Origin of the sequence: Streptomyces sp. DSM 15324, from assembly GCF_001514285.1 — a bacterium.
Lineage (GTDB): Bacteria > Actinomycetota > Actinomycetes > Streptomycetales > Streptomycetaceae > Streptomyces.
This window is the reverse complement of sequence record NZ_KQ949035.1, coordinates 56512-112832: the sequence shown is the minus strand read 5'-3', so window position 1 is coordinate 112832 and position 56321 is coordinate 56512. Positions and strand designations below refer to the sequence as shown.

Sequence of the window (56321 nt, the reverse complement as noted above, 5' to 3'; positions counted from 1 at the left end):
CCGCGCCGCCGACCTGCACGGAGGTGTTGAGCAGACCGGACACCATGCCCTGTTCATGGTCCGCCACACCGTTGGTCGCCTGGATGTTGAGCGAGGGGAAGACCAGCGCGCAGGCCGCGCCGATCAGCAGCATGGTCGGCAGGATCACCGCCGCGTACGCCGGGTCGAGGTCGACGCGCAGGAACAGCGCGTACCCGGCGACCATCAGGGCGAAGCCGGTCGCGATCAGCCGGGGTGTGCCGAACCGGTCCACGATCGCGCCGACCCTGGTCGAGGACACGGCCACCAGCGCACCCGCCGGCAGGAACGCGAGCGCCGTGTGCAGCGCCGACCAGCCGAGCAGCGACTGCAGGTAGAGCGTGGCCAGGAACTGGAAGCCCACGTACGAACCGAAGAAGGCCATCGCGCCGAGCTGGGCGCGGATCTGGTTGCCCGAGCGCAGGACACCGAGCCGGATGAGCGGCCCGGCGGAGCGCTGCTCGACCCGCACGAACACCGTCAGCAGAACCGCAACCGCGAGGAACGAGAGCAGTGTTCGCGCCGATGTCCAGCCCGCCGCCGGTGCCTGGACGACCGTGAACACCAGCAGCAGCATCGACAGGGTGCCGAGGACGGCACCGGGGACGTCGTAGCCGTTGTGCTCCCGTTCACGCTCGCTGCGCGGCAGCAGCCGCATCCCCGTGAACAGCGCGATCAGGGCGATCGGCGCGGGCAGCAGCATGGTCAGACGCCAACTGGCCTCCGTGAGCAGACCGGAGAGGACCAGCCCCATGGAGAAGCCGGTGGCGGCGCAGGTGGTGTAGAGGGAAAGGGCCCGGTTGCGCAGCGGCCCCTCCGGGAACGTGGTCGTGATGATCGACAGGCCCGCCGGCGCGGTGAACGCCGCGCTCAGGCCCTTGATGAATCGGCTGGCGATCAACAGCGGGCCCGAGTCGACGAGCCCGCCCAGCAGCGAGGCGAGCGCGAAGACACCGAGGGCGCCCAGGAAGACCTGGCGCCGGCCCAGCAGGTCGGCGGTCCTGCCGCCCAGGAGCAGCAGTCCGCCGTAGCCGAGGATGTAGCCACTGACGACCCATTGCAGCGTCGAGGTGGAGAGACCCAGGTCGGAGCCTATGGACGGCAGGGCGACGCCGACCATCGACACATCGAGCGCGTCCAGGAACATCGCGGCGCACAGCACGAGCAGCGTGCCCCACAACCGGGAGGTCCAGCGTCCCTCGGGCATGCCGGGGACGGGTGAGGTGAGCGGAGAGGTCATGCCACGACAGTACATGCGCATGCATCGAATGCAAACGCATTTAATTCCTGTGCAACAAAATCGTTTCTCTGCTACGGTGCGGGCCATGGCAGCGAAGAACGGCGAGGCGGACAGAGCCGAGCGGGCGCTGGTCGAGCAGTGGCGGGACATGCTCGCCCTGCATGCCCGGACCCAGTGCGAACTCGACCGGGTGCTGCACCGGCACGGTCTGTGCGCCAGTGACTTCGAAGTCCTGGACGTCCTCGCCGAGTCGGCCGGGGAGACGGCGTGCAGCTACCGCGTCCAGGAGATCGCCGAGCGCGTCCACCTCACCCAGAGCGCGCTGTCCCGGCTGATCGCACGGCTGGAGAGGGACGGCCTGGTGGAACGCCGTCTGTGCGCCGAGGACCGCAGAGGCGTCCGGGTCGCGCTCACGGGGAAGGGGCGGGCGCTGCACGGCGACCTCCTGCCCGCTCAGCGAGCAGTGCTCACCCGCATGTTGACGCGGTCGGACACGCCCTAGCTGTCCAGTACCGACAGTTGGTGACGTCAGGTAGCCCGGCGGGTGGCGAAGCCGGTCAGAGCGGCCAGTGCGGCGAGGGCGGCCACGCTGGTCAGCGCGACGGACAGGGTGAGCCACTCGGCCAGGAAACCGATGGCGGGCGGGCCGAGGAGCATGCCGCCGTAGCCGAGGGTGGAGGCGGTGGCCACCCCACTCGGTCCCGCCAGGGCGCCCGCGCGTTCGACGGCCACGGGAAAGAGGTTGGCCAGACCGAGTCCCGCGATCAGATAGCCCAGCAGGGCCGCCCAGAGTGTGGGGGCGAGCGCGCCCAGCAGCATCCCGGCCGCCGCGAGGGAGCCGCCGGCCACCACGGTACGGGTGTGGCCGAGCCGTTCGAGGAGTGTGGTGCCGGTCAGCCGGCCGAGGGTCATGGCCAGCGCGAAACACGAGTACCCGATCGCGGCGGCTCCGGCGGAGCCGCCCAGGTCCTGCCGCAGATGCAGCGCGCCCCAGTCGGCCAGGGCGCCTTCGCCGTATGCCGTGCACAGGGCGATCAGACCGAAGACGAGGACGGGCCGGCGGGTGCGGGGGGCTGTCGCGGACGAGCGGGAGGGCAGGCGTGGCCCCGGCGGCAGGGGCGCGCTCGCCGCTGTCCGGCCGGAGGGCGGTGACAGCGTTGTCGGGGTGGTCGGCTCCGGCGTGGCGCGTGGCATCCGCGCCGCGTCGGAGGGGCCCGCCGGTGCGCACGGGCCACCGTGGGTGTCCCGGGCACGCACCTGCTGGGGAAGCCCCGGCGAGGCGGGCTCGGCGGTGATCGCGGTCGACGGCCCCGCGGCCGGTGCCTGGCGCAGCAGCGCCGGTCCGGCGACGGCCGTCACGGCGAGGCCGATGAGCCCCAGGCCGACCAGGTGGAGGGTGGGCGTCAGCGCCCCGGCGACGAGCGCGCCGAGCCCCGCCCCCACCATGCCGCCCAGGCTGAACGCGGCGTGGAAGGTGGGCATGATCGGCCTGCGCAGGGCCGCCACCAGGTCGACGGCTGCGCTGTTGAAGGCGACGTTGATGCCCCCGTACGCGCTGCCGAACACGAGGAGGGCGAGGCCGAGGGTGACGGCTGAGTGGGTGAGCGGGGGCAGCATCACGCCGAGGCAGAGCAGGACGGCGTACACGACCGTGACGGGATGGCTTCCGTAGCGGCGGCACAGGCGCCCGGTCGGGGTCATGGTGACGACCGCCCCGGCGGATACGCCGAGCAGGGCCAGGCCGAGGGTGCCGGCGGTGGCGTCGGTCTGTTCCTTGATGGCGGGGATGCGCACGACCCAGCCTGCGAAGACGAAGCCGTCGAGGGCGAAGAAGGCGGTGAGGATGATCCGGAGACGGGTGAGGGTGTGGCCCGGCACGACACTGTGCGTTCGGGGTTTGTTTATTCGCGGCACAAACTCAGGCTAGGTGTGCGCCAGATTTCGGACAAGATGGCGATGTTCCCGGTGGCGGGGCCGGAACGGTGAAGACGCGCAGTTGAAGGGCGAGCGCGCTGGTGCAGCCGGCGAGTGCGGACAGTTCGGAGAGGGGGCGTTCGCCGAGGGTGGCGCGGGCGGCCGCGTACTCCTTCTCGTCGAGGGTGCGGGAGCGGACGGTGCGTGCCCGGGGCGGCTCTGGCCCGGGCAGGACCTCAACAGCCTCGGATTTCCACCCCGGTTCGACACCAGCCGCACCCTGGTGCGCGAGGCGCTGATGCTCCCGGAGCAGGAGGGCCTGGTCGAGACGAGGGCCCCCCGCCGGCCCCGAGGCGCCGCACCCTCCTGCCGGCGTGCCTGCGGCGCGGGCGCCGGGCGGGGCCCTCGGCCGACTCGGGGCGGCGCGTGACCCGTCCTTTGTAAAGTGGCCTCGCCAGTCCTTTTCAGGAGCCCCTGCAACCCGTGAGGTACACCCGAACCATGACGACCGAAACGTTTGAGTTCCAGGTAGAGGCCCGTCAGCTCCTCCAGTTGATGATCCACTCGGTCTACTCGAACAAGGACGTCTTCCTGCGCGAGCTCGTCTCCAACGCCTCCGACGCGCTGGACAAGCTGCGCCTCGCCAAGCTGCGGGACGACGCGCTCGACGCCGACGTGTCCGACCTGCACATCGAGATCGAGACCGACGCCGAGGCCCGTACGCTCACCGTGCGGGACAACGGGATCGGCATGTCGTACGACGAGGTCGGCCAACTCATCGGCACCATCGCCCACTCCGGTACCGCGCAGTTCGCCAGGGAACTGCGCGAGGCGCAGGACGCGGACAGTGCGGAGGGGCTCATCGGTCAGTTCGGCGTCGGCTTCTACTCAGGGTTCATGGTGGCCGACGAGATGACCCTCGTGACCCGGCACGCCGGAGAAAGTCACGGCACCCGCTGGTCCTCGCGCGGCGAGGGGACGTACACCCTCGAGACCGTCGAGGACGCGCCGCAGGGCACCTCGGTCACCCTGCACCTCAAGCCGGCCGACGACGAGGACAAGCTGCACGACTACACCTCCGCCTGGACGATCAAGGACATCGTCAAGCGCTACTCGGACTTCATCACCTGGCCGATCCGCACCGTCCCGCGCCCGGCCGAGGACGGCACCACGCCCGAGGCCGAGACGCTCAACTCGATGAAGGCGCTGTGGGCGCGCTCGCGCGAGGAGGTGTCCGACGACGAGTACCACGAGCTGTACAAGCACATCAGCCACGACTGGCGCGAGCCGCTGGAGACCATCAGGCTCCAGGCGGAGGGCACCTTCGAGTACCAGGCCCTGCTGTTCGTGCCCTCGCACGCCCCGCACGACCTCTACACCCAGGGCTACAAGCGCGGCGTGCAGCTCTACGTCAAGCGCGTCTTCATCATGGACGACTGCGAGGCGCTGCTGCCGCCCTATCTGCGCTTCGTCAAGGGCGTGGTCGACGCGGCGGACCTCTCGCTGAACGTCTCCCGCGAGATCCTCCAGCAGGACCGGCACATCCGGATGATGCAGCGCCGGCTGACCAAGAAGCTCCTGTCCACCGTCAAGGAGATGCGGGAGAACGCGCCGGAGCGGTACGCCACGTTCTGGCGGGAGTTCGGCTCCGTCCTCAAGGAGGGCCTGCTCAGCGACGCCGACAACCGTGAGACCCTGCTCGCCGCCGCGTCGTTCGCCAGCACGCACGCCGAGGACGGACTCACCACGCTCGCGGCCTACGTGGAGCGGATGAAGGACGGTCAGGAGGACATCTACTACCTGACCGGCGAGTCCCGCGAGAGTGTCGAGAACTCCCCGCACATGGAGGCGTTCCGCGCCAAGGGCATCGAGGTCCTGCTGCTCACCGACGCCGTCGACGAGGTCTGGGTCGACGTGGTGGGCGAGTTCGAGGGCAAGCGGTTCAAGTCCGTCGCCAAGGGCGAGGTCGACCTCGACGGCGACAGCGACGAACAGGCCGACGAGAAGCGGGAGAAGCAGGGCGAGGAGTACGCCGCCCTCCTCGGCTGGATGAAGGAGCAACTGGGCGACGACATCAAGGAGGTACGCCTGTCCGCGCGCCTCACCGTCTCCCCGTCCTGTCTCGTCTCCGACACCGGCGACCTCACCCCCGCGCTGGAGAACATGTACCGCGCGATGGGCCAGGAGGTGCCCAAGGCACAGCGGATCCTCGAACTCAACCCGGGGCACGAGCTGGTGCAGGGCCTGAACAAGGCCTACCAGGAGCGCGAGGACCGCTCCGAACTCGCCGGTACGGCCGAACTGCTGCACGGCCTCGCGGTGCTCGCCGAGGGCGGCCGCCCGACGGATCCCGGCCGGTTCGTGAAGCTCGTGGCGGAACGGCTGGAGCGCGCGCTCTAACGGTCGCCGGGCGATTCCGGGTGATTCCGGGCGGGGTGGCGGGGCGGCCCCGCCCGGAATCTTCACGGCCCGCACACCGAACCTTCTGATTGGTTGAGTCAATCAACTGGGCCTACGATGCTGGGCAGTTCGTGCTGGAACGCATCCCCCCACGGAGGCCCCCGCCATGTCCCCCACGCATCCCACGCCCGCCCGGGCGGGGGCCACCACACCCGCGAGGACGGGGGAGCCCACCGTCCGGCGGCCGGGTCTCGTCGTCGCGGTGCTGGCCTTCGGCGGGATCGTCGTCTCGCTCATGCAGACGCTGGTCATCCCGCTCGTCCCCGAACTGCCCGAGCTGCTCGACGCGTCGGCCTCGGACGCGACCTGGGCGGTCACCGCCACCCTGCTCGCCGCCGCCGTCGCCACCCCCGTCATGGGCCGGCTCGGCGACATGTACGGCAAGCGCCGCATGCTGCTGGCCGGCCTGCTCATGCTGGTCGCTGGTTCCGTCACGGCCGGCCTCGGCGACACCCTCGCCCCGATGATCGCCGGCCGGGCGCTGCAGGGCCTCGCCTCCGGAGTCGTCCCGCTCGGCATCAGCATCATGCGCGACGAACTCCCCACCGAGCGGCTCGCCCCGGCCACCGCACTGATGAGCGCCTCCCTCGGCGTCGGCGGCGCCCTCGGGCTGCCCGCCGCCGCCCTGATCGCCGACCACTTCGACTGGCACGCGCTGTTCTGGACCTCCGCCGCGCTGGGCGCGGTCGCCGCCGTGCTCGTCCCGCTGTGCGTGCCGGAGTCGCCGGTGCGGGCCGGCGGTCGCTTCGACGTCGTGGGCGCCCTCGGCATGGCGGCCGGGCTGATCTGTCTGCTGCTGGGCATCTCCAAGGGCGCCGACTGGGGCTGGGGCAGCGCCACCACGCTGGCCCTGTTCGGTACGGCGGCTGCCGTGCTCCTCCTGTGGGGCAGGTTAGAACTCAGGCTCCCGGAGCCCCTGGTGGACCTGCGGACCACCGCCCGCCGTCAGGTGCTGGTGACCAACCTGGCGTCCCTGGCCTTCGGCTTCTCCATGTTCGCGATGTCCCTGGTCCTTCCCCAGCTGCTCCAGTTGCCTGAGGCGACGGGCTACGGTCTGGGCAGGTCGCTGCTGACCGCCGGACTCGTCATGGCTCCCGCCGGCCTGGTCATGATGGCCACCGCGCCGCTGTCCGCGCTGGTCTGCGGGGCGCGCGGCCCCAAGGCGGCCGTGATGACCGGTGCGGTGATCGTGGCCGCGGGGTACGGGCTGGGCATCGTGCTGATGGACGCCGTGTGGCAGCTCGTGCTGGTCTCCTGCGTCGTCGGTGCCGGCATCGGCTTCGCCTACGGTGCCATGCCCGCGCTCGTCATGGGTGCGGTGGCCCCTTCGGAGACGGCCGCCGCGAACAGCCTCAACACGCTGATGCGGTCCATCGGCACCTCCACCGCGAGTGCCGTGGCCGGGGTGATCCTGGCCCGGATGACCACCCCGTTCGGAACCGTCGCCCTGCCGTCCGAGAACGGCTTCAAGGTGGTCATGGCCGTGGGGTCGGGGGCGGCGGTGCTGGCGCTGCTCATCGCCGCGTTCCTCCCCGGGCAGCGCCGCGCGGCGCGGAAGCCGGACGCGGTGACGGCGGAGACCGCCGTGCCGGACGAGCCGGCCGTCGGCGCGGCCGTCGCCGTTTCGCTGGCCCGTGCCGTCGCCGAGCTGGTCGCCACGGTGCCGGGCCTGGACGACGGCGAGCCGGGCGCCGGCGCGCACCCCGTGCGCGGACAGGTGAGGGGCGCGGAGGGCACACCGGTCGCCGGGGCGGCGCTGACCCTGATCTCGCTGGGCGGACGCCAACTGGGCCGCGCGGTCACCGCGGACGATGGCTCCTACACCCTCCAGGCGCCGGGGGAGGGGACGTACATGCTGGTCACCGTCGCCGACGGCCATCAACCGCAGGCGACGACCGTCGCGGCGGGGGCGGCGGCGGCAACGTACGACGTCCTCCTCGTCGGCAGCAGTGGGCTCGCCGGAGCGGTGCGCTCGGCCGAGAGCGGTGCTCCGGTCGCGGGGGCGGTCGTGATCGTCACCGATGTGCGCGGGGATGTGCTGGCCAGCGTGCGGACCGACGGCATGGGCGAGTTCGCGGTGGCGGATCTGGTGCCGGGACAGGTGACCGTCGCCGTCACCTCGCCCAAGCACCGGCCCTTGGCGCTGCCCGTGGAGATCGGCGCCACCGGGCTCACCCGGGTCGACCTGGCGCTGCGGTTCGGCGCACAGGTCCGGGGCACGATACGCGGCGCGGGCGCCCCGCTCGGCGACGCCCGGGTGACACTGGTGGACCCCGCCGGGAACGTCGTCGCCTCCACGACGACGGGCGGCGACGGCACGTACGCCTTCTGCGATCTGGACGGCGGCCCGTACACGGTGATCGCGACCGGCTACCCGGCCCGTGCGAGCGGGGTCAGCCTCGGCGGCGGGGACGTGGACGACCACGACATCGAACTCGCCCACGCGGGCGAGTAGCCCCCGCGCCGCCTCACGAGCGGACCGGCATCCGCCCCACTCGGGTGCCGGTCCTCCCCTCACCGCCGCCGCGAGCACCGCGCTGGCCGCGACCGCCCGGACCCCGGCCGTCGCCGTCGGCGGCGGCGCTCACGCGATGACCACCCGCACCGCCACCCTCGACCCCACGGCCCTGCCTGCGCGGCTCGCCCAGGCGTCGACGTGCCGCTGCTCCCGCAGCGGTCGCCCGGCCTCCCCGGCGGACAGCTCACGGCTGCCGATGCGGGGGGACCACCGAGGTGGACATCGGCACCCCACTCCACCGGGCCCCGACGGGCGTGAGCCGGGCGTACCCGGGCGCCGATCCGGCCGTAGTCGACCTGCGCCGTCAGCCTGCGGTGGGCCGGGAGGCGCCGGCCCGGACCGTGGAGCGGACCCTGCGCCTGGTCATCCGCGTCTGACCGCCTTGAGCACCACGAACTTCGGGTCCCCGGCCACCAGTCGGCAGTTCCCGAACAGCCGCTTCAGCGTCATGTGGTAGCCCAGATGCCGGTTGCCCACCACCCACAGCTCCCCGCCCGGCCGCAGCACCCGCCGGGCACCCGTGAACATCCGGCGGGCCGTCGCGTCGGTGGTCGCCTGGTGGGAGTGGAACGGCGGATTGTTCAGGACGACGTCCACACTGCCGTCCGGCACCCCGGTCAGCCCGTCCCCGACCCGGAACTCGGCATGCCCCGGCACCCCGTTGGCCTTGAAGGTCGCCTCCGCCGAGGCCACCGCCTGGAACGACTCGTCGGTGAACAGCACTTCCGTCCGCGGGTCGGCCAGCGCCACCGCCGTCCCCACGATCCCGTTCCCGCAGCCGAGGTCCACGACCCTGCCGGTGCCGTCCGTGCGCGGCAGGTGCTGCAGGAAGAACCGGGTGCCGATGTCCAGCCGGTCGGCGCAGAAGACTCCCGCGTGGTTGACGACCGGGCGGCCCGAGAGCGCTCCGAGGCCGCCGGGAAGGTCGTAGACGTACGGCCACGGGTTCGCGGGGCGGGACAGCGAGGCGTCGGGCGTGCAGAAGATCAGCCGCGCCTTCTGCTCGGCCAGCGAGGTCGTGGTCGGGCCGAGGATCCGCTCGAACAGCCTCAGGGTGGAGGTGTGGATCTCCTTGACCATGCCGGTGCCGATCACAACCGTGCCCGGGTGGACGGCGGGCGCGAGCCGCAGCAACTGGTCCTCCAGCAGCGCCAGGCTCTTCGGCACCCTGACCAGGAGCAGGTCGATCCGCTCGGGCACCGGGTCCTGGGTGGTGAGCAGCCGTACCGTGCCGGGCCCGGCACCGGCCCGCGCCAGGTTCGCCCGGGTGGCCTCCTGCCCCAGCCAGGAGTCGGTGATCTGCACCGGGTGGTGCGCCGCGAGCGCCGTGACGAGCGCGCCCCAGCGGTCGCCCAGCACCACGACCGTGCCGGTCAGGGGCACGTCCTGCTGCGCGAGATACCGCAGCAGATACGCGTCGGAGGCGTCCCAGGCACGCAGCCGGTCGCGCGGATCCTCGGGGAAGCGGGCCAGGGCGACCTCGCCCCACGGCGTCGTCATACGGTCGTTCATGGTGCCCCAAGGCTAGCCCAGCCGCAGCTCAGGCCCGGTGTCGGTGCGATGGGGGAGGATGGCCGCATGGACGGCGAGCTGTTTCCCCGGCAGCGGGCCCGGATCGCGCCCGGCGCGGTGCACGTGCCCGACTGGCTCGACGCGGACCGGCAGGCGGACCTCCTCGAAGCCTGCCGCGTCTGGGCGAGGCCCCCGGCCGGCCTGCGCACGGTCCGCACGCCCGGCGGCGGCACGATGACCGCCCGCCAGGTCTGTCTGGGCTGGCACTGGTACCCGTACGCCTACGCCCGCACGGTCGTCGACGGGGACGGTACACCGGTGAAGCCGTTCCCGGACTGGCTCGGCGAGCTGGGGCGGCGCGCGGTGGCCGACGCGCTGGGACCGCGGGCGGTGGCCGCGGCGCCGTACGACATCGCGCTGGTCAACTTCTACGACGGCGACGCCCGTATGGGGCTGCACCGGGACGCCGACGAACGCTCCGACGCGCCCGTGGTGTCCCTGAGCCTCGGCGACACCTGCGTGTTCCGCTTCGGCAACACCGAGACCCGCACCCGGCCCTGGACCGACGTGGAACTGCGCAGCGGCGACCTGTTCGTGTTCGGCGGGGCCTCCCGGCTCGCCTACCACGGGGTGCCGCGCGTCCTGCCGGGCACGGCACCGGCGGGACTGGGCCTGACGGGACGGCTGAACCTCACGCTCCGGGTGAGCGGCTTCCCGCGGACGCCCGGCACCGGCTGACGAACGGATCATGGGAGACTCCCCCTCATGAGCGGCGACGCGGACCCCCGGCCGGCGGGGGAAGGAACCACCTCGAGGGCGCGGTTGGACCGGGGGCGCGGTGCGCTCGGGCCCGCGTTGGAGCTCGTGCACACCGGCCGGGCGCCCACCCGCTCCGTGCTCACCGCGGAACTCGGCGTCACCCGCGCCACGGCCGGCGCCGTCGCCTCGGAGCTGGAGGCGCTCGGGCTGATCCGGGTCGACGCGCGGCCCGGTGCCGCCGCCGGCTCCCAGGGCCGGCCCTCGCACCGGCTCGAACTCGCCGAGGAGGGCCCGGTCGCCCTGGCCGCCCAGGTGCACGCCGACGGGTTCCGGGCCGCGCTGGTCGGCCTCGGCGGCCGGATCGTCGCCACCACCCCCAGCTGCGAGACCGTGGACGCCGACCCGGCGAAGGTGCTCGGCGCCGCCATGGACGCCGGTGCCGACCTGCTGCGGCGCACCGGCCGCCGGTGCGTGGGCGCCGGGCTCGCCGTGCCGTCGGCGGTCACCGAACCGGAGGGGCTGGCCCTCAACCCCCTGCACCTGGCCTGGCCGGTGGGGGCGCCGGTGCGGGAGGTCTTCGCCGAACGCGTCCGGGCCGCCGGGATCACCGGCCCCGCCTTCGTCGGCAACGACGTCAACCTCGCCGCCCTCGCCGAACACCGGCACGGCGCCGGCCGCGGCGCCCGCGACCTGCTGTGCGTGGCCACCGGGCACCGGGGCGTCGGCGGCGCGCTCGTCCTCGACGGGCGTCTGCACACGGGCAGTTCGGGACTCGCCCTGGAGGTCGGGCACCTCACCGTCAACCCCGAGGGCCGCCCCTGCCACTGCGGCGGCCGCGGCTGCCTCGACGTCGAGGCCGACCCGCTGGCCCTCCTGACGACCGCCGGCCGCGAGCCCGGACCCGAGGGCTCGCTGCTCCACCAGGCCAACGAGCTGATCCGCGAGGAGTACGGCGACCCGTTCGTCCGTGCGGCCGCCGAGGCCCTCATCGACCGGCTCGGCCTCGGACTCGCGGGCCTGGTGAACATCCTCAACCCGGACCGGATCATCCTCGGCGGACTGCACCGCACCCTGCTCGACGCCGACCCCGACCGGCTGCGCGCGGTCGTCGCCGACCGCAGCCTGTGGGGCCGCAGCGGCGGTGTCCCCATCCTCGCCTGCACCCTCGCCCACAACAGCCTGGTCGGAGCGGCCGAGCTGGCCTGGCAGCCGGTGCTCGACGACCCCCTCGGGGCGCTGAGCGCGGCCTGAACCACGCTCACTCCCACCCTCGCCGGCGAGGGTCCACGGCCCCCTTCGTACCCAGCCTGTCGGGCCCCCCGAGCTCGTAGAGCCCGCCGAGCCTGTCGGGCCCCCGAGCCCGCCGCCGAGCCTGTCGGGCCCCCGAGCCCGTCGGGCCCCTTCGTACCCAGCCCGCCGAGTTCGTCGGGCCCCTGAGCCGTCCGGGCCCCCGAGACCGCCGCCGAGCCGTCCGGGCCGCCGAGACGGCCGGGCCGCCGAGACGGCCGGGTCCCCGAGACGGCCGGGTCCCCGAGACGGCCGGGTCCCCGAGACGGCCGGGTCCCCGAGACGGCCGGGTCCCCGAGACGGCCGGGTCCCCGAGACGGCCGGGTCCCCGCGACCGCCGGGCCCTGCGAGCCCGTCGACCCGTCATCCGGCCGCTCCCGGCCCGCCGAACCGGCCCCCGAGCCCTCCGGGCCGGGACGGAGCTCTGCGTGGGGTGCCGCCACGGCGTCCTGCGCTGGGTCCCGGGACGAGGCTCTGTGCAGGGGAGGCCGCCGAGCCCCCGAGCCCCGAGCCCCGAGCCCTCCGGGCCCCCGGGCCCCCGGGCCCTCCGGGCCTCCGGGCCCCGGAGCCCGCCGAGCCCCCCGGAGCCCGCCGAGCCCCCCGAGCCCGCCGAGCCCCCCGAGCCCGCCGAGCCCTCCGGGCTCCCGAGCCCTGCGCGCCCCGTAGACCCGTCATCCGGCCGCACCGGGGCGGCCCGCCCGCTGACGTCGGAGATCAAAGGCCCGTCCCGCGGCGCGGCGCACCGCTCACCCGCCCGGCCCTCCGCCTCGGCGCGGTCCGCCCGGACGGGGGAGGTCACCGGGGCCGCGGGACGGCCGCATGAGCGCCGCGTCGAAGTAGGTTGACGGCATGAGCCACCAGACCACCGTGACTGTCCTCGGCACCGGCATCATGGGTGCCGCCATGGCCCGCAACCTCGTCCGCGCCGGACACCCCGTCCGCGCCTGGAACCGCACCCGCGCCAAGGCCGAGCCGCTGGCCGCCGACGGCGTCACCGTCACCGACACCCCCGCCGAGGCCGTCCGGGACGCGGACGTCGTCCTGACCATGCTCTACGACGGTCCCTCCGCCCTGGAGGTCCTGCGCGAGGCCGCTCCCGCCCTGCGCCCCGGCGCCGCCTGGGTGCAGTCCACCACCGCCGGCCTCACGGCCGTCGGCGACCTGGCCGCCTTCGCCCGGGAGCACGGGCTCGTCTTCTTCGACGCGCCGGTGCTGGGCACCCGCCAGCCCGCCGAGGCCGGGCAGCTGACGGTCCTCGCGGCCGGCCCGGCCGCGCACCGGGACACGGTCGCGCCCGTCTTCGACGCGGTCGGCGCGCGCACCGTCTGGACCGGCGAGGACGGCGGCGCGGGCAGCGCCACGCGGCTGAAGCTGGTCGCCAACAGCTGGGTCCTCGCCGCGACCGCCGCGACCGGCGAGGTGCTCGCCCTCGCTCAGGCGCTCGACGTCGACCCGGCGGCGTTCTTCGGGCTGATCGAGGGCGGCCCGCTGGACATGGGCTATCTGCGGGCCAAGGCCGGGATGATCCTCGACGGGCGGCTCACCCCGCCCCAGTTCGCCGTGGACACCGCGGCCAAGGACGCCCGGCTGATCGTCGAGGCCGGCCGCGCGGGCGGCGTCCGCCTCGACGTGGCGGCCGCGAGCGCGGAACGCCTGGAGCGGGCGGCCGCGCAGGGACACGCCGACGAGGACATGGCGGCGGCCTACTTCGCGAGCTTCGACGAGAAGCCGTCCGCCTGACGCGGCGCAGCACCTCGACCGCCACCGCGCCGGACGCCGCCGTCGCCGCCCGCCCCGCGCGAGGCGCGTGCGGCGCCCGCGCGCCGCGGCCCGGGCCGCCGTCAGGCCGCGGCGGCCCGGCGCGGCCTGGACACCAGCTCGCCGCCGCAGTTGGGGCAGACACCCCGCAGCGCCTCGCCGCACGGCCCGCAGAACGTGCACTCGTAGGAGCAGATCAGCGCCGGTCCGTCGGGCGGCAGAACAGCCGTCGCACAGCGCTCGCAGCGCTTACGCATCTCCAGGGCCATGACCGTGCACTCCTCGTCCGCGGGGTCTCTCCGTCACCGGCCATGCTCGCGGACCGTACGGCGACCGACAGCGCCCCGGCAGGACAGGAACCGACAAGATCAGGCCACCCGCCCGCCGCGTCCGGAGCAGTCCCGGGACCCGGCGTGTACTCCCCGGGAGGTACCCGCACTGCCGCCGCCCGCACGACGACCCGGGCCCCCTCCCGGCGGGATTCTCGAGGCATCGCAGCACCGAGGAAACCCCACCGCGGAAAGCACCGAGGAGATGACCCGAGATGTACACCCTGGCGAACTGGGACGGCGGCGGCCCCGGCCCCTGGATCCTGTTCCTCCCGCTGATCTGGGCGGCCGTCGTGGCCGGCGTCGTCACCCTGCTGCGCCGCACGGTGTGGCGCGGTCGGCGCGGCCCCTGGCGGCCGGTCGACCGGCCCACCGGCGACTCGCCCCTCGCCGTCCTCGGCCGGCGCTTCGCCTCCGGCGAGATCGACGAGGACGAGTACTGGCGCCGGCTGTCCGTCCTGGACGAGCAGTTCGGCCGGAAGGGCGGCGCGCTGTGACCACCGCGACCGCCCTCACGACGGCCGCCCGTGTCGCCGACGCCGTCAAGGTGTACGGCGTCGGCGACACCGCCGTACGGGCGCTGGACGGGGTGAGCGTGGCCTTCCCGGCCGGACGCTTCACCGCGATCATGGGCCCGTCGGGCTCGGGCAAGTCCACCCTGATGCACTGCGCGGCGGGCCTGGACACGCTCACCTCCGGCGCCGCCTGGATCGGCGACACCGAGCTGGGCGCCCTCGACGACCGCCGCCTCACCCTGCTGCGCCGTGACCGGGTCGGGTTCGTCTTCCAGTCGTTCAACCTGGTCCCCACCCTGACCGTCGAGGAGAACATCCGGCTCCCGCTGGACCTCGCGGGTGCCACGGGCGAGGCCGAGTGGATCGACGCGCTGGTCGACACCGTCGGTCTGCGTGACCGACTGCACCACCGGCCCGCGCAGCTCTCCGGCGGACAGCAGCAACGAGTCGCCGTGGCCCGGGCGTTCGCCGGCCGTCCCGACGTCGTCTTCGCCGACGAGCCCACCGGCAACCTCGACTCGCGCACCGGGGGAGAGGTCCTCGGGCTCCTCGCCCGGACCGTGCGCCGCACCGGCCGTACCGTCGTGATGGTCACCCACGACCCGGTGGCCGCCGCCCACGCCGACGAGGTGGTCTTCCTCGCCGACGGACGGCTCGTCGACCGGATGGAGTCCCCGACCGCCGACCGCGTCCTGGACCGCATGAAAGCCTTCGAGGTGCTGTCATGAACGCTTCCCTGAGGCTCGGTCTCACCTCCCTGACGGCGCACGGGAGGCGGTTCGCCGGCACCTTCCTCGCGGTCTTCCTCGGCGTGGCCTTCCTCGCCGGAACGCTCGTCATGGGCGACACCCTGCGCGCGAGCTTCGACTCGATGTTCGGCAGCGCCACCGCCGGCACCGACGCCGTCGTCCGCGGCGCCGACGCCCTCACCACCCCCGGCGAGAGCCAGGGCGTACGGCGGCCGGTGGACACCTCCCTCGTTACGGCCCTGGAGAAGGTACCGGGGGTGGCGGCCGCCGCTCCGGACATCCAGGGCGCGGGCCAGCTCGTCGGCGCCGACGGCACGCCGATCGGGGGCCAGGGCCCGCCCACCCTCGCCGGCAACTGGATCGCCGACCCGAAACTCAATCCGTACCGGCTCGCCGAGGGCCGGCTCCCCGCCCGGTCCGGCGAGGTCGTCGTCAACCGCGGCACCGCCGAGCGGGGCGGACTGGGGATCGGCGACACGACCGTCCTGCGCACCCCCGACCCGGTGCGGGTGACGATCGTCGGGCTCGCCACCTTCGGCAGTGAGGACGGCATGGCCCAGGTGACCTACACCGGCATGACCCGGGCCGACGCCGAGAAGTACCTCACCGCCCGGCCCGGTCAAGCCGCGCGCATCGTGGTCCGCGCCGAGTCCGGAGTGAGCCAGGCGGAGCTGGTCGACCGGCTGACTCCCGTGCTTCCCCGGGGCGTCGAGGCCATCACCGGGCAGGAGGCGGCGCGGGAGAACACCGACATGATCGCCGGCCGGTTCCTCACGGTCTTCACGACGTTCCTGCTGGTCTTCTCCGGAGTCGCCCTGCTCGTCGCGACGTTCTCCATCCACAACACCTTCGCCATCGTCGTCGCCCAACGCACCCGGGAGAACGCCCTGTTGCGCGCCCTCGGCGCCTCCCGCCGCCAGGTCACCGCGGCCACGCTCGCCGAGGCGAGCGCCGTCGCCCTGACGGCCTCCGCGGCCGGACTGGCCGGGGGCATCGGGATCGCGGCCGGACTCCAGGCACTGTTCCCGGCCATCGGGTTCCCCTTCCCCGAGGGCGATCTGGTGATCAGCGGCCTGTCGCTGGGCATCCCCCTCGCGGTCGGCGTCCTGGTCTGCCTCGGGTCCGCCCTGCTGCCCGCTGTGCGCGCCGGACGCACCGCCCCGCTGGCCGCGCTGCGCGAGAGCGCCGCCGACACCACCGGCGCCTCCCGGCCGCGCGCCGTTCTCGGTGCGTCACTGCTGGCCCTGGCCCTCGCCACGACGCTGACCGGCGTCCTCCTCTCCCCTTCCGTCCTGACGGCAGCACTGGGCGCCGTCCTCGCCCTGGCCGCCTTCGTCGTCCTCGGCCCGGCGGCCTCCGGCGCGGCGGTACGGGTCCTGGGCAGCCCCCTGGGCCCGCTGCGCGGCGTCACCGGAGCCCTCGCCCGGCGCAACGCCCTGCGCAGTCCGGAGCGGACGGCCGCCACCGCGAGCGCCCTGATGATCGGCGTGGCCGTGGTGTCCCTGTTCACCGTGTTCGGGGCGTCGCTGAAGGCCACGGCGGATCAGACCGTCTCCCGGTCCTTCGCGGGCGACGTGGCCGTCAGCACCCCGTCCTTCGGCGCGGGCGGCAGCGGGCTGAGCCCGCGGCTGGCCCCCGCGATCGGCGCGCTCCCCGAGGTCGACACCGCCGTCGGGCTCGGCCGCGGCGTCGCCGAAGTCGACGGCGAGGGACGTGCGTTGACCGTGACCGACCCGGTGGCCCTGGCCCGCACCTTCGACCTGGGCACCGTACGCGGCGACCTGCGCGCCCTCGGCACCGACGGACTCGCCGTCACCCGCGCGGAGGCCGGACGGCGGGGGCTGCGGGTCGGCTACCGGGCCCGGCTCGCCTTCACCGACGGACAGCGGCGGACCTTCACCGTCCGAGCCGTCTACGGGCAGTCGGAACTCGCCGGCGACTACGTCATCACCCGCGCCGCCTGGGCCCCGCACCGTACCCAGGACGCCGACACCCTGATCGCCGTCTCCTTCAAGGACGGCGTGAGCACCGCGCAGGGCAGGGCGGCCGTCGAGCGGGTCGCCGCACGCTACGGCAATCCCGAGGTGCAGACCCGCGACGCGTACGCGGCCTCGTCGGCCGGCGGCATCGACATGATGCTCACCCTCGTCTACGCCCTGCTCGCCCTCGCGGTCCTGATCGCCCTCCTGGGCATCGCCAACACCCTGACGCTGGCGATCCACGAACGCACCCGCGAACTCGGCCTGCTGCGGGCCGTCGGCCAGACCCGGTCCCAGCTGCGGGCCATGGTCCGCTGGGAGTCGGTCCTGGTCGCCGCCTTCGGTACGGCGGGCGGTCTGGTGCTCGGCACCTTCCTGGGCTGGGTGCTGGTGCGGGCCTCCGACGGGGCGGGCGACAGCGCGTTCGCCTTCGCGCTGCCGCCCGCCCGGCTCGCCGTCGTCGCCCTCGTGGGCCTCGCCGCCGGTGCCTTCGCCGGACTGCGCCCGGCCCGGCGCGCGGCCCGCCTGGACGTACTGCGGGCCGTCGCCGCCGAATGACCGTACGGAAGGCCCCCGGTGGCGGCGGGTCACCGCCCGGTCAGCCGACGACGGCGGACCGGGCGGGAGCGTGGGAGGAACGGTGGACGTCCACCGCGACCACCTCGGGGAACGGGGACACGACCTGCTCCCGGGGTGTACGGCGCGGCGGACGCGCCGACCGCTCCGGCACCGCGGCCGACGCGGGCAGCGTGAACCAGACCACCTTGCCGGACTCCCCGTCGGGCCGCGCGCCCCAGCTCTCGCTCATCGCGGCCACCATGGCGAGGCCGCGCCCACAGGTGCTGAGGGTCCCGGTCTCCGGGACGTCCGCCGGAACCGGCAGCCGCGGATCGCGGTCGCGGACGGAGACGGTGAGCCGGTCCAGCAGCAGCTCCATCTCCACGACACACGTCTTGTCGGGCCGGGCGTGCAGGTGGACGTTGGTCAACAGCTCCGTCACACCGAGCGCGGCCCGGTCTATGAGGGGATCCAGATGCCAGTAGCGCAACTGCGCCGATACGATTCTGCGGACCTGGCCGATCCGCGACGGCAGGGCTTGGAGCTCCACCGTGCAGTGCCTGCTTGGGTTGCTGATCACGGCTGCGACTCCCCGACTGAGGTCCGGAAGAACACGGAGTTCGGATCGATGGAGCAGAGCTGCTGCGCGAGGCGGCCGCCTGCTGCGGTGCCCGGCGGGCTGGTTCGCAGCGTTATCGCCGGTAAACCCAGAGTGACGTGAGAACAGCGTGACTCAGGGGGTCCCGCGGCGCAACTCGCACGGCCCGCGGCTGCTCGGCTGCCTCGCCTCAGCGGGAGTGCCCCGCCGCCTTCCGTACGGCCTCGATGAACCGGCGGGCCGCGGGCGGCCCCGGCTCCCCCGGCGCGGGGTCGTGCTCGCCGAGGGTCAGCAGGTACCGGTTGCCGTTGAGGTCGGCCAACGCCCGGTCCTCCGGGGCGAACCAGGGCCGGGAGGCGCGGACCGCCTGCACCGGCGCGCTGTCGATCTCGCTGCCGTAACTGGTGAGCAACTCCAGCCTGCCGCCGCTGATCCGGACCTGCCCGGCCCGGGTGAGCGAACGCAGTCTCTTCCCGATCCGCACGCCCGTCGCCGTGAACTCCGGCTCCGCCATGCCTTCCCGCCCCCTTGCGGTCGTCCTCGCGTGAGCGAACTCGTCGCCTCGGTGATCCAGTGTGCGCCCCCGTCCGGGACCCGCGCCGCGCAGGGGCGTACGCCCTGACCGGGAGCCGCGCCCCGCCGGGTGCAGTCTGCCCCCGCCCGGCGTCGAGCACCAGTGCGTACGCCCCGCCGACCACGCCCTTCAGGAGCACTCGCGTGAATGCGCCCCCCGTGCGCCCGCACTGTCGTCCCAGGACCCCTTTGAGGTTCCCAAAGGGGTGTTTATGCAGGTGAGAAGCGGTACGGAAGGTGCCTATGATCGGTGTGCCGGCCGCCTCGGGCGCCCGTCGGCGCGATGCGTGTAAGGAGCTTCTGCCGTGACCACCCCCCAGCAGACCAGGACCGGCGCCACCCTCGACGTCGACCACAGCGACACCTTCTACCGCGACTGGCTGAAAGAGGCCGTCCGAAAGGTGCAGGCCGACGCCCAGCGCACGGCCGACACCCATCTCCTCCACTTCCCCCTTCCCGCCGACTGGGGTGTCGACCTGTACCTCAAGGACGAGTCCACCCACCCCACCGGCAGCCTCAAACACCGCCTCGCCCGCTCGCTGTTCCTGTACGGCCTGTGCAATGGCTGGATCCGGCCGGACCGCCCGGTGATCGAGGCCTCCAGCGGCTCCACCGCCGTGTCCGAGGCGTACTTCGCCAAGCTCGTCGGCGTGCCCTTCATCGCCGTCATGCCCCGCACCACGAGCGCCGAGAAGATCCGCCTCATCGAGTTCCACGGCGGCCGCTGTCACTTCGTCGACGACCCGCGCACCATGTACGAGGAGTCGGCCCGCCTCGCGGCGGACACCGGCGGCCACTACATGGACCAGTTCACCTACGCCGAGCGGGCCACCGACTGGCGTGGGAACAACAACATCGCCGAATCCGTCTTCCGCCAGCTGGAGTCGGAGCGGTTCCCGGAGCCCGCCTGGATCGTCGCCACGGCCGGCACCGGCGGCACCTCCGCGACCATCGCCCGGTACGTCCACTACACCCAGCGTGACACCCGCATCTGCGTCGCCGACCCCGAGAACTCCTGCTTCTTCGAAGGCTGGACCACCGGCGACCCGGACGTCACCTACGACTGCGGCTCCCGCATCGAGGGCATCGGACGGCCCCGGATGGAGCCGAGCTTCGTCCCGGGTGCCATCGACCGCATGATGAAGGTCCCGGACGCGGCCAGCGTCGCCGCAGTACGGGCCCTGGAGCAGGTCATCGGCCGCAAGGCGGGCGGTTCCACGGGCACCGGACTGTGGAGCGCGCTCAAGATCGTCGCCGAGATGGTCGCCGAGGGCCGGCGCGGCAGTGTGGTCACCCTGCTGTGCGACCCCGGCGACCGCTACCTCGACAAGTACTACTCCGACGCCTGGCTGGCCGCACAGGGTCTGGACATCGCGCCCTACACGGCGGCCATCGAGTCGCTCCTGGCGACCGGCGTCTGGCCGGAATGAGCCGGGCGCGCCGCGCTACGAACCCGCCGCGAGCCGCCGTTCCAGCCGGCCCATCGCATCCCGGAACGACAGCCCGAGCCCCGGGCCCGCCAGCCGCAGCGCACCCCGCACCACCACGGGCCCGTCCGCGGCGAACGTCCACCGCACCCGGGTCCCCGCCCCGGCCGGCGCCAGCCGCCACTCCTCGACCAGCGCCCGCACCCCCGGCGCGTTGGTGAGGTCCACCCGGTAGGCGTACAGCTCGGGCTCCTTCGCCGCGAGGACCGTCTCCCGGAACCGCGCGCCACCCCGCAGTCGTACGTCCCGCCCCGCGCCCTCGGCCAGCGGCTCGGCCGAGGAGACCGCCGGGAACCACGCGGCCCAGCCGGAGACGTCCGAGGCCAGTGCACGGAAGACCCGCTCCGGCGCGGCGGACAGGTCACGGGTGAAGCCCAGCCGGACGGGAGCGGCCCCGACGAAGTCGAGGCCCTCGGGACGCAGACGACGGACCATGGCGACACGGACCCCCTCGGTCGACGGAGCCGCCACCCTAGCCGTCACCCCGTCAGATGTCTTCCCCCGCGCCGTTCTCACCGGCGACGACCAGCCGCCGCAGGTGCTCGGAGATCTCCGCGCGGGCCGCGCCCGGCAGCCCGCCGTCCGTGACCAGGGTGTCGACCTGTTCCAGGGCCGCGAACGAACTCAGCCCCACCACACCCCACTTGGTGTGGTCGGCGACCACCACGACCCGGCGCGCCGAGTGCACCAGGCGCCGGTTGGTCTCGGCCTCCGCCAGGTTCGGCGTGGACAGCCCCGCCTCGGTGGATATCCCGTGCACCCCGAGGAACAGCAGATCGAAGTGGAGCGCCGCGATGGCCTGGTCGGCGACCGGCCCCACCAGCGAGTCGGACGGGGTGCGCACCCCACCGGTCAGCACCACCGTCGCCGCGCCCTGCCGGGGGCCCGAGGTGCGCTGCGCCACGTGGAAGACGTCGGCCACCCGCACCGAGTTCGTCACCACGGTCAGGTCCGGCACCTCGAGCAGCTGGTGGGCCAGCGCATAGGTCGTCGTACCGCCCGACAGCGCGATCGCGCTCCCCGGCGCGACCAGCTCCGCGGCGGCCCGCGCGATGTCCTCCTTGGCGGTCAGCTCCAGCCCCGACTTCGCCTCGAAGCCGGGCTCGTGCGTGCTCGCCTCCACCACCGGGACCGCGCCGCCGTGCACCTTCTCCAGCACACCCTGCCGGGCCAGCGCGTCCAGGTCGCGGCGGACCGTCATGTCCGACACGCCGAGTTTGCGGGTCAGCTCGTTGACACGGACGCCGCCCCGGCGGCGCACCTCGTCCAGGATCAGGGAGCGGCGCTGCTCCGCGAGGAGGTTCTGATTCTCGCTCACGTACGCTCCGGTCCTTTCCTCGGCGGTTCGACAGGCCCGCTCACCTGCTGCGACGAGAGGATTCTCACCGGTCCCGGGTGCGCGGGCGTCCCATCCTCGCACGACAGGACCCCGACCGTGCCAGCCCCCGACGCGTGCATGCCGACCGGAGCCGTGAAGTTCCCGTGTCGCACGGATCGGGGAGATTCGGTGTGCCGGGGTGTGGACGCCCGCCGGAGCGGAGATCCTGTGCCCGCGCGGACACAGCGATGCGGCGTGTCAGGGGGGAGTGCACATGGTGGAAGGCGCCTCGACGGGCAGAGCGGCCCTGGAACTCCTGGTCCACGGCGTGGGCGGCGCCACGCCCGAGAAGATGCTGAACGATCCGCGCACGGTACGGATCACCGGCGACGAGACGGCGGCGGTCTACCGCCGGGCCGAGGACGCCGATGCGGACGCCCCGGCGGCCGACGCCAACGCGCCCTCCGGCGCACCCGACGGGCGGCCGGTCCCCGAGGCGTACGTCTGGTCCAACCTGACCTCCGGCAACGGCACCCGTGCGCTGTGGCTGTTACTGCTGCCGTTCATGGTGGTCAACCTCGCCCACTGGATGCGCCCCGCGGCCCGCGAGGGCACCCGTGCGGTCCGCCTCTACGGCCTGCTCGTCCGGCTCGCCGGCCTCAGCCTGACGGTCCTCCTCGTCGCGGCGGCCTGCGAGGTCGCCCTCGACCTCACCGCCTGGCAGTGCGCCGGCACCCGCGCGTGCGCCGCCCGCCACTCCTGGCTGGGCTTTCTGTCCCCCGGCGGCTCGCACGGCGGCTGGTGGAGCACGCCGGGCCGCCGCCTCGCCCTCGCGGCCCTGGTCCCGACCGCCCTGACCGGCCTCCTGTGGTACCTCTCCCACCGCACCTGGCGGGCGTACGAGTCCCAGGAACCGCTCGACCGCGTTCCCGAGCCCGAGCACGGCCCCGTCCACACGGCGCTGAGCCGCCCCGGCTTCTGGTACGGCCGCCGTCTCGTCGCCCGGCTGCGCGCCGCGCACACCGCGGCGGGGCTGCTCACGGTGGCCGCGGCGGTCGGTACGGCCACCGCCCGCGAGGACCACCGGCCCGGCGGCCCCGCCGTCCTGGACGCGCTCGGCCGGCTGCTGGAGGTGTCCCTGGCCGCCGGAGCGCTCGCCGTGGTCTGGGTGGTGTGCCGGCGCGGCCGCAGCGAGAACCGCCTCGACCGCACCCTCGACGCCCACCTCGTCCACCGCCTCCCCCTCACCGCCCTCGCCCTCCTCGCCCTCACCCTCCTCTACACCGCCTGGAGCCGCCCGCACTGGCACTCCTCCGGCCGCCTGGCAGGCGACCCGGCCTTCGGCGCCCTCGCCCTCGCCCAGGGCACCCTCGTCCTCACCCTGGCCGCCGTCGCCCGCGCCCTGCACCGGGGCCGCCGGGACCGCACGGGCCAGGGGAGGGGCGCCGCGGTCGCGGTACCTCCTCAGGGAGGGGCCCCGGTCGACTCCGTGTCCCGGCGGCCGGAGCCCGGAGAATCCGCCCCGCCGGACCCGGCGGGTCCGGCCGCCGCGGCCCGGCCGGGGGACGGGGAGCGGTCCGCGCTGCGGGGGCTGGGCGGGCCCGCTGTCGTGATGCTGGCCTGCGCGCTGGGCGGGGTGATGTCCGGCGGGGTGGCGCAGCGGGTCGCGGACTGGCTGGACGGGACCGGGACCTCGATCGCCGGTCCGCCGGTGCTGCTGACCTGGCAGGCGTCCGTGATCCCCGTGCTGCTCGCCGTCCTGGCGGTGCTGTGCGCCCTGCTCGGGCGGCGGACCTGGCAGCTCACCCGGGCCGAGCGGGCCGCGGTGGTCCGGGAGTACCGCGCCGACCCCGGCGACCCGGCCCGCACCCGCCGCATCGCCCGCACCCGGTCGATGGCCGCGCTCACCGACCGCGGGCCCCTCCTCGTCGCCGTGACCGCCACCTCGACCCTGTTCCTCGGCGCGGGCGCCCTCGTCGGGGCCTCCGTGAGCGGTGAGACGCCGGTCCGGGCCACGGCGGCGGCCGGCTCCCTCGTCCACGGCGCCGCCCAGGCCGCGCAGGCGCTCGGCTCCTGGCTGATCGGCCTCGGCTTCCTCCTCTTCGTCACCTGGGGCCGGCGCGCCTACAAGGACGCCGCCGCACGGCGCACCATCGGCATCCTGTGGGACGTGGGCACCTTCTGGCCGCGCGCCGCCCACCCCTTCGCCCCGCCCTGCTACGCCGAGCGCGCGGTGCCCGACCTCACCTGGCGGATCACCGGCTGGACGCGTGCCACCGGCGGGCGACTCGTCCTCTCCGGGCACTCCCAGGGCAGCGTCCTCGCCGCGGCCGCCGCCTGGCAGCTGAAACCGTCCGACCGCAAGCGGGTCGCCCTGCTGACCTACGGCTCCCCGATCGAGCGCCTCTACGGCCGCTGGTTCCCGGCCCACTTCGGCCCCGCCGCGCTCGCCGCCCTGCACCGGGACATCGACTGCTGGCGCAACCTGTACCGCCTTACCGACCCCATCGGCGGCCCGGTACGCCTGACCGGCGACGACTGCGGCCCCGAGGTGGACCGCGCGCCCCTCGCGGACCCGCTGGCGTACGGCCGCACCGCCGAACACCCGCTGCCCGCGCCCGTCCTCGGCCACTCCGACTACCAGGCGGACCCGGCCTTCGCCGAGGAACGCGCCCGCCTGCTGGCCCGGCTGAGCCCACAACTGCCCGGGCAGCGCGCCTGAGAGCCCGGGTCAGGGCAGCTCGGGCAGGTCCTCCACGAACAGCAGGGTCAGGTCGTCCGTGTTCGGCTCGGCGAGCTGGGCGACCCGGCTCGCGTGCCGCTCCACCATCGCCTCGAACGTCTGGCGGGCCGTACGCCCGTTGCCGAAGGCGGCGCCCTTGGGGATCTCGGTGAAGTACTTCAGCAGAGCCTCGGCGCTGCCCGGCGCCAGCCGGTACTCGTGCTCCTCGGCCTGCTGCTCCACGATCCGCAGCAGCTCGTCCGGGCCGTAGTCGCCGAAGGTGATGGTCCGTGAGAAACGGGACGCCACACCCGGGTTGACGGTCAGGAACCGCTCCATCTCGGCCGTGTAGCCCGCCACGATCACCACCACGGAGTCCCGGTGGTCCTCCATCAGCTTCACGAGCGTGTCGATGGCCTCCTTGCCGAAGTCCCGGCCCGCGTCCTCCGGCGAGAGCGCGTACGCCTCGTCGATGAACAGCACCCCGCCGTGCGCCCGCTGGAACGCCTCCTGGGTACGGATGGCGGTGGACCCGATGTGCTCGCCGACGAGGTCGACCCGGGACACCTCGACGAGATGGCCCTTCTCCAGCACCTCCAGGGCCGCGAGGATCTCGCCGTACAGGCGGGCGACCGTCGTCTTGCCGGTGCCGGGGGAGCCCGTGAACACCAGGTGGCGCTTGACCGAGGCCGCCTTCAGGCCCGCCCGCTGCCGGCGCCGGCCCACCTCGATCATGTCCGTCAGCGCCCGTACCTCGCGCTTGACGCTCTCCAGGCCCACCAGCGCGTCGAGCTCGCCCAGCACGTCCAGGGACGTCCGCACCGGCACCTCCGTCCCGGCCTCGGCCGGCGCCGCCTGCGGCTCCGGCACGGTCACCCGCTGCTCGGGGATCGGACCGAGCAGACCCACTCCGGCGGAGGTCGTCTGCACGGCCGTCTCCCGGCTCGCCGCGGTCCGCAGGCCTGCGCTCTCGTCGCTGGTGCAGTCCTCGACCACGGCTCCCGCACCGGGCGCCCCGTCGGCCCCGGTCTCCGCGAACTCGTACCCCCCGCGCGCGCAGCGCTCCGTACGGCATCTGCGCAGGGTCGCCCGGCAACCGTCTATGACATGGAAGCCGTAGCCCCCGCTGTCGGTGACCCGGCAGTTCAGGAAGCTGCCCCGGCCCCCGGCGGAGACGTAGAAGCCGGCCTCGGCGGGGGAGGTGACCGTGCAGCGCTCCACCGTGGGGTCCGCGCCCTTGGTGACGATCACCCCCGTCTGGACGCCGTCCACCGTGCAGTTGTTGAGGGTGCCGCCGCTGCCGTGGTCGCGGAACCAGGCGCCGGTCGCGGCCTCCCGGATCCGGCAGTCGTCGAGCTGGGCGGTCGCTCCGTCGCTCACCGACACGGCCGTGTTGCGCACCTGCGTCAGATCGCTGTCGATGACGTCCGCACGCGAACCGCGGTCGAGGACGAACAGCGCGTCCGGCACGTCGTGCACCCGGCAGGAGTCGAGGACGGCGGTCGCGCCGTCGCTGACCCAGACGGCCGGGTAGTCCCCGGTGCTGTCGAAGATCTCGCACTGGTTGGCGTCGACCCGGGTGCCCGGGTCCCACACCGACAGTCCGTTGCGGCCGAACTGACGCACCGTCGTACGGGTCAGCGTCAGCACGGAGCGCGACCTGAGGTCGATCGCGTTCTCCGGGATGTCGTGGATTCGGCAGTCGGCCAGCGTCAGCACCGCGTCCGTGTCGAGCGTGACACCGTCGGCGGTGGTGCGGTGCACGGCGCAGTCGGTGAGGTGCGCGGTGGCCCGGGCGGTGACCTGCACCCCGCTGCCCCGGACCTCGTAGATCTCGCAACCCACCGCTTCGAGGCCGGAGTTGTCCCCGGTGACGCTCACTCCGGTACCGGAGGCGTGATGAATGCGGGAGCGCTCGAGGCGGGGGTGCGCGCCCCCGCGGACCAGGACGCCCGCCTGCCCGGCCGCGACGACCTCGCACTCCTCGAAGACACCGCCGCCGCCGTCGACCACGGCGATCCCGATGCCGGCCGGGTTGTCGACCGTGCACCGGCGCAGCGTGGGACGGGCGTTGCCGCGCACCTCGATGCCGGTGGCGGACCGCGTGACGATCCGCAGGTCGAGCAGCTCCGGCGTGCCCTCCTCGACGAGGACCGCGGGGGCGGCCGCGTCCTGGCCCTCCACGTGCAGGTCCTGCACCACCGCCGACGCGCACACCGTCAGCGGCACCCCGTCGACGGGAGCGATCCGTACGGAGCCGGGCGAGCCCTCGGGGCCGCGCAGGGTCACCGACCGCTGCACGACGAGGTTCTCCCGGTAGGTGCCGGGAGCGATGGTGAGGACGTCGCCCTCGGCCGCGGCCTCCAGGGCGGCGGCGAGCGATGCGTACTCACCCGTGCGGCGGCGCCACCTCGATGTGCCGGTGTGCGTCACCTGGACCGTGCCCTGTGCCATGGCGTTGTTGTGCCCCCACCTCGTCGTACGCGGGTTTGATGCCGAATCATGCATCATCCGGCCGGACCACCGTAGCGTGCGCGCGGGCGGTGGGTTGACCACTGACCGAACGACGTCAGCTACCGGTACCTGTACGGCCCCAGTCCGGGCCCGCGCGGTCCCACGCCTGGTCCCAGCGGGCGTACCGGCGGCGGACCATGCGCCAGAGGATCAGCCGTCGGCCGCCCTCGACCGCGCCGGCCGTCAGCAGGGACGCGCCGAATCCGGCCAGCACCGCGTGTGTCGTCGCGGTGGCGGAGTCCAGCGGCCGGGCCACGAGGGTGCCCCGCGTGTCCGTCCATATCGCGAAGTGGTCGCCGCGGTGCGGGGTCTTCAGGGCGGCCAGCACCGTGCCGTGCCGGTGGGTGCCGTCCGGCGCGGTCCAGGCGGCGAGGACCCGGCTGCGCGCCTCCCGCCCGGAGGCGGCCTCGGGATCGGCCTCCAGCGGCGAGGAGCCCTCCCCGCGCACGACCGTGGCCGTGATCTCGTGCCGGGCCCGGCGCTGCTCACGGACCGTCTGTTGCAGGGAGTCCTGGGCGACCGCGCCGATCAGGGAGCCCACGACGGGCGCCACGAGCAGGATCAGCAGCAGCGCCGACAGCGCCACCCAGGCCTCGACCAGATCCGTCCCGCGGCGCAGCGGATTGTGCCGCCAGCGCCAGATTCCACCGATCGCTCGCACCGTCCGCACCCCCTTCCCGCTCCGTGATAACCCCCGCCGGAGCCGTCCACGCGGGAACCCGGGTGAAGAGAGAGCGAAATCACCCACGCCCGGACCTCTCATGGACTTCTCACGAAAGCCCAACGCGTCGGCACCCGGTGGAGGTTCCCGCGGTCGAGGCGGTGCGCAGCGCGGCCGGATTCAGCCGGTCACCCGGACCGGGTCGCCGATCCGGACGGTGCCGCGGCCGAGGGGGACCAGGTTCTGGCCGAACACGAGCCTGCCGTCGATCCGGCGGTGCCGGCCGAGGGTGTGCAGGGGTTCCCGGCCGCGTCCGGCGGTGCGCTGGTCGGTGGTGGTGACGACACACCGTCCGCAGGCTTTGGCGATCCGGAAGGCGACCTCGCCGATCTCCACCCGTGACCAGCCGTCCTCGGCCCAGGGCTCGGTGCCCGACACGACCAGGTTCGGCCGGAAACGGTCCATCGGCAGCGGACCCTCGGCGGCGTGGTCGCCCTCGGCGATCAGCGTGTTGAGGGCGTCGAGCGAGGCGACCGTGATGAGGAGCAGCGGATAGCCGTCGGCGAAGCTGACGGTCTCGCCGGGCAGCGCGTACGCGGGATCGACGGGCCGACGGGTCGCGGGATCGTCCATGTGGACCAGGCGGACGCCGACGCCGAGATACGCGCTGCACCAGGCATGCGCCTCGGCGTCGGCGAGGACCCCCTCCACCTTGTCCCGGAAGATCTCCAGCGTGACCGGATCCATCGGCTCGGGCACCGCCACGGTCAGCGGCTCCAGGCCGGGCGCGGACAGCCGGACGCCGCCGGGCACGAGTGCGGCGGCGACCCGTGCCAGGCGCGGCTGTTGGCGTTGCGTGACGACCTTTCCCCCGTCGTCGATCAGCGCCCAGCGTCGGTCTCCGGCCAGCCCCCAGGGCTCCACGACGGCCTCCCGGGGCGCCTGGCCCCGGCACGCCTTGACCGGATACCGATGGATGGACAGCAGGTGCGCGTTCCGCATGAGGTCATCCTGCCAGGCGGGCGGGGCGACCCCGGGCGGATCAGTAGCCGCGGTACTGCTGGTTGTTGTACGGGTCCTGGTACTGCGGCGTGGCCGGCCGGGGAGCGGCGGGGCGCATGGCCTCGTAGCCCATCCCGGTCGCCGCCGGGCGCGGCTGCTGGGCCATCTGCGGCATCTGCGGACCCGGGTAACCGCGGGGCGCGGCGGCCTGCGGCGGGATGTACGCCGCGGGCGCCTGCTGGAGCGGCGAGGGCTGCTGCGCCTGCGGGTAGCCGTACGACGCCTGCGACGGGCCCGCCGGGAGGGCGGGCAGTGCCGACGGCAGCGCGGGCAGGTTGCTGCTGCTCGGCGTGTCGTAGGCGGCGGGGACCCGGATCGGGGCGATCTGCGGGGTGCCTCGCTCGGCCACGAGCGAGTCGTAGATCGGGGTGTCCGGGAAGGCGGAGTAGTAGCCGCCATAGGTGGAGCGGGGGGAGGTCATGGCCATAAGTTAAGCCCACGATGTGCTGGTTGGGGAGACCGATAAGAGGGTTGATTTCCGTGTCGGCAGTGCCGTCGGATCCCCAATGCGAGCGAACATGGGAAAAAGGGGCGCCAGGCAGGCCTCTGATCGTGTAAAAGCCGAGTTCCGGGCGGGTTACCGACGGGTCGGGCGGGGTCGTTCCGGTGCCTTTCCTGGGCCTGCGCCGTCCCGCCGAATAAGTTGACCGGGTAGACAGACGAGAGGCGCCGGCACACGGCCCGGCGCAGCGGAGGTCGAGGGGGGCGGACATGTCGATGCCGAAGGGTTCCAACACCCCGGTGCCGACCACGGCGCTACGGGTCGAGCTGGGCTGGCGCTCGGGGCCCGGGGTGCCCGACGCGGACGCCTCGGCGCTGCTGCTGGTGGGCGGGAAGGTGCGGTCCGACTCCGACTTCGTCTTCTACAACCAGCCGGCCCACTCCTCCGGAGCGGTCCGCCACGAGGGCAAGAGCACCGCCGGCGGCCGGGTGACCGACGTCCTGCTCGTCGACCTCGCGCGCGTGGAGCCCTCGATCGAGACCGTCGTGCTGGCCGCATCCGCCGACGGCGGCAGCTTCGCGCGGCTGCCCGACCTCTACATCGAGGTGCGGGACGCGGCGCTGGGCACCGTAGCCGCACGGTTCGACAGCACCGGCGCCACGGTCGAAACCGCCTTCGTGCTGGGTGAGTTCTACCGCCGCCAGGGTGCCTGGAAGTTCCGTGCCGTCGGGCAGGGGTACGCGACCGGCCTGGAGGGACTGGCCACGGACTTCGGCATCACCGTCGACGAGCCGCAGCACGCGGCCCCTCCTCAGCCGCCGTCCTCTCCTCAGCCCCTGGCCACGCCTCAGCCCCCGTCCACGCCTCAGTCCTGGTCCCCTCCTCAGCCGCCGTCCCCGCCGCTCACGGCCACGCCCCCGCCGCCCCCGGCCGCCCAGCCGACCCTGCCCGCGCTGCCGGTCACCGTGCCCCCGCCCGTCCACCAGACTCCGCCGCCGCCCGCCCCGCCCGCCGCCCCCGTCCGGCTGACCAAGGTGACGCTCACCAAGGCCGCCCCCGCCGTGTCCCTGAGCAAACAGGGCGGCACCTCTGGGGTCATGCGCGTCAACCTCAACTGGGAGGTGCGCAGGCAGTTCTCGGGCTGGGGCAGCAAGCGCGGGCGGGCCGTCGCCCTGCACAACGACCTCGACCTCGACCTGTGCGCCCTGTTCGAGCTGACCGACGGCCGCAAGGGGGTCGTGCAGGCCCTCGGCAACGCCTTCGGAGCGCTGCACCAGCCGCCGTACATCCACCTCGACGGCGACGACCGCACCGGGGCCGTCGCCGACGGCGAGAACCTCACGATCAACCTCGACCACAGGAACGACTTCCGGCGCATCCTCGTCTTCGTCACCATCTACGAAGGAGCACGCTCCTTCGCGGACCTGCACGCGACGGTCACGCTGCTGCCCCAGTTCGGCGCCCCGGTCGACTTCGCCCTCGACGAGTGCACCGTTCCCTCGACCGTGTGCGCGCTCGCGCTGATCACGCAACAGGGCGGCGACCTGATCGTCCAGCGCGAGGCCCGCTACCTCGTGCCCGAGCGGGGGGTCAGCCCGCAGCGGACCGTCGACCGCGTCTACAACTGGGGCATGAACTGGACACCTGGCCGCAAATGACCCCTTCCCGGCGGTTCAGCCCTCGTCGGTCACGGTGTCCGGACGGGCGTAGGTGCGCCCCTTCCAGGCCGCGCCCCGCCCCCGGTGGTGCTGCACGGCGGAGTCCACCGTCATCAGCAGGTACAGGAACGCGGTGAACGGCAGCAGCGGCGCCAGCCACCAGGGCTGACGGTAATAACGGAGCATCGGCAGGTACGTCCCCGTCATCACCAGCCACGCAAGCCCGCCGAGCAGCGCGGCGGCCGGGTCGCCGGCCGCCCACCCGACGGCCAGGGCCAGCGGCGGCACCAGGTACACCAGTACCAGGCCGAGCACCGTACCGCCCAGCAGCAGGGGACTGTGCCGCAGTTGCGCGTAGGCGCTGCGCGAGACCATCCGCCACAGGTCGTGCAGCCCCGGATAGGGGCGCACGCTGTCCACCCGCTCGGCCAGCCCCAGCCAGATCCGGCCCCCCGTGCGCTTCACCGCGCGCGCGAGCGCCACGTCGTCGATGACCGCGTGACGGATGGAGTCCGGGATCCGAGCCCGCTCGGCCGCCTCGGCGCGCAGCAGCACACACCCGCCCGCCGCTGCCGCCGTCCGCCCCCCGCGCCGCCCGATCCGGCGGAACGGATACAGCTGGGCGAAGAAGTAGACGAACGCCGGCACCACCAGCCGCTCCCACAGGCTCTCCACCCGCAGCCGCGCCATCTGCGACACGACGTCGAAGCCCCCGGTGCGCGCCGCCGCCACCAGCTCCCGCAGGCTGTCCGGCGCGTGCGCGATGTCGGCGTCCGTCAGCAGCAGATACTCCGGCCCACGCGCGCGTGCCAGCGCGATGCCGTGCCGCACCGCCCACAGCTTCCCCGTCCACCCCGCCGGCGGTTCACCCGGCGAGGCGACGGTCAGCGGCAGCCCGCCGTGCCGCCGCGCGAGTTCCCGCGCGAGGTGCCCGGTGCCGTCCGAGCTGCCGTCGTCGACGAGGAACACCTCGGCGTGCCCCGGGTAGTCCTGGGCGAGCAGCGTCGGCAGGCTGGCGGGCAGGACCGCCGCCTCGTCACGCGCCGGGACGACCACACACACCCGCGGCCACTCCCGCGGCTCGCGCCGGGGCGGCAGCCTGACGTCCGTGCGCCAGAAGAAGCCCTGACAGAGCGACAGCCACACCCAGGCGGCCAGGGACACGGCGGCGATCCACACGACGGCGCTCACCCGCGCAGTGTGCCCCACCCCGCCGGTCCGTAGGAGCACATCGTCTATGGTGGCCGGGTGAAGATCGCGCTCATGGACTCCGGAATCGGGCTGCTGGCGGCCACCGCCGCGGTACGGCGTCTGCGACCCGACGCCGATCTCGTGCTCTCCCTCGACCCCGACGGCATGCCCTGGGGCCCGCGTACCCCGCAGGACCTCACCGCGCGCGCGGTGGCCGTCGCCGAGGCCGCAGCCGCCCACCGCCCCGACGCCCTGATCGTCGGCTGCAACACCGCGACCGTGCACGCCCTGCCCGCCCTGCGCGCCCTTCTCGAACCGGGCATCCCGGTCATCGGCACCGTCCCCGCGATCAAGCCGGCCGCGGCCGGCGGCGGCCCGGTCGCCATCTGGGCCACCCCGGCCACCACCGGCAGCCCCTACCAGCGCGGTCTGATCGAGGACTTCGCCGGCGGGGTCGACGTGGCCGAGGTCCCCTGCTGGGGCCTCGCCGAGGCCGTCGAACACGCGGACGAGACGGCGATCGCGTCCGCCGTCGCAGCGGCCGCCGCCCTCACGCCCGAGGACGTCACCACCGTCGTCCTGGGCTGCACCCACTACGAACTGGTCGCCGACCGCATCCGCGCCGCGGTCCAGCGCCCCGGCCGGCCGCCCCTCGCCCTGCACGGCTCGGCCGGTGCCGTCGCCGCACAGGCCCTGCGCCGCCTCGGAGCCCCGCCCGAGCCCGGAGCGACCGGCCTCGGCTCCGTGACCGTTCTGCTCAGCGGCCGCGAGGGCGGCCTCCCGCAGGCCGCCCTCGCCTACCCGGAGGGCCGGCTGCTCCAGAGCGTCACTCCGGCACCGTGACCGGCGGTCACCGGCGCTGAGGCCCCAGTCCCGCGTCCCACGCGCCGCCCGTCGGCGCCGTCACCCTGTGCGACGCCCTACCAGCGCAGGGAAACCTGGGTAACCTCATGTATATGAGGGACCACTCCCACGTTCACCCCCCGGGCGCGGGCGGGGACACCCCGCATCCGGATGTCTGGACCGGCCGGGCCACCAACCGGTTCCAGTGGCTGCTCGCGCTGGTCGGCGCCGCCTGCATGGCGCTCGGCATCGAACTCGCCGTCGACTCCGCCTGGACGTCCGGCACCATCCCCCTCGTCATGTCCGTCGTGGGCTGCATCGCGGCCGGACTGCTGGTCCTCTTCGGTACCCTCGCCTTCGTCCACGTCGACCTCAGACTCGACCAGGACGTGCTGGAGGTGCGGTGCGGCCACATCGGCCTGCCCCGCCGCCGGATCCCGCTCTCGCACGTCGCGGGCGCCGAATTCGACCCCTGCGTCACCCCGCGCCACTGGGGAGGCTGGGGCTACCGCTGGCGCCCGGAGAAGGGCACCGCCGTCGTCGTACGCCGGGGCGAGGGCGTGGTGCTGCGGCTGTGGGACGGCCATACGTTCACGATCACCGTCGACGAGGCCGAATCCGCCGTGGAGGCGATCCGGGCCCGGCTGCGGCCGAAGACGCCCGGCCCGGCCCTGTGACCCCCACTGTCCCGGACGTCAGACGACGGGACGGTCGCGTTCCCTGCGCGATCCGGCCGACGGCCCGGACACCGGCTCGTCCGCCAGCGGCCGGGCCGTCGCCAGGCCCGCCAGGAGGCCGGCACCGACCGACACCGTCGTGAAGCTCAGCGCGTTGCCGAGGGCGGAGAGCGCCGCGACGGCGGTGAGCGCGGCGCCCGCCGTGAGGACGACCGGCGTCGGACGAGGCGCGCGCCCCAGCGCGAACAGCACCCAGCAGTACGCCGCCGCGAGGAGCAGCACCCCTACGACACCCTGTTCCGCCGCCAGTTGCAGAGGCGCCGAGTGCGGCTTGCCGTCGGGCAGCGCCGACTGCGCCGCCGCGGTGCTCAGCTCCCCGAAGCGGCCGGGCCCCACACCGAGCCCCGCGTTGCCGTGGGCCAGGTGCAGCGCGTCACGCCAGAGGGCGACCCGGCGCGGTGTGAGCTGGTCCGCCAGCGACGAGCCGAGGCCCGAGGGCAGCACATCACCGGCGACCGCCCAGGTCAGGCCGGTCACCGCGGCCGTGGCGACGGCGAGACCGGCGAGGGCCGCACCCCGGTGGCGCATCCGCCCCGCGGCCAGGGAGCACAGCAGGACACCACCGCACGTCACGACCGCCGCGACCGAGCCCAGCGCGGCTCCCGCCACCATCGCACCGCAGGCCGACAGCCGCAGGGCGAGCCGTAGCAGCGGCACCGGCGTCGCCCAGGCGGCGCAGCACGCGGCGCCCGCCGAGAGTGAGAGCACCGCGGCGGTGGCACCCGCGTGGCCCAGCGGTGAGGCGGTCTCCGGTCCCGGCGCCAGCCGGGGCAGTGCCACGCTCAGGGTGAGCCCGGCCAGCGCCGCGGCACCGGGCGCGGCCACCGGCAGCAGCACTCCGCAGATCCGCCCCGTGGCGTAGCCGGCCGCGACGGCCAGCACCGCGAGCAGGACTCCCTCGGGGCGGCCGCCGTGCACGGCCGCGCTGACCAGCGACCACGCGGCGCAGGCGCCGAGCACGGCCACTCCCACCGCGTCGGCGGCGGTGTGTCTGTCTCCGTCGGCGTCCGCGCCCGCCGCCGTCGTCATCCCCGTGGAACCCGTGGACCCCACCAGACCCCCCGAACCCGGTCGCCCCCGGCCAGTACCACCCCGGACGTCTGTGCGAACGGGGTTCCGGCACACCGTAACGGCTGATGGCCGGTTTGTGGATGAGATGTGCCGGGATTGTGCATCACACTGGTCCACACTGGTCCGCGGGATGCCTCAGCGGGCCGTGCGGCGGCCCACCGTGACCGTGCTGTCGGCCACAGGGACCTCTGTCGGCCACAGGGGCCGTCCTGTCGGCCAAAAGGTGACCCGCCGTACACTCCCCGAGTGACCGTCACCGCAACTTCCGTGGGCCAGCCCGACCAGCTCGAGCCCCAGACCACGCCGGTTCCCCGCCGTGCGCGGCTGCTGCGCCTCCTGCCCGCCGCCGCGGCGGCGCTCGCCGGAGTGCTGCTCTACGCCAGCTTCCCGCCCCGGACCGTCTGGTGGCTGGCCCTGCCGGCCTTCGCGGTCTTCGGCTGGGTGCTGCGCGGGCGTACCTGGAAGGCGGCGCTCGGCCTCGGCTACCTGTTCGGCCTGGGCTTCCTGCTGCCGCTCCTCGTGTGGACCGGCGTCGAGGTCGGTCCCGGCCCCTGGCTCGCCCTGGTCGCCATCGAAGCGGTCTTCGTCGCCCTGGTCGGTGTCGGCGTCGCCAAGGTCTCGAAGCTGCCCGCCTGGCCGGTGTGGGCGGCGGCCCTCTGGACGGCCGGCGAGGCCGCACGCGCACGCGTGCCGTTCAACGGCTTCCCGTGGGGCAAGATCGCCTTCGGCCAGGCGGACGGTGTCTTCCTGCCGCTCGCCGCGCTCGGCGGCACCCCGGTCCTCGGCTTCGCCGTCGTGCTGTGCGGGTTCGGTCTCTACGAGACGGTCCGGCTGCTCCTGGACCGCCGACGCACCGGTGAGCTCCGCAGGTCGGCCGCCGCCGTGGCCCTGCTCAGCCTGACCGTCCCCGTCGGCGCCGCCCTGGCCTCACGCGCCCTGGTGAGCGACAAGGCGGAGGACGGCACCGCGACGGTCGCCGTCATCCAGGGCAACGTGCCCCGCCTCGGGCTGGACTTCAACGCCCAGCGCCGCGCCGTCCTCGACTACCACGCGCGCGAGACGGAACGGCTGGCCGCCGAGGTCAAGGCGGGCAAGAAGCCACAGCCCGACTTCGTGCTGTGGCCCGAGAACTCCTCCGACATCGACCCCTTCGCGTACGCGGACGCGGCCGTCGTCATCGACAAGGCCGCCAAGGCCGTCGGGGTGCCCATCTCGGTCGGCGGAGTTGTCGAGCGCGGCGGCAGGCTCTACAACGAGCAGATCCTCTGGGACCCCGAGAAGGGCCCCACCCAGACCTACGACAAGAGGCAGATCCAGCCGTTCGGCGAGTACCTCCCGCTGCGCTCCCTGATCGGCGCGATCAACAGCCAGTGGACGTCGATGGTCCGCCAGGACTTCAGCCGGGGCACCAAGCCGGGCGTGTTCACCATGGACGACGCGAAGGTGGGCCTGGTCACCTGCTATGAGGCCGCCTTCGACTGGGCGGTGCGCTCCGAGGTCACCGACGGCGCCCAGCTGATCTCCGTGCCCAGCAACAACGCCACCTTCGACCGCAGCGAGATGACCTACCAGCAGCTCGCCATGTCCCGCGTCCGCGCCGTCGAGCACAGCCGCACCGTGACCGTACCCGTCACCAGCGGCGTCAGCGCGATCATCATGCCCGACGGCAGGATCACCCAGAAGACCGGCATGTTCGTCGCGGACAACCTCGTGCAGAAGGTGCCGCTGCGGTCCTCCGAGACGCCCGCGACCCGGCTCGGGATCCTCCCGGAGATCGCCCTGGTGCTCGTCGCCGCGGGCGGTCTGGGCTGGGCCGTCGCGGCGGGCGTCCGCGCCCGGCGGGGCGCCGGCGCCCGGGCGTAGGCGTAGGTCGGGTTCAGGCGTAGGCGTAGGCCGGGGGCGCCGCCGCCCGGGCGGGGCTTCGGCGCGGGGTCGCCGCCCGGGCGTCGGCCGGCCGGGGGGCCGCTGCGGTTAGGGTCGGTCCCATGCCGACTCCTGAGTTCATCACCGAGATCCGCGCCGTCGCCGGCCACCAGCTCCTGTGGCTCCCCGGCGTCAGCGCCGTCGTCTTCGACGACGAGGGACGCGTCCTGCTCGGACAGCGCGCGGACAACCGCCAGTGGACCGTGATCACCGGCATCCCGGACCCGGGCGAGCAGCCCGCGGACTGCGCCGTGCGGGAGGTCGAGGAGGAGACGGGCGTGCACTGCGTGCCCGAGCGCATCGTCCTGATCCGTTCCGGGCGGCGGGTCGAGTACCCCAACGGCGACCAGTGCCAGTTCATGGACGTCACCTTCCGCTGCCGGGCGGTCGGCGGCGAGGCACGGGTCAACGACGACGAGTCCCTCCAGGTCGGCTGGTTCGAGGTGGACGCCCTCCCGCCGATGCACGAACGCCAGGTGTTCCGCATCAAGCAGGCGCTCTCCGACGAACCCACCTGGTTCGAGACGACACCGGCCGAGTGAGACGTGGGGGCGTGCCCCCGCCCGAGTGGGGCGCCCCTCGCCCGAGTGGAGCGCACGCGAGCGCGGGTGCGGCGCGCGCGTCGGCTCCGGACAGGATGCGGGGGAGCAGCGACAGGGGTACGCCCGGGGCGCGCCCGCGCGGCTCCGGCGTGCGGGCCGGGACGCGCGCGGGCCGGCACCTCGCCCCTCGTGTCCGGTACGGCGATCACCGCCGGGACGCCACCCGCCCACCGCGATAAACTGGGACAAACGTGTCCGTGCCCGCCGTCTTCACGGCCCGGCCGCCCGGACGGTGCGGCATGGCAGCCGCAGGCTGGTCGGGGCAAGGGCGGATGCTCATGGACCTCAACACCATCACCGAGGTGGTCCGACGACCGTCCGACTGGCCGGGTGTCCACTGGCGCGAGGGCGATGCCTGGCTGGCGGGCGGGACGTGGCTCTATTCCGTGGAGCAGCCGGACCTGCGGCGGCTCATCGATCTGACGGCGTTGCGCTGGGACCCGCTCGTCCGGACCGCCGAGGGCCTGGAGATCGGCGCCACCTGCACCATCCGCGACCTGTACGCCTTCCCGTGGCCGCGGGACCGGCCCGTCGGACGCCTCTTCCGGGAGAGCTGCGAGGCCTTCCTGTCCTCGTTCAAGGTCTGGAACGCGGCGACCGTCGGCGGCAACATCTGCATGTCCCTGCCCGCCGGCCCGATGATCACGCTGACGGTCGCGCTGGAGGCGCGGTACGACCTGTGGGCGCCCGACGGCTCGGTCCGCACCGTCGACGCCCTCGACTTCGTCACGGGCGACCACCGCAACGTGCTCGCCCCGGGGGAGATCCTGCGGCGCGTCACCGTACCGGAGCGCGCGCTGCGCGGACGCACCGCGCAGCGGCGTTTCTCGCTGACCCGGCTCGGCCGGTCGACCGTGTTCCTCGTCGGCACGCAACGGCCGGGAGCCGACGACCTGTTGCTCACCATCACCGCAGGTACCACCCGGCCGGTCCGCATGGCCTTCGACCCGCTGCCCGACGCCCGGACGCTGCGGGAGAGCATCGACGCGGTACCGGCCGGTGTCTGGTTCGACGATCCCAACGGAACCCCTGACCACCGCCGTCATCTCACCCGGTACTTCGCCGAGGAGATCCGCCGTGACCTCATGGACGGGGACCTGCCATGACCTACCTCGTGAACGGCGGGGAATTCGACCGGGTGCCGGCCCCCGGCCAGTGCCTGCGCACCTTCCTGCGCGAACTCGGCCACTTCGGGGTCAAGAAGGGCTGTGACGCGGGCGACTGCGGCGCCTGCACGGTGTGGCTGGACGGGGAACCGGTCCACAGCTGCATCACCCCCGCGTTCCGCGCGGAGGGCCGTAGGGTCACCACGATCGAGGGCCTCGGACGGCCCGGCGCCCCGCACCCGATGCAGCGGCAGTTCGAGGACGCGCCGGGGTTCCAGTGCGGGTTCTGCACCGCCGGGATGATCATGACCTCGGCGACCTTCAGCGAGGAGCAGAAGGCCGATCTGCCCAGGGCGCTGAAGGGCAACCTCTGCCGCTGCACCGGATACCGGGCCATCGAGGACGCCGTGCAGGGCGTCGGCGCGGTGGAGAAGGCGGCACCGGGCAGGGCCGTCGGCACGAGTGTCGCCGCCCCCGCGGGGCACGACGTGGTGACGGGGCACGCCGAGTTCACCATGGACACCCGGCTCGACGGCATGCTGCACCTCAAGGTGCTGCACTCGCCCCACGCGCACGCCCGGATCCGCTCGATCGACAAGAGCGCCGCCCTCGCGGTGCCCGGCGTGCAACGGGTCTACACCTGGGAGGACGTGCCGCGCCGACGCTTCACCACGGCGATCCACACCGACCACCTCGTCGACCCGGACGACACCCGCATCCTCGACGACACGGTCCGTTTCGCCGGCCAGCGCGTCGCCGCGGTCCTCGCCGACACCGTCGGGGCGGCCGAGGAGGGCTGCCGTCGTCTCGCGGTCGAGTACGAGGTCCTGCCCGCGGTGTTCGAACCCGAGGCGGCGATGGCCGACGGGGCACCCCGACTGCACGCCTCCGACGACCCGTTCGCCCACGACCTCGCCCGCAACATCCTGCTCGCACTCCATGCGCACATCGGTGACGTCGACGCCGGGTTCGCCGAGGCCGACGTGATCCACGAAGGCACGTACTCCTCCCCGCGGGTCCAGCACGCACATCTGGAGACGCACGGCTCGATCGCCTGGATGGAGGACGGCCGGCTGCACGTCCGCACCAGTTCGCAGTCACCCTCGATCGCGAAGGTCAAACTCGGGTACCTGTTCGCACTGCGCCCCGATCAGCTCAGGGTGTTCTGCAAGCGCGTCGGCGGCGGATTCGGCGGAAAGCAGGAGGTCATCACGGAGGACCTGGTCGCGCTCGCCACGCTGGACACCGGGCGCCCCACCTGCTTCGAGTTCACCCGCGAGGAGGAGTTCACCACGGCCTCGCCGCGGCACCCGATGACCCTGACGGTCCGGCTCGGCGCGAAGACCGACGGCACGCTCACCGCGCTCCAGGTGCGCAACGTCTCCAACACCGGCGCGTACGGCAACCACGGCGGCGAGACCGTGTTCGCGGGCGGCGCCGCGGTCATGCTCTACCGCTGCCCCCACAAGAAGTACGACGCGTACTCCGTCTACACGAACACCGTGCCGAGCGGGGCGCTGCGCGGTTACGGCATGACGCAGCCGGCGTTCGCCGTGGAGTCGGCCATGGACGAACTGGCCCGCGCCCTGCACCTCGACCCGCTGGAACTGCGCCGGCGCAACATCGTGCGGCCGGGCGATCCCCTGATCGCCCTGCACGACGGCCCGGACGACGTGGTGTTCACCGACGACGGACTCGCCGCGTGCATCGACCTGGTGGACGACGCCCTCGCCCGTACGGCCGGCCGGCCACCCCCGCCGGGCCCCGAGTGGCTCGTCGGTGCCGGCACGGCGAGCTCCCTGCACGAGACCGCGCCCCCGACGGAGCACCTCTCGGAGGCCTGGATCACCCTGGGCGACGATCTCATCTACGAACTGGCCGTCGGCACGGTCGAGTTCGGGGAGGGAACTTCCACGGCTCACGTCCAGATCGCGGCCGCTCAACTGGGCACGACACCGTCGCGGATCCGGCTCGTGCAGTCCGACACCGACCGCACGGGATTCGACACCGGAGCCTTCGCCAGCGCGGGCCTCTTCGTGGCGGGCAACGCGGTCCTCAGGGCGGCCGACGCGGTGCGCGACCGCATCCTCCGGTTCGCCGCGGCGTACACGGGCGTCCACGTCGTGTTGTGCACGCTGGACGACGACGGTGTCGTCTGCGGGGACCGGCGGGTGTCGCTCGCCGAACTGATCGCGCTCGCCCGCGGACGCGGGATCCGCTTCACCGCCGCGCGCAAGGCGTACGGCTCACCGCGCAGCGTCACCTCCAACACGCAGGGCTTCCGGGTCGCCGTGCACCGCGTCACGGGGGAGATACGCATCCTGTACAGCGTGCACGCGGCCGACGCCGGCGTGATCGTCAACCCGGCGCAGGTGCGCGGCCAGGTGGAGGGCGGCGTCGCCCAGGGCATCGGCTTCGCGCTGACCGAGAACCACCACGTCGACGACCGTGGCGTCATGGTCAACCCGAACCTGCGGAACTACCGCATCCCCACCTACGCCGACATACCCCGCACCGAGGTCCTCCTGGTGGGCTCGACGGATTCGGTGGGGCCGATGCGGGCCAAGGGGATGGCGGAGTGCTGCATCAACCCGGTCGCCCCGGCGCTCGCCAACGCGGTCCACGACGCCACGGGCGTCCGCTACCGGGCGCTGCCGCTGACTCCGGAACGCATCTATGGCCGGCTCCCCGCGGAGCAGTCGATGCCGGCGGGGTGAGCCACCATGACCACCGAGGAGCACACGTCCGCCGCGGCGACGGCGATCATCGGCCAGAGGGTCCTGCCCGGCATGGAGCGCGCCTACGAGGCGTGGCAGGAGGACCTCAATGCCGCGGCCGCCCGCTACCCCGGCTTCCTCGGCGCCGAGATCTCCCCGCCGACACCGCTGCAACCCGACTGGGTCGTCGTCTACCGGTTCGACTCGGTGGCGCATCTGCAGGCGTGGACCAACAGCGCGACCCGGCAGGCGTATCTCGACACCGGCGCCGCGTACTTCGACGGCCCGGCGACCCAGCAGATCGTCAGCAGCGGCACCCGGTCACCGGATCCGCTGGTCACCGTGGTGGTCACCCACCGGGTCCACCCGGACCACGTCGACGACTTCCTCGACTGGCAGCAGCGCATGGAGCAGGAGGAGAGCAGGTTCGAGGGGTTCCGGGGGACCGAGCTCTTCCGCCCGATCGCGGGGCTCCAGGAGGAATGGACCACGCTGTACCGCTTCGACAGCGCCGAGCACCTCGATGCCTGGCTGACCTCGCGCCGGCGGCAGGAGGTCCTGGCCGAGGGCGAGAAGTTCAGCGACTTCGGACTGCGGACGATCGACAACTCCTTCGGCAGCTGGTTCGCCTTCGGGGACGACGGCAAGGAGGCGCCGCCGCCCTCCGAGACCAGGACCTCCCTCGCCGTGTGGGTCGGCCTGTACCCGACCGTCGTCCTGCTGACGCTGGCGCTGGTCCCGCTGCGCATGCCGCTCTGGATCGGTCTGCTCGTCGGCAACCTGCTGTCGAGCTTCCTCATGAGCTTCCTGACCATGCCCTACTACGTGAACCCGCTCCTCGGGCGATGGCTGCGTCCGCCGCGGGACGAACCGCCGGTGCGGAGCAACCTCCGCGGCCTGGGCGTCATCGCGGTGGTGATGACCTTCTGGGCCGCGGTCTTCTATCTCGTCACGGTCCGCTTCTGGACCCTGCCCTGACCGACGCCCGGTCAGGCGGACCGGGGCAGGGCCACCGAGTCAGGGCGACCGGGTCAGCCGGGACGGCGAGCCCGCCGTCTGGCTGCCCTCGTCCTCCAGCGCGAGGGCGTCGGTACCGGTCTTCGTCAGGGTGTAGACGTTCCCGGGTGTGCAGAGCACGCCGGTGGACGGGTCGGTGGGGCTGCTGGTGGCCGCCTCGAAGACCATGGTCGTGCCGTGGGACTCCTTGAGGCGGAGGGTCTCGGTGCAGCCGATGTCGCGGCCGCTCGCGGCGTCGGTCACCTCGCTGACCTGCCGGCCCACGATCTGGCCCCGTTCCGCGGCGTGGAACGTGACGGTGACGGTCACTTTGCTCGTACGGGCGTTGACGACGCCGTCACCGGCGGAGCTGCCGGGGCCCGTGCCCTGCCAGGTGCCCACCCAGGACGCGGGCAGGGCGTCAGAGGCCGGGGAGGCGGACGGGGAGGACGAGGAGGGAGAGGGGGACCGAGCCGCGGTCCCGTCGTCCTTGCCGTCCTCCGGCCAGATGACCGCCGCGACGACGGCCGCGGCCGCCACGGCGCAGCCGAGTACGGCCGCCGTACGGACGGAGGGCGGACGCCTGCCGAGGGCCGGGCCAGGCGGGGCAGCGATGAGGGGCGGCGGCGCCGGAGGGGGGAAGGGCGCGGGGGCCGGTCCGAATCCCGGCGGCGTGGCGGGGGCGGGGGAGACCGGCCGTTCCGGCACCGGCCGTTCCGGCACGCGCCGTTCCAGCGCCGACCGCAGTGCGGCCTCCCTCGTGGTGATCTCCGCCTCCAGCCCCGCCGGCAGCGAACCGGCCCAGGGATCCCGGTCGCCGCCGAGCCGGAGCAGCAGGTCGTCCGTCGTGGGGCGGGCCTGCGGGGACTTGTGCAGGCAGGCGGCGGCCAGCGGCCGGAGGGCGGCCGGTACGCCGTCCAGCACCGGCTCCTCGTGCACGATCCGGTAGAGGAGCTGTGCCGCCGACGGTTGCTCGCCCGGGCGCAGGAACGGGCTCGTCCCGGTGGCCGCGTAGACGAGGACGGCGCCCAGGGCGAACAGGTCGCCGGGCTCGGCGGAGATCTTGCCGGTCACCTGCTCCGGCGGCATGTATCCGGGTGAGCCGATCACTCCGCCGGTCCGGGTGTGCCGGGTGTCGTCCACGGCGCGGGCGATGCCGAAGTCGATGAGCAGGGGGTGGCGGCGGGCGAGCAGCACATTGGAGGGCTTCAGGTCGCGATGGGAGAGTCCTGCCCGGTGCACCGCCCGCAGGCCCTCGGCGAGTTCCGTCACGAGCGCGCGCACCGCGGGCTCGGGCAGCGGGCCGTGCCGCTCCACCCAGTCGGCGAGGGAGGGGGCGGGGACGTACTCCGTGGCCAGCCACTGCGGTCTGTGTCCGGCGGGGCTGTGGTCGACGACGGCCACCGTCCACGCGGAACGCACCCGCTCACTGCTGGCGATCTCGCGGGCGAACCGCTCCTCGAACCCCCGATCGGCGCCGAACTCGCTCCGTACGGTCTTCAGCGCCAGCGGCCTGCCGGACGCCGTACGGGAGAGGAAGACCTGCCCCATGCCCCCGGCGCCGAGCTGTGCCAGCAGGGGATAGCCGCCCAGCTCCGGAGGGTCCCCGGGCTCCAGACTCCTCATGAACCTCTCCGACTGCCGCCCGGCCGTGGGAAGGCCGTGATCACGTCGTGTCAGCTTACGTCGCGTACAACGGAGACGAACGGCCGGCGGACGGATCGAGGGACCGCCGATCCGTCGGCCGGTGAGGGCCGGGGGCGTGCCCTGGGTGGCCCCCTGTGCAACCCGGGGCCTCGGGGAGAGGTTCTCCCCGAGGCCCCAGGCGGTGGGCGGTGCGTGTGCGGCGGTGGCGGATCAGCGCTGGGTGTAGATGAACCCGACCTTGTCGACCTCGTCGCCGGAGCGGCCGTGGAAGCCGGCGATCTGCCAGCCGCTGGGCGCGGTGCGGGTCACGCAGTCCGAGGTGGTGGTGCCGCCGGCCAGGGTTCGGCCGAGGTTCGTCGTGAACTTGGCGTAGAAGATCCGGGTGTGGCCGTCCTTCTGGGCCTGGCACAGGTACGCCGAGGTCACGTACTCACCGCTGCCCAGGGTGAGCGAGGAGGCGGTGCCGCCGGTCCCGCCGTGGGTGAGGGTGGTGCCGTTCGACAGGGTGACGCTCAACTGGTCGACCCGGGAGCCCGCCCGCAGGGCGATGGTGGAGGCGCGGGCGCCGGCCGGCACGCTGGTGAGGTCGGTGTAGTAGTCGCCGTGCGGACCGCCGTACTGGTCGCTCAGCTGGAAGGCGGGGTTGCGCGACCAGGTGAAGCCGACGGCGATCGGGTCGTGGTCGGAGAGCATCAGCCCGCCGGAGGTGAGGAACTTGGCGTGCTCGTTGTTGTACGTCGTGGCGTTCAGCGAGACGAGCTTGCTGCCCCGGTAGAGGACCTTGTCGACGACCTCGCAGGTGTTGGGGACGGTCGCCCCCGACTGGTCGCAGACCAGGGCGTCGCTGCCCTTGGCGGGCGCCGAGCCGCCGCGGATCAGCTGGACCCAGGCGTCGGTCAGCCCGTTGGCGGCGGCGAACTCGCCGATGGTGTCGCCGGAGCGGGTGTAGCGCGTGTTGGTGTCGCCCATCACCACGACCGCGTTCCCGGCGGAGTGGGTCGAGATGAACGTGGTCAGCTGCGCCAGGTTGTCCGCGCGCGAGGTGAGGTCACCGGGGTTGGTCCCGGCGTTGGTGTGCACGTTGTAGAAGTCGACGTACACCCCCTCGGCGAGCCGCTCGCGCATGAAGGTGAAGCCCTTCGGGGTGAGGCAGTCACCGGAGTCCAGCTGGCAGGAGTTCCACCGCACCCGCTCGAAGTCGTCCGCGTCGTAGGAGATCTTCGACAGCGTGTTGAGCCCGCTGCCGATCCCGGCGCCGCCGCTGGTGGGGGTGCGGTAGGCGTGCGTGGTGTCGCCCGCGTACAGGTAGGCGTGGTAGTTGAAGTCCTCCTGTACATGCACGATGTCGTACGGCGCGGTCCGCTCGCCGATGGTGGTCGTGCTGGACTGGCGGGGCGTCGACGCGCTGGAGAGGGCCTCGGGCAGTCCGGCCACGTTGTAGCTGAGGACGTTGAAGGTGCCCGAGTCGGCGGCCGTGGCGGGCGGGGCGGCCACGGCGAGCCCACCGATGACGGCGGCGGTCGCCGCCAGGCAGGCGAAAAGTCTGCGCATGAAGTGTGTCTCCTGGGGGGAAAGCGGTTGCGGACTAGAATATGGCGGAAGTTACCGCTGGTTACCACATCCGTGTCCAGAGTTTGCCCGCACTTTCGGAGCAGTCGCCGCCCGTACACGGACGATTCGGATTCCCGTCATGAAGCCCGCCGGCGCCCGTCGAGGTGCCCGGGCTCAGACCGCCTGCGTGCCCGGACTCAGACCGCCTGCGGATGCAGCAGCCGGGCCAGCAGGTCGTCGAGCGTGACCAGGCCGGTGAGCCGGCCCGTCTCGTCCCGGACCACGGCCAGTGAGGCCCGCCGGCGCCGCAGTTCCTCGATGGCGTGACCGACCGTGTCCCGCTCGGTCAGCTCCGGCACGGGCCGCGCCAGGTCGGCCGCGGTGACCCGCCTCCCCCGGGCGCGGGCGACCAGCGCGTCGCGGGCGTGGACCGAGCCGACGACACGGTCGCCGTCCCGTACGAGGAGCCGGTTGCGGTCGTGCGCGGCGGCGATCGCGACGACGGTGTCGCTCTCGTCGGCGATGTCGCCGACAGCGGGAGCGTGTCCGGCAGCAGCAGGGGCGGCCGGGCCACCGCCCCGGCGGTGGTGCCGGCCAGTCGGTCGGCGGGCAGCGCCAGGAGGTCCCGTACGCCGAGCACACCCGCGACGTCGTCGGGGTGGTCGCCGAGGACCGGGTAGGTGGAGTGGCCGTACCGGGAGATGAGGCCGATCGCGTCCGCGGCGGAGGCCTCCCCGCGGACGAACACGGCATCAGCGCGCGGCACCATCACCTCGTGCAGGGTGCGCTCGGAGAACTCCAGGGCGTGGTCCAGCAGGGCGGCGGTGTCCTTCGGCAGCTCACCCTGCTTCCGGGACTCGCCGATCAGATGGCCCAGTTCCTCCGGGGTGGCACCGTGGTGCAGCTCCTCGACCGGTTCGATGCCCGCCTTGCGCAGCAGCCCGTTCGCCGCTCCGTCGAAGACGCGCACCAGGGGGCCGACGGCCTTCAGATACGCCAGCGTCGATCCGGCGAGCGACTTCGCCAGCCGCTCCGGCACGGCGATGGCCAGGTTCTTCGGCGCCAGCTCGCCCAGCACCATCTGGACGACGGTGGCACCCACGAAGGCGAGCACCACGGAGATGCCGCCGGCCGCGGCGTCGGGGACGCCGAGTCCGGACAGCGCCGGCTCCAGCAGCGCGGACACCGACGGCTCCGCGAGGAAGCCGACCACCAGGCCGGTGACGGTGATGCCGAGCTGGGCGCCCGACAGCATGAACGACAGGCGCTCCAGCACCCGCAGCGCACGGGCGGCTCCGCGGTCGCCCGCCTCGGCGTCCCGGGCGAGGGTGAGACGGTCGGCGGAGACGTAGGCGAACTCCTGCGCGACGAAATAGCCGGTGCCGGCGGTCAGGAGGAGAACGGCCAGCAGGCCGAGCACGGCGCTCGTGGCACTCACGCGCCCTCACCTCGCCGTGAGCCGTGGGTGCCGTGGCCGGCGTGGTCGGGAAGGCCCTGGCGGGATGGTCGGGGACCGTGCCCCGAGGGGTCCGTCGAACTGGCGGACTACTCTCTCGCTCCTCCGGTCGCGGTGTGAGGGAGGAACGATTCCGGCCACGAGGGGGTTCCCGCCTGCCGTGGAACGCGGTCGGCTCCGCCGTCATCTTCTACATTACTGTAGATACCAGTGGGGGTGCCGCGCCGTGCGCCGGAGGCACGCGTCCGGTCACCGGTGCCGCAGGGTGCCTACCGCCCTCAGGAAGCGGACCGCCCCGTTCTTCAGGGCCGGGTGGGAGCGCACCAGCTGGTGCGCGGCGCGCACGGGCTCGTGGCGCAGCCAGTGCAGGGCCGCGGCGGGGCCCGCCGTCCGCAGGGCCCCTTCGTGGACCAGGAGGTCCCCGGTCTTGAAGGAGTTCTTGTACGGGGCCTCACCCCGGCCGAAGTCCACCAGCCGGATGCCGGACTCGGCGGCGGCCTCGATCATCCGCAGATAGAGGATGCGGCCCGGCGAGTACGCCGCGAGGGCCCGGTCGTACGAGGGGAACCAGCAGGACAGGACCGTGCGCGAGCGCAGGCCGAAGTGGGCGGCGACGGGCCGGCCGGCCGCGTAGAGCACCGACAGCGTCCCCGAGCAGTCCGCCGCCCGGGTCGCGGCGAGGCCGTCCACCAGCCGGGCGATCCACGGCTGGGCGAAGGGGTCGCGTCGGCCGGTGCGGCGGTAGTGGGCGGATTTCCAGGCGACCAGTGTGCGCAGGGCCGCGGGACTCCGGTCGTCGTGGACGAAGCGGACCGGCCCGATGTTCCGGCCGAGCCGCCGTTCCTGGGCCCGCGCCGTCTTGAGGAAGCTGCGGGCATGGGCCCGCAGATGCTGCTCGTAGTGCGCGAACCCGTGCGCGAGGTCCACGACCGGGGACGCGAACTGGCCCGTCGCGTACGGCAGGAAGAGGTCCTGGCCGCTTTCGAGGTGGTTGAACTCCCAGGTGTTCAGGGCGCAGGCCCGCATCAGCTGGTGCGGATCCAGGCGCAGGCCGGGGTCCAGGACCGCGCCCTGGCAGTCGGAGACGCCCAGTCCGACGGCCCGGCCGCAGCCCAGGCGGCCTCGCTGGTACGGGAAGTAGCCGACCGTGCGGCCGTTGCGGCGCAGGACCGCCACCCGCGTGTCGTGCCGCACCCGGCCGACGGCCTGGCTGAACTGGGCACTCATGAACGGGTTGGCGGCGGTCGTGGTCGCGGCCCGCAGGTCGTTCCAGTGGTCGAGGTCTGCGGCGGTCAGATCACGGGGGTGCACGATGGAGATACGCGGCGCGGTGGTGGTCATGGCGTCTCCATCGTCGACGAGACGCGCAGGTCAGGCGCCCGGAACGGGAAAACCGGCCCATGTGAACGTTCAGCCGAGGACTCACGGGGACGAGTGAATCGCCCCGGGCGGAAAACATGACGGGACGTGTCAGGTAAGGCGGCCACCATGGGCGCGCCAGGACGGCATTCCGAGGTGAGGAGTTCCCGTGCACAGTCTGCAGACCGTCATCCCGCTGGGGTGCGGGGAAGCGCCGGCCCGCGAGGAGGCCGTTGCGCCGGAGCGGGCCTGGCTCGGTGTGGTGTCGGCCGACCACGCCCGCCGAGCGAGCCGGTACGGCTGGATCCAGCTCAACCACGGCGACCGCCGCAACCTCGTCCGGCTGCGCCGGGGAGACGGATTCGTCTTCTACTCGCCCACCGAGCACAGGGGCGGCCGGGAGAAACTGCGCGCCTTCACGGCGCTGGGGACCGTCGCCGACGATGAGCCCCGTCTCGCCGACGAGGTGGTGGACATGGGCGAGAGAGGCACCCTGCGGCCCTGGCGGCGGACCGTCGACTTCCTGCCGGTGCACGCCGTCGCCCTGCACGCCGTCACCCACGAGTTGCTCCTGACCCGGGACCGGAACTGGGGCTACCAACTACGTTTCGGGCTGGTGCCGCTGGCGGTGGCGGACTTCGAGGTGCTGCGCGGCGCGATGGAGCGGTGAGGGACGGGCACACCGGCGGCCGTAGGAGCGCGCCGGGGCGCTCCGGCGCCGGGCGAGGGCCGACCGCGCCGCAGACCCCCGCTTTCTCCCCGCTTTCTCCGGCGACGCCCGCCTCCTTCTCCGACGCCCGCCTCCTTCTCCGACGCCCGCTTTCCCCTCCAGGGCCCCGCACCGCTTCCTGCTTCGGGGCCCGCACCGGCTCCTGCTTCGGGGCCCCGCACCGCCGCGCCCCTCCGAGCCCCCGACCTCCTCCGTCGCCTCCCCGGGCGTTGTCAGTGGTCCGGAGGAGGATGTCGATCATGATGTCGCCGCTGACCTCGCCGCTGACCCTGCCCGCTTCCCTGATGGCCGCCCGTCGGGTCGATCCCGCCGGTGACGGGTGGAGGTTCGTCACCCATCACGCGGTGGGCACGCCCGCGGGGGACACCTACGTGCTGTCCGGGGCGAGGCGCTATCGATGGGAGGCCGAGGGGGCGACGGACCCCGCCGAGCAGAACTTCGGCTGTCGGCTCCTCACCCGTTACGGCACCGACGGACGGCCCGTCGCCGTCGCCCTGTACGGACAGCCGCGGCCGGACGGGACGCCCTCGGCGGTCGAGGAAGGCACCGACCCGACGCTGGCGGTCCTCCCGGACGGGACCGTCGCCGTCAGCTCCAAGCCGGGCAGCACCCATCTGATCTCCGCGGACCTGAGCCGCGTCCTGGCCTCCTGGCGGATGCCCTGGGGCTGGCAGGAGGAGAAGGAGCGCAACGGCGACCCCTACGCCGCGTCGATATCCGTCACGCCCTCGGGCCGGCTGCTGTGCGTGACGTCCGAGTACGGGCTGAGCGACCTCGCCGGCGCCCACCCCAACATCGTCGCCCTCTCCGAACCCGGCGAGCGCCTCGCCCCGGGCTCCAGGGCCACGCTGCGGGCCCTCGCCACGCACGACGCGCGCACCGAACGGCAGACCGACGCCGACCTCTACGCCCACGTCCGCCACCGGGGCGCGCCGGTGGGCCGCGGCAACCGCCCCTCGCCCTCACTGACCGAGATCGTGTCCCGGGACTTCGGCCGACCCTTCGACTACCGCGACTGCACGCTGGGACGGCCGGCGGCGCTGGGCGACGACCTGTTCGTCGTCCCCGTCTTCGGGCGCCTGCACCGCTCCGGCAACCGGGGTCAGGTCTTCACCTTCGCGCTCCTCGACGACCGGGGCGCGGTCCGGGGCCGTCTGGAGGGGCTCCACCGGTACGAGGACAGTCCGTTCACCGGCTTCTGCTTCACCGTGGTCGGCGATCCGTACCGCGCCCGCGCCTTCCACCTCAACCGCTTCGGCCTGTACGCGTGGAGCGCCGACGGCCGGCTGCGCTCGCGGATGTCCACCGAGGACAAGCCGTACAAGGCGCTCACCCACTTCACCCTCCTGGAGGCCACGCCCGCCGGTGAACTCCTCCTCGCCCACCGGGGGCAGCACCTGCTGCTCCGCGTGCCCGTCCCCGAGGACCTCGACGGCCTCGCGGCCGCGGTGGAGGCGGCCCTGAAGAGCTACGCCCGCGGGCGTACGGCGTGGAAGAAGGAGTACGCCCCGGTGAACTGGCACTGGGTCGACGGCTCCGCCCGGGTGCACCACCTGTGAGGCCGCGGGCCGGGAGCCGTCGTGCACCCGAGCGGCCGGGGAGCGCACGGAGCCGTCGGCGGGGCCCGTCCTCACGGGGTCGGGGCGGGCAGCCACAGGTCGGGGCCGAAGACCTCGTACCGGATCCGCGCGGCCGGGACGCCGACGCGCAGCAGAGCGCCCCGGACCTCCCGTCTGAAGGGCAGGGGGGCGCCGTCCCGGCCGGGGTGCCGCATCCCTGTCCAGCGGCCGAAAGCCGGGATGCCGGGCCCGATCGGCCGTCCGCGGCGAAGAGGGGACCAACGGCCCCACCGGTCCGGGGACATCGGCCCGGCGGGCGTCCCGGCCGCCGGGACGTACGGCGGGCCACCACCGCCCTTCGGCCCGGGGACCCGGCGCAGTAGGGCCGACCGGCCCTGGCCCCGCGGGCCCGGATGACGCAAGATCTCCGTAAGGCCAGGACCGGTCCCGCCCCCGCTGCGGGGCGGAGCCGCCCGAGGCGTCCCACGGTACGAACGAGGAGCGATTCCGATGGCGGACGGCGAGCGTCCCGAACCCGAGAGTCCGATCCGGGTCTTCCTGCTGGACGACCACGAGGTGGTCCGGCGCGGGGTGCGCGACCTGCTGAACGACGAGCCCGACATCACCGTGGTCGGCGAGGCGGCCACCGTGGAGCAGGCTCTCGTACGGGTGCCCGCGCTGCGGCCGCAGGTGGCCGTGCTCGACGTACGGCTGCCGGACGGCGACGGCGTGACCGTCTGCCGTGAGCTGCGGTCGAGCATGCCGGAGCTGGTCTGTCTGATGCTGACCTCGTTCGACGACGAGGAGGCCCTGCTCGACTCGATCATGGCCGGCGCCTCCGGCTATGTGCTGAAGCAGATCCAGGGCACCGACCTGGTCTCCGCCGTCCGCACCGTGGCCGCCGGGCAGTCGCTGCTCGACCCCAGCGCCACCACCCGGCTGATGGCCCGGCTGCGCCAGGGCCAGGAGCCCGAGCCCGAGCCGGACGCCCTGCCGGGCCTGACGGAGCGTGAGCGCGAGATCCTGGCGCTGATCGGCGAGGGGCTGACCAACCGGCAGATCGGGCAGCGGCTGTACCTTGCCGAGAAGACGGTCAAGAACCACATCTCCCGGCTGCTCGCCAAGCTCGGCGTGGAACGGCGCATCCAGGCCGCCGTCATCGCCACGCAGGCCCAGGACCGGGTCCGGCAGAAGGGGCAGTGAGGCAGTAGCGGGACCGACTCCCTCGGCGCACCCGCGCGCACGCTCCGTCCGGTACGGCAAGGGACCCGTGAGCCCTTGCCGTACCGCTGTGCTCAGGCGCTGTACCGGGCCCCGATCACCTCGCGACCGGTGACCATGCCGGGCTCGATCCTGACGAAGACGCCGTCCCTGATCGGCATCCACGAGGTGGGACCGCTCGCGGACAGCCGGTCGTGCTCGGCCGGGTCGGTCACCACGGCCGCCTGCCCCGTGACGACGACGCTCCAGCCCGACTGGGTCGCCGCGTGCCACTCGTCCGCCTGGAAGGCGACCACGACGCCGTCGATCGCACGGACCAGGTCGGAGGCGGCCGAGGTGCGCAGCACGACGGAGGCGTCCGGGTCGAGGGTGAAGTTCACGGGGAGGACCGCGGGCAGTGCGTGTCGGGTGTACACGACACGGCCGACCGGCACCTTCGCCAGCAGGCGCAGGCACTCCTGCCGGTCGAGCGCGCGAAAGGCATCGTTCTGAACCATCTGTCCATCGTGGGACGTGCGCTGGGGTCCCGGTAGGGCCGGACGGCCTGTTCTGGGCGGGGAACAGGGACGGCCGACCGGAGACGGGAGGGCACGCGGAAGGGGCCCCGCGTCACGACCGTCGCGGGGTCCCTTCGGGCGGGGTGCGGGATCAGACGGCGCCGACGGCGCCCCACGGGGCGTACAGGTCGAGCAGCCGGGTGCGGGTGGAGCGCAGCCGGTGGGCGAGGACGTCCCCGACCCACTGGCCGACGGCCCGGCCCAGCTCCGGGTCCTCCTCGCACATCATGCGGACGGCCGTGGCGTCGAACTCGTACGCCCGCACGGGCGTCGCCGCCTCCGCGCCCAGGTGCCAGACGTGGGGCGTGAACAGCCAGGACCAGCCGACGAGTTCGTTGTGCCGCAGGGACTCGATGACGGCCGCGCGGCGGCCGGGCACATGCATGTCGAGTTCGACGGTGCCCGTACGGACGATCCAGAACCGGTCGGCCCGGCCGCCCTCCTCGAACAGCCGCGTCCCCTGCGGGAAGGACACCTCGCGGGCGACACGCAGCAGCCGCTCACGGTGCTTGGCGGGCAGGGCGCGCAGCATGCTGGGCGCAGGGATGTCGATCATGGCGTGCCTCCGGGCTGGTCGGCGGGATCTGCCATGTCCAGCATGTTCCCGGCGCCCGCGGGCGGACCATGGGCCCTCCGGCACCCGGCGCGGGCCGGTCGGCCCCGGCCCCGGTCCCGGACCGGGCATCCTGACGGCATGCGCACCGTCGGCGTGGACCTCTCCGCGCGCCCCCGTCGTACCGCCGTGTCCGTGATCGACTGGTCCGGGGGGCGTGCCGTCGTGCACGCCCCGGTGCTGCGCTGCGCGGACGAACGCCTGCTGGAGCTGCTCACCGGCCTGGGGGAGGGGGACCGGGCCGGCGTGGACTGTCCCTTCGGCTGGCCCGTCGCCTTCGTCGAGGCGATGGCCGCCCACGCCGCACCGCACCCCGACTGGCCGGGCCGGGACACCGAGGGCGACGACGACCTCCGCGCCCTGCGCTACCGCCGCACCGATCTGCTCGTCGCCCCGCACGCCCCGCGCTTCCCGCTGTCGGTCTCCTTCGACAAGCTCGGCTCCGTCGCCGCCCGCTGGGCCCGCCTCCAGGCCCGGCTGGCCCGGCTCGGCCACCCGGTGGACCGCACGGGGGCCGGCCGGGTGGCGGAGGTGTATCCCGCCGCCTCCCGTCATCGGTGGGGCCTGCCCCTCGGCACCGTGGACGAACTGACCTCCGCCGCGCCCTGGCTGTACCTCTCCGGCCCGGCACGGCTGACGTACGCCTCCGACCGGGACGCCTACGACGCGCTCATCGCCTCACTGACCGCCCGCGCGGTCGGTGTGGGGCGCACCACGTGGCCCACCGCCGAGGATGCGGGCCCCGCACGCACCGAGGGCTGGATCCACCTCCCGGCCCCGGACTCCCTCCCCGGCCTGCTGCACGACTGACGGCACGCCCAGTCCGTATCTGACGGGTCGTCACTTGAGGGCCATGACAGGGCCGTTCGGTCCCCGGCAGGGACCTCAGGCCCCTGCCGTCCCGGAGGCACCGCGCCGGAGACTCGCGGTGCATCCCCCAAGGAGGTCTGCACATGTCCGTCATCACCGTCGGTCTCGACGGCTCGCCCGAGAGTCTCGCCGCCGCGGACTGGGCCGCCCGCGAGGCGGCCCAGCAGGAGGCACTCCTGCGGCTCGTCCACGCCGAGGAACCGGTGGTCCCCCTGTACGCGCCGCTCGGCGGCATCCCCGCCCCCGGGGTGCTCGCCGGGCAGCGCGACTGGGCCGCGCGCCTGCTCCGGGAGACGGAGTCCCGGCTCGTGCTGCGCCGCCCCGATCTGCGGATCACCGCCGAGGAGACCCGGCAGGAGGCGGTGCCCGCCCTGCTGTCCGCCGCCTCGCATGCCGACCTGCTGGTCCTGGGGTCCCGCGGCCTCGGCACGGTCACCGGGTTCCTCGTCGGCTCCGTCGCCCAGGCCGTCGTGGCGCGCTCCGAGCGGCCCGTCGTCCTCGTCCGGGCCGGGGAGCGCGCCGAGGACGAGCATCTGCCGGACGCCGCCGGAGCCGCCTCCGAGACCACGCCGTACCGCGACGTGGTGCTCGGCCTGGACGTCGCCGACCCGGCCGCCGCGGTGATCGAGTTCGCCTTCGAGGCCGCCCGCCGCCGCGTCGCGAGGCTGCGGGTCCTGCACGGCTGGAACCCGGCGGCCGTCTACGGTTACGGCGCCGTCCTGGACGCCGGTCTCAACGCCGAGCTGGCGGCGGAGGCGCGGCAGGGGCTGACCGAGGCCCTGCGGCCGTGGCGGGACAAGTTCCCCGGTGTCGAGGTCCGGGAGCAGGCGGTCGTGGGCGGCGCCGGCCGCCATCTGGTGCACGCCTCCCGGGACGCCGCCCTGGTCGTCGTGGGCCGCGCGCGTCGCCGCACCCCGGCCGGCGGCCGCATCGGCCCCGTCACCCACGCCGTCCTGCAACACGCCTCGGCACCGGTCGCGGTGGTCCCGCACGACTGACGACGCCCCCCGCCCGGCCCACCCCGGGTCACCGGCTCCCGCCGTCCGGGCCTCGGGGGCGTCGGCCGGGTTGGTCGGCTCCTGCCGTCGGGGCCTTGGGCTGCGGGCGGGCGCCCTGGCACGGTTCGACAGCGCAGGCGCCGGATCGAGTCGGGTGGGCGGTCGGAGCTTGCCCGGGCTTCGGTCTTGTGCCGCCCGGCCTCGTGCGGGAGGTGCGCCATGCCGTCGGGGTTCGTCGGCCGGGCGGGCGGGCTTTTCCGGGGGTGCCGGGCCTTGCCGTTGGGCCGCGGTGGATGGCGGTGCCGCGTCCGGTCCGGTGGGCGGTCGGAGCTTGGCGGGGCTTCGGTTGTGTGTCGTCCGGCCGGGTGTGGGAGGCGGCACGTCGTCGGGGTTCGTCGGCCGGGCGGGCGGACCCTTCCCGGGGCACCGGCTTCTGCCGCCCAGGCCCCGGGCGGAAGGCGCCGCGTCGAGTCGGCCGGGCGACCGGACCGTCCCGGGGCGCCGGCCCCGGCCGCTCGCACCTCGCCCTGAGGGCGCCACAACCGTCCGGGGCCGGGACCGTCGGGCCCCACCCGGGACCACCGGCCCCTGCCGCCGCGGATCCCGGAGAACCACGCTGGAATCGGATCCCTTGTCCCAGGAGGTGGAGATCATGCTCCGCACTGTCACCGCAGGCCTCGACGGCTCGCCCGAGAGCCGGGCCGCCGCCGAGTGGGCGGCCCGCGAGTCGGCCCTGCGCAGCCTGCCGCTGAAGCTCGTCCATGTCTGGGAGCCGGTGCCGGAGCCGATGGCCCAGGCCCCGCTCCTCGGCGCGGAGACCCAGCAGCACTGGACCGAGCGAAGCGAGATGGGGGTACCCCCGGCCGAAGGCTGGGGGAGCATCCCGCGCGAGGCCGCCGAGGGCATCGCCCTGCGCCACCCCGGCCTCGAGGTGATCACCGAGCAGCTCTACGGCCACCCCGCGGACGTGCTCCCCGAGGCGGCGAAGGACGCCGACCTGCTCGTCCTCGGCTCGCGCGGCCTCAGCGGCCCGGGCGGATTCATCGTCGGCTCGGTCGGCCTGTCGGTCGTCGCGCACGCCGAGCGTCCCGTGGTGCTGGTGCGGGCGCTGCAACAGGCCGCCGACGAGCACGAGCCGGACCCGGTCGGCATCCCGTCCGCCGCGACGCCCTTCCGGCCCGTGGTCCTCGGGCTCGACACCGCGCACCCGGACGAGACGCTCATCGCGTTCGCGTTCGACGCCGCCCTGCGCCGCGAGACCGCGCTGCGGGTCGTCCACGCCTGGAACCCGCCGCCGTACTACGCCTACGGCACCCCCGCCAACCCCGCCCTGCACGAGGCACTGGCCCTCAGCGCCGCCGAGGATCTCGCCAAGGCGCTCAGCCCCTGGCGGACCAGGTTCCCGGGCGTGGAGACCGTCGAGGTCACCCGCTACGGCAGCCCCTCGGTCCATCTCGTTGACGCCTCGCGCGAGGCCTCCCTCGTCGTCGTCGGCCGGCGGGCCCGCCGCAACCCGGTCGGCAGCCACATCGGCCATGTCACCCACGCGGTCCTGCACCACGCCACCGTCCCCGTCGCCGTGGTCCCCCACGACTGACGCGTCACCCACAGGAGTTGACCCCATGAAGGCAGCAGTCGTCCGAGCGTTCGGCGAGCCGCTGGTCATCGAGGAGCGCCCCGACCCCGAACCGGGTCCCGGTCAGGTCCGGGTCCGGGTGGAGGCCTCCGGGCTCTGCCACACCGACATCCACGCCGCGCACGGAGACTGGCCCGTGAAGCCGAGCCCGCCGTTCGTGCCGGGTCACGAGGGCGTCGGCCTGGTCGAGAAGCTCGGCGAGGGCGTCACCCACCTCGCCGTCGGACAGCGTGTCGCCGTGCCGTGGCTGGGCACGGCGTGCGGACGCTGCGAGCACTGTCTGTCGGGCTGGGAGACCCTGTGCGAG

General features: G+C 73.8%; 49 protein-coding genes (2 of these 49 only partly in view). 27 read left to right on the top strand and 22 right to left on the bottom strand.

Going from position 1 to position 56321, the window contains the following annotated elements:
• A protein-coding gene (locus AQJ58_RS33250; RefSeq protein WP_067256887.1) for an MFS transporter crosses the window boundary here: on the bottom strand, window positions 1-1258 show its 5' portion. 233 nt of this gene lie to the left of the window's left edge; the window shows 1258 of its 1491 coding nt (coding positions 1-1258); it begins with the start codon at window positions 1256-1258; the stop codon falls past the left edge of the window.
• A gap of 85 nt (window positions 1259-1343) precedes the next feature.
• On the opposite strand from AQJ58_RS33250, the gene AQJ58_RS33245 reads away from it, so the two are divergent.
• Window positions 1344-1760: a MarR family transcriptional regulator gene (locus AQJ58_RS33245; protein WP_067256886.1), complete on the top strand. Its 417-nt coding sequence runs from the start codon at window positions 1344-1346 to the stop codon at window positions 1758-1760.
• A gap of 26 nt (window positions 1761-1786) precedes the next feature.
• Here AQJ58_RS33245 and AQJ58_RS44990 read toward each other — a convergent pair whose 3' ends face one another.
• Window positions 1787-3136: an MFS transporter gene (locus tag AQJ58_RS44990; RefSeq protein WP_079079393.1), complete on the bottom strand. Its 1350-nt coding sequence runs from the start codon at window positions 3134-3136 to the stop codon at window positions 1787-1789.
• A gap of 537 nt (window positions 3137-3673) precedes the next feature.
• On the opposite strand from AQJ58_RS44990, the gene htpG reads away from it, so the two are divergent.
• From htpG to AQJ58_RS43565, 3 genes are all read left to right on the top strand, one after another.
• Window positions 3674-5572, top strand: a complete 1899-nt coding sequence (htpG, locus tag AQJ58_RS33230; protein ID WP_067256885.1) for a molecular chaperone HtpG — start codon at window positions 3674-3676, stop codon at window positions 5570-5572.
• A gap of 166 nt (window positions 5573-5738) precedes the next feature.
• Window positions 5739-8087, top strand: coding sequence for an MFS transporter (locus AQJ58_RS33225; RefSeq protein ID WP_067256884.1), 2349 nt, complete (start codon window positions 5739-5741; stop codon window positions 8085-8087).
• A 278-nt stretch (window positions 8088-8365) separates the two neighbouring features.
• Window positions 8366-8527, top strand: coding sequence for a hypothetical protein (locus AQJ58_RS43565; RefSeq protein ID WP_159056362.1), 162 nt, complete (start codon window positions 8366-8368; stop codon window positions 8525-8527).
• On the opposite strand, the gene AQJ58_RS33220 is transcribed toward AQJ58_RS43565, so the two are convergent.
• The gene (locus AQJ58_RS33220) at window positions 8514-9650 is read right to left on the bottom strand and encodes a methyltransferase (RefSeq protein ID WP_067256882.1); all 1137 of its coding nucleotides are present in this window, start codon (window positions 9648-9650) and stop codon (window positions 8514-8516) included. The two genes, AQJ58_RS43565 and AQJ58_RS33220, sit on opposite strands and share 14 nt — an antisense overlap.
• A gap of 78 nt (window positions 9651-9728) precedes the next feature.
• Between AQJ58_RS33220 and AQJ58_RS33215 the strand changes: the two genes are divergently transcribed.
• The 3 genes from AQJ58_RS33215 (at window position 9729) to AQJ58_RS33205 (ending at window position 13448) form a co-directional block, all read left to right on the top strand.
• Complete coding sequence (locus tag AQJ58_RS33215) at window positions 9729-10400, top strand: alpha-ketoglutarate-dependent dioxygenase AlkB family protein (protein ID WP_067256880.1); 672 nt, start codon at window positions 9729-9731, stop codon at window positions 10398-10400.
• Between the two features lie 27 nt (window positions 10401-10427).
• Window positions 10428-11672, top strand: a complete 1245-nt coding sequence (locus AQJ58_RS33210) for an ROK family protein (RefSeq protein ID WP_067256878.1) — start codon at window positions 10428-10430, stop codon at window positions 11670-11672.
• Window positions 11673-12557: 885 nt separating this feature from the next.
• Window positions 12558-13448 (top strand): NAD(P)-dependent oxidoreductase, encoded by an 891-nt coding sequence (locus AQJ58_RS33205; RefSeq protein WP_067256876.1) that lies wholly within the window; start codon window positions 12558-12560, stop codon window positions 13446-13448.
• Window positions 13449-13549: 101 nt separating this feature from the next.
• Here AQJ58_RS33205 and AQJ58_RS33200 read toward each other — a convergent pair whose 3' ends face one another.
• Window positions 13550-13735 (bottom strand): DUF1272 domain-containing protein, encoded by a 186-nt coding sequence (locus tag AQJ58_RS33200; protein ID WP_067256875.1) that lies wholly within the window; start codon window positions 13733-13735, stop codon window positions 13550-13552.
• Window positions 13736-14010: 275 nt separating this feature from the next.
• Here AQJ58_RS33200 and AQJ58_RS33195 point away from each other — a divergent pair, with 275 nt between their 5' ends.
• The 3 genes from AQJ58_RS33195 to AQJ58_RS33185 are packed head-to-tail and all read left to right on the top strand — an operon-like array spanning window position 14011 to window position 17596.
• Window positions 14011-14292, top strand: a complete 282-nt coding sequence (locus AQJ58_RS33195; RefSeq protein ID WP_067256873.1) for an SHOCT domain-containing protein — start codon at window positions 14011-14013, stop codon at window positions 14290-14292.
• On the top strand, window positions 14289-15038 hold the full coding sequence (locus AQJ58_RS33190) for an ABC transporter ATP-binding protein (protein WP_067256871.1): 750 nt from the start codon (window positions 14289-14291) through the stop codon (window positions 15036-15038). The genes AQJ58_RS33195 and AQJ58_RS33190 overlap by 4 nt, the downstream gene beginning before the upstream one ends.
• On the top strand, window positions 15035-17596 hold the full coding sequence (locus AQJ58_RS33185) for an ABC transporter permease (protein ID WP_067256870.1): 2562 nt from the start codon (window positions 15035-15037) through the stop codon (window positions 17594-17596). Before AQJ58_RS33190 ends, AQJ58_RS33185 begins: the two co-directional genes overlap by 4 nt.
• A gap of 40 nt (window positions 17597-17636) precedes the next feature.
• On the opposite strand, the gene AQJ58_RS33180 is transcribed toward AQJ58_RS33185, so the two are convergent.
• Entirely contained in the window at window positions 17637-18176 is a 540-nt protein-coding gene (locus tag AQJ58_RS33180; protein WP_199844745.1) for an ATP-binding protein, read from the bottom strand.
• Window positions 18177-18384: 208 nt separating this feature from the next.
• Window positions 18385-18708, bottom strand: coding sequence for a hypothetical protein (locus AQJ58_RS33175; protein ID WP_055634135.1), 324 nt, complete (start codon window positions 18706-18708; stop codon window positions 18385-18387).
• A gap of 364 nt (window positions 18709-19072) precedes the next feature.
• On the opposite strand from AQJ58_RS33175, the gene AQJ58_RS33170 reads away from it, so the two are divergent.
• The gene (locus AQJ58_RS33170) at window positions 19073-20197 is read left to right on the top strand and encodes an L-cysteine desulfhydrase Cds1 (protein WP_067256868.1); all 1125 of its coding nucleotides are present in this window, start codon (window positions 19073-19075) and stop codon (window positions 20195-20197) included.
• A gap of 15 nt (window positions 20198-20212) precedes the next feature.
• On the opposite strand, the gene AQJ58_RS33165 is transcribed toward AQJ58_RS33170, so the two are convergent.
• Entirely contained in the window at window positions 20213-20689 is a 477-nt protein-coding gene (locus AQJ58_RS33165) for an SRPBCC family protein (protein WP_067257134.1), read from the bottom strand.
• A gap of 52 nt (window positions 20690-20741) precedes the next feature.
• Window positions 20742-21572: a DeoR/GlpR family DNA-binding transcription regulator gene (locus AQJ58_RS33160; protein ID WP_067256867.1), complete on the bottom strand. Its 831-nt coding sequence runs from the start codon at window positions 21570-21572 to the stop codon at window positions 20742-20744.
• Between the two features lie 274 nt (window positions 21573-21846).
• On the opposite strand from AQJ58_RS33160, the gene AQJ58_RS33155 reads away from it, so the two are divergent.
• Window positions 21847-24294, top strand: a complete 2448-nt coding sequence (locus AQJ58_RS33155) for an alpha/beta hydrolase family protein (protein WP_067256865.1) — start codon at window positions 21847-21849, stop codon at window positions 24292-24294.
• 9 nt (window positions 24295-24303) lie between these two features.
• Here AQJ58_RS33155 and AQJ58_RS33150 read toward each other — a convergent pair whose 3' ends face one another.
• From AQJ58_RS33150 to AQJ58_RS33135, 4 genes are all read right to left on the bottom strand, one after another.
• Window positions 24304-26748 (bottom strand): right-handed parallel beta-helix repeat-containing protein, encoded by a 2445-nt coding sequence (locus tag AQJ58_RS33150; protein WP_067256864.1) that lies wholly within the window; start codon window positions 26746-26748, stop codon window positions 24304-24306.
• 115 nt (window positions 26749-26863) lie between these two features.
• Window positions 26864-27469 carry an Rv1733c family protein gene (locus tag AQJ58_RS33145; protein ID WP_067257131.1) on the bottom strand — a complete coding sequence of 202 codons (606 nt, stop codon included), beginning with the start codon at window positions 27467-27469 and terminating at the stop codon, window positions 26864-26866.
• Window positions 27470-27649: 180 nt separating this feature from the next.
• Window positions 27650-28471, bottom strand: a complete 822-nt coding sequence (locus AQJ58_RS33140) for an MOSC domain-containing protein (protein WP_067256862.1) — start codon at window positions 28469-28471, stop codon at window positions 27650-27652.
• A 40-nt stretch (window positions 28472-28511) separates the two neighbouring features.
• Window positions 28512-28952, bottom strand: coding sequence for a DUF6643 family protein (locus AQJ58_RS33135; RefSeq protein WP_067257128.1), 441 nt, complete (start codon window positions 28950-28952; stop codon window positions 28512-28514).
• Window positions 28953-29248: 296 nt separating this feature from the next.
• Between AQJ58_RS33135 and AQJ58_RS33130 the strand changes: the two genes are divergently transcribed.
• Window positions 29249-30631 (top strand): TerD family protein, encoded by a 1383-nt coding sequence (locus AQJ58_RS33130; protein ID WP_067257126.1) that lies wholly within the window; start codon window positions 29249-29251, stop codon window positions 30629-30631.
• Window positions 30632-30646: 15 nt separating this feature from the next.
• On the opposite strand, the gene AQJ58_RS33125 is transcribed toward AQJ58_RS33130, so the two are convergent.
• Window positions 30647-31840: a glycosyltransferase gene (locus AQJ58_RS33125; protein WP_067256861.1), complete on the bottom strand. Its 1194-nt coding sequence runs from the start codon at window positions 31838-31840 to the stop codon at window positions 30647-30649.
• A gap of 39 nt (window positions 31841-31879) precedes the next feature.
• On the opposite strand from AQJ58_RS33125, the gene AQJ58_RS33120 reads away from it, so the two are divergent.
• Window positions 31880-32665, top strand: coding sequence for a glutamate racemase (locus AQJ58_RS33120; protein WP_067256859.1), 786 nt, complete (start codon window positions 31880-31882; stop codon window positions 32663-32665).
• 113 nt (window positions 32666-32778) lie between these two features.
• Complete coding sequence (locus AQJ58_RS33115) at window positions 32779-33342, top strand: hypothetical protein (protein ID WP_067256857.1); 564 nt, start codon at window positions 32779-32781, stop codon at window positions 33340-33342.
• Window positions 33343-33360: 18 nt separating this feature from the next.
• Here the strand turns inward: AQJ58_RS33115 and AQJ58_RS33110 are convergent, their stop codons facing one another.
• The gene (locus AQJ58_RS33110) at window positions 33361-34431 is read right to left on the bottom strand and encodes an O-antigen ligase family protein (protein WP_079079392.1); all 1071 of its coding nucleotides are present in this window, start codon (window positions 34429-34431) and stop codon (window positions 33361-33363) included.
• A gap of 288 nt (window positions 34432-34719) precedes the next feature.
• Here AQJ58_RS33110 and lnt point away from each other — a divergent pair, with 288 nt between their 5' ends.
• The 5 genes from lnt to AQJ58_RS33085 all read left to right on the top strand — a co-directional run bounded on the left by lnt (window position 34720) and on the right by AQJ58_RS33085 (window position 41799).
• The gene (gene lnt, locus AQJ58_RS33105; RefSeq protein ID WP_067256855.1) at window positions 34720-36336 is read left to right on the top strand and encodes an apolipoprotein N-acyltransferase; all 1617 of its coding nucleotides are present in this window, start codon (window positions 34720-34722) and stop codon (window positions 36334-36336) included.
• 122 nt (window positions 36337-36458) lie between these two features.
• Window positions 36459-36938: an NUDIX hydrolase gene (locus AQJ58_RS33100; protein ID WP_067256853.1), complete on the top strand. Its 480-nt coding sequence runs from the start codon at window positions 36459-36461 to the stop codon at window positions 36936-36938.
• A 338-nt stretch (window positions 36939-37276) separates the two neighbouring features.
• A complete protein-coding gene (locus AQJ58_RS33095) occupies window positions 37277-38104 on the top strand; it encodes an FAD binding domain-containing protein (RefSeq protein WP_067256852.1) in 828 nt (275 codons plus the stop codon).
• On the top strand, window positions 38101-40821 hold the full coding sequence (locus AQJ58_RS33090; protein WP_067256850.1) for a molybdopterin-dependent oxidoreductase: 2721 nt from the start codon (window positions 38101-38103) through the stop codon (window positions 40819-40821). The genes AQJ58_RS33095 and AQJ58_RS33090 overlap by 4 nt, the downstream gene beginning before the upstream one ends.
• A 6-nt stretch (window positions 40822-40827) precedes the next feature.
• On the top strand, window positions 40828-41799 hold the full coding sequence (locus tag AQJ58_RS33085; RefSeq protein ID WP_067256849.1) for an antibiotic biosynthesis monooxygenase: 972 nt from the start codon (window positions 40828-40830) through the stop codon (window positions 41797-41799).
• A 39-nt stretch (window positions 41800-41838) separates the two neighbouring features.
• Here AQJ58_RS33085 and AQJ58_RS33080 read toward each other — a convergent pair whose 3' ends face one another.
• The 5 genes from AQJ58_RS33080 to AQJ58_RS33065 form a co-directional block, all read right to left on the bottom strand.
• A complete protein-coding gene (locus tag AQJ58_RS33080) occupies window positions 41839-43443 on the bottom strand; it encodes a serine/threonine-protein kinase (protein WP_067256847.1) in 1605 nt (534 codons plus the stop codon).
• 231 nt (window positions 43444-43674) lie between these two features.
• Window positions 43675-45015 (bottom strand): jacalin-like lectin, encoded by a 1341-nt coding sequence (locus AQJ58_RS33075; protein WP_067256845.1) that lies wholly within the window; start codon window positions 45013-45015, stop codon window positions 43675-43677.
• Window positions 45016-45212: 197 nt separating this feature from the next.
• On the bottom strand, window positions 45213-45374 hold the full coding sequence (locus AQJ58_RS44985; protein ID WP_234360370.1) for a CBS domain-containing protein: 162 nt from the start codon (window positions 45372-45374) through the stop codon (window positions 45213-45215).
• Entirely contained in the window at window positions 45362-46453 is a 1092-nt protein-coding gene (locus AQJ58_RS33070) for a hemolysin family protein (RefSeq protein WP_234360369.1), read from the bottom strand. Before AQJ58_RS33070 ends, AQJ58_RS44985 begins: the two co-directional genes overlap by 13 nt.
• 267 nt (window positions 46454-46720) lie before the next feature.
• The gene (locus AQJ58_RS33065; RefSeq protein ID WP_067256844.1) at window positions 46721-47812 is read right to left on the bottom strand and encodes a GNAT family N-acetyltransferase; all 1092 of its coding nucleotides are present in this window, start codon (window positions 47810-47812) and stop codon (window positions 46721-46723) included.
• A 187-nt stretch (window positions 47813-47999) separates the two neighbouring features.
• Between AQJ58_RS33065 and AQJ58_RS33060 the strand changes: the two genes are divergently transcribed.
• A complete protein-coding gene (locus AQJ58_RS33060) occupies window positions 48000-48500 on the top strand; it encodes an EVE domain-containing protein (RefSeq protein ID WP_199844744.1) in 501 nt (166 codons plus the stop codon).
• 299 nt (window positions 48501-48799) lie between these two features.
• Entirely contained in the window at window positions 48800-50119 is a 1320-nt protein-coding gene (locus tag AQJ58_RS33055) for a hypothetical protein (RefSeq protein ID WP_234360368.1), read from the top strand.
• Between the two features lie 71 nt (window positions 50120-50190).
• Here the strand turns inward: AQJ58_RS33055 and AQJ58_RS43560 are convergent, their stop codons facing one another.
• Window positions 50191-50334: a hypothetical protein gene (locus AQJ58_RS43560; RefSeq protein WP_159056361.1), complete on the bottom strand. Its 144-nt coding sequence runs from the start codon at window positions 50332-50334 to the stop codon at window positions 50191-50193.
• Between the two features lie 295 nt (window positions 50335-50629).
• Between AQJ58_RS43560 and AQJ58_RS33050 the strand changes: the two genes are divergently transcribed.
• Entirely contained in the window at window positions 50630-51322 is a 693-nt protein-coding gene (locus tag AQJ58_RS33050; RefSeq protein WP_067256842.1) for a response regulator, read from the top strand.
• 92 nt (window positions 51323-51414) lie between these two features.
• On the opposite strand, the gene AQJ58_RS33045 is transcribed toward AQJ58_RS33050, so the two are convergent.
• Together AQJ58_RS33045 and AQJ58_RS33040 are read right to left on the bottom strand one after the other, a co-directional pair.
• Window positions 51415-51837 carry a pyridoxamine 5'-phosphate oxidase family protein gene (locus AQJ58_RS33045; protein WP_067256841.1) on the bottom strand — a complete coding sequence of 141 codons (423 nt, stop codon included), beginning with the start codon at window positions 51835-51837 and terminating at the stop codon, window positions 51415-51417.
• A 151-nt stretch (window positions 51838-51988) separates the two neighbouring features.
• Window positions 51989-52453: a Crp/Fnr family transcriptional regulator gene (locus tag AQJ58_RS33040; protein ID WP_067256839.1), complete on the bottom strand. Its 465-nt coding sequence runs from the start codon at window positions 52451-52453 to the stop codon at window positions 51989-51991.
• 138 nt (window positions 52454-52591) lie between these two features.
• On the opposite strand from AQJ58_RS33040, the gene AQJ58_RS33035 reads away from it, so the two are divergent.
• From AQJ58_RS33035 to AQJ58_RS33020, 4 genes are all read left to right on the top strand, one after another.
• Entirely contained in the window at window positions 52592-53320 is a 729-nt protein-coding gene (locus AQJ58_RS33035; RefSeq protein ID WP_067256837.1) for a DUF429 domain-containing protein, read from the top strand.
• A gap of 143 nt (window positions 53321-53463) precedes the next feature.
• Window positions 53464-54378 carry a universal stress protein gene (locus tag AQJ58_RS33030; protein ID WP_067256836.1) on the top strand — a complete coding sequence of 305 codons (915 nt, stop codon included), beginning with the start codon at window positions 53464-53466 and terminating at the stop codon, window positions 54376-54378.
• A gap of 652 nt (window positions 54379-55030) precedes the next feature.
• The gene (locus AQJ58_RS33025; protein ID WP_067257116.1) at window positions 55031-55975 is read left to right on the top strand and encodes a universal stress protein; all 945 of its coding nucleotides are present in this window, start codon (window positions 55031-55033) and stop codon (window positions 55973-55975) included.
• A 25-nt stretch (window positions 55976-56000) separates the two neighbouring features.
• Window positions 56001-56321 carry the 5' portion of a zinc-dependent alcohol dehydrogenase gene (locus AQJ58_RS33020; RefSeq protein ID WP_067256834.1) on the top strand. 702 nt of this gene lie beyond the right edge of the window, so the window shows 321 of its 1023 coding nt (coding positions 1-321); the start codon lies at window positions 56001-56003; the stop codon falls past the right edge of the window.

Excerpts from the sequence above, each read along its gene's own strand:
- AQJ58_RS33095 (WP_067256852.1), top strand. The coding sequence starts at position 37,277 with ATGGACCTCAACACCATCACCGAGGTGGTCCGACGACCGTCCGACTGG.
- AQJ58_RS33140 (WP_067256862.1), bottom strand. The coding sequence starts at position 28,471 with ATGCGGAACGCGCACCTGCTGTCCATCCATCGGTATCCGGTCAAGGCG.
- AQJ58_RS33135 (WP_067257128.1), bottom strand. The coding sequence starts at position 28,952 with ATGACCTCCCCCCGCTCCACCTATGGCGGCTACTACTCCGCCTTCCCG.
- AQJ58_RS33045 (WP_067256841.1), bottom strand. The coding sequence starts at position 51,837 with ATGGTTCAGAACGATGCCTTTCGCGCGCTCGACCGGCAGGAGTGCCTG.
- AQJ58_RS33115 (WP_067256857.1), top strand. The coding sequence starts at position 32,779 with ATGAGGGACCACTCCCACGTTCACCCCCCGGGCGCGGGCGGGGACACC.
- AQJ58_RS33210 (WP_067256878.1), top strand. The coding sequence starts at position 10,428 with ATGAGCGGCGACGCGGACCCCCGGCCGGCGGGGGAAGGAACCACCTCG.
- AQJ58_RS33055 (WP_234360368.1), top strand. The coding sequence starts at position 48,800 with ATGATGTCGCCGCTGACCTCGCCGCTGACCCTGCCCGCTTCCCTGATG.
- AQJ58_RS33220 (WP_067256882.1), bottom strand. The coding sequence starts at position 9,650 with ATGACGACGCCGTGGGGCGAGGTCGCCCTGGCCCGCTTCCCCGAGGAT.
- AQJ58_RS33150 (WP_067256864.1), bottom strand. The coding sequence starts at position 26,748 with ATGGCACAGGGCACGGTCCAGGTGACGCACACCGGCACATCGAGGTGG.
- AQJ58_RS33155 (WP_067256865.1), top strand. The coding sequence starts at position 21,847 with ATGGTGGAAGGCGCCTCGACGGGCAGAGCGGCCCTGGAACTCCTGGTC.
- AQJ58_RS33050 (WP_067256842.1), top strand. The coding sequence starts at position 50,630 with ATGGCGGACGGCGAGCGTCCCGAACCCGAGAGTCCGATCCGGGTCTTC.
- AQJ58_RS33065 (WP_067256844.1), bottom strand. The coding sequence starts at position 47,812 with ATGACCACCACCGCGCCGCGTATCTCCATCGTGCACCCCCGTGATCTG.
- AQJ58_RS33035 (WP_067256837.1), top strand. The coding sequence starts at position 52,592 with ATGCGCACCGTCGGCGTGGACCTCTCCGCGCGCCCCCGTCGTACCGCC.
- AQJ58_RS33025 (WP_067257116.1), top strand. The coding sequence starts at position 55,031 with ATGCTCCGCACTGTCACCGCAGGCCTCGACGGCTCGCCCGAGAGCCGG.
- AQJ58_RS33100 (WP_067256853.1), top strand. The coding sequence starts at position 36,459 with ATGCCGACTCCTGAGTTCATCACCGAGATCCGCGCCGTCGCCGGCCAC.
- AQJ58_RS33245 (WP_067256886.1), top strand. The coding sequence starts at position 1,344 with ATGGCAGCGAAGAACGGCGAGGCGGACAGAGCCGAGCGGGCGCTGGTC.
- AQJ58_RS33080 (WP_067256847.1), bottom strand. The coding sequence starts at position 43,443 with ATGAGGAGTCTGGAGCCCGGGGACCCTCCGGAGCTGGGCGGCTATCCC.
- AQJ58_RS33030 (WP_067256836.1), top strand. The coding sequence starts at position 53,464 with ATGTCCGTCATCACCGTCGGTCTCGACGGCTCGCCCGAGAGTCTCGCC.
- AQJ58_RS33110 (WP_079079392.1), bottom strand. The coding sequence starts at position 34,431 with ATGACGACGGCGGCGGGCGCGGACGCCGACGGAGACAGACACACCGCC.
- AQJ58_RS33225 (WP_067256884.1), top strand. The coding sequence starts at position 5,739 with ATGTCCCCCACGCATCCCACGCCCGCCCGGGCGGGGGCCACCACACCC.
- AQJ58_RS33195 (WP_067256873.1), top strand. The coding sequence starts at position 14,011 with ATGTACACCCTGGCGAACTGGGACGGCGGCGGCCCCGGCCCCTGGATC.
- AQJ58_RS33075 (WP_067256845.1), bottom strand. The coding sequence starts at position 45,015 with ATGCGCAGACTTTTCGCCTGCCTGGCGGCGACCGCCGCCGTCATCGGT.
- AQJ58_RS33165 (WP_067257134.1), bottom strand. The coding sequence starts at position 20,689 with ATGGTCCGTCGTCTGCGTCCCGAGGGCCTCGACTTCGTCGGGGCCGCT.
- AQJ58_RS33205 (WP_067256876.1), top strand. The coding sequence starts at position 12,558 with ATGAGCCACCAGACCACCGTGACTGTCCTCGGCACCGGCATCATGGGT.
- AQJ58_RS33215 (WP_067256880.1), top strand. The coding sequence starts at position 9,729 with ATGGACGGCGAGCTGTTTCCCCGGCAGCGGGCCCGGATCGCGCCCGGC.
- AQJ58_RS33175 (WP_055634135.1), bottom strand. The coding sequence starts at position 18,708 with ATGGCGGAGCCGGAGTTCACGGCGACGGGCGTGCGGATCGGGAAGAGA.
- AQJ58_RS33200 (WP_067256875.1), bottom strand. The coding sequence starts at position 13,735 with ATGGCCCTGGAGATGCGTAAGCGCTGCGAGCGCTGTGCGACGGCTGTT.
- AQJ58_RS33090 (WP_067256850.1), top strand. The coding sequence starts at position 38,101 with ATGACCTACCTCGTGAACGGCGGGGAATTCGACCGGGTGCCGGCCCCC.
- AQJ58_RS33085 (WP_067256849.1), top strand. The coding sequence starts at position 40,828 with ATGACCACCGAGGAGCACACGTCCGCCGCGGCGACGGCGATCATCGGC.
- htpG (WP_067256885.1), top strand. The coding sequence starts at position 3,674 with ATGACGACCGAAACGTTTGAGTTCCAGGTAGAGGCCCGTCAGCTCCTC.
- AQJ58_RS43560 (WP_159056361.1), bottom strand. The coding sequence starts at position 50,334 with ATGCGGCACCCCGGCCGGGACGGCGCCCCCCTGCCCTTCAGACGGGAG.
- AQJ58_RS33040 (WP_067256839.1), bottom strand. The coding sequence starts at position 52,453 with ATGATCGACATCCCTGCGCCCAGCATGCTGCGCGCCCTGCCCGCCAAG.
- AQJ58_RS33130 (WP_067257126.1), top strand. The coding sequence starts at position 29,249 with ATGCCGAAGGGTTCCAACACCCCGGTGCCGACCACGGCGCTACGGGTC.
- AQJ58_RS33185 (WP_067256870.1), top strand. The coding sequence starts at position 15,035 with ATGAACGCTTCCCTGAGGCTCGGTCTCACCTCCCTGACGGCGCACGGG.